This window comes from Streptomyces sp. ASQP_92, from assembly GCF_025399895.1.
In the GTDB taxonomy this organism is placed as follows: Bacteria; Actinomycetota; Actinomycetes; order Streptomycetales; family Streptomycetaceae; genus Streptomyces.
The window spans coordinates 111,695-169,365 of the sequence record NZ_JAODUA010000008.1 but is presented as its reverse complement, the minus strand read 5'-3'; the positions used below and the strand labels follow the sequence as shown (position 1 = coordinate 169,365).

Genomic DNA, 57,671 nt, shown 5'->3' with positions numbered 1-57,671 from the left:
GGGCGAGGCCGCGCTGGAGCACCTCGCGGCGCCGTCCCCCTACCCCGACGGCTGCGGAAGCTGGCAGCAGGCCGATGTGCGCACCGCGCGGGACCGGCTCGGCTGGCGGCCCAGGATCAATCTGGAGGAGTCGCTCGCCGACATCTGGATGGAGGCGGCATGCCGCATCTGATCCGCCGCCCCACGGGACAGCGCACGGCCCCCGCCGCCGACCGGCTGGGCCTGGGGGTGCCCGGCTACGCGCACCCCCTGGTCGCCCCGGTCGAGTGGGCCGAACTCACCCGTCCCGGAACGCCGTTGCACTGGGCCGTCCTCAATGTGAGCGGCGGCACCCCGGGCGGCCCCGGCAGCCGCCCCGACCCGCACTGCCTCGAAGCGGTCGGCAGGCTCCGCAACGCGGGGATCCGGGTGCTCGGCCATCTCGACACGGCGTACGGCACACGTGCCTTCGGGGAGCGGATCTCCGAGGCGCACCGCTACCTCGACTGGTACCGGGTCGACGGCTTCCTCCTGGACCGCTGTCCCGCAGAGCGAGACGCGCTTTCCGACATGCGGCGTACCGCCGACACCCTGCGGGCGCTGCGGGACGACGCGCACCTCGTGTTCGGACACGGCACGCATCCGTACCCCGGCTACGCCGAGGCGGCCGACCAGCTCATCACGTATGCCGGGCCCTGGCGCGACTACCGCTGGTCGCAGGTGGCCGAGTGGACCGCCGACTACCCGGCCGAGCGCTTCTGCCATCTGGTGCACGGGGTGCCGAGGACACATCTGGAGGAGGCGCTGCGGATCGCCCGCTGGCAGGGCGCGGGCACGATCTTCTTCACGGACCGCGCCGACCGGGCCAAGGAACGAAAGGGACCTGTCGATCCATTCGAGACACTGCCCGGCTACTGGGACGAAATCGTCTCGCGGATCGGACCGGGTATCTCGGAATGAGAAGGGCCGTGGCAGTGTTACGGGGGAGAACAACCGTACTGACTTACCGACCGACTGCGTAATTGAGGTTCTCGTGTCGCTGCCACCCCTGGTCGAGCCAGCAGCTGAGCTCACCGTAGACGAGGTCCGCAGGTATTCGCGCCACCTGATCATCCCCGACGTCGGGATGGACGGGCAGAAGCGGCTGAAGAACGCCAAGGTGCTCGCCGTGGGCGCCGGCGGCCTCGGCTCCCCGGCCCTGATGTACCTGGCGGCCGCCGGTGTCGGCACGCTCGGCATCGTCGAGTTCGACGAGGTCGACGAGTCGAACCTCCAGCGCCAGATCATCCACAGCCAGGCCGACATCGGCCGCTCCAAGGCGCAGTCCGCGCGTGACTCCGTCCTCGGCATCAACCCGTACGTGAACGTGGTCCTGCACGAAGAGCGGCTCGAAGCCGACAACGTGATGGACATCTTCAGCCAGTACGACCTGATCGTCGACGGCACGGACAACTTCGCGACCCGCTACCTGGTGAACGACGCCTGCGTGCTGCTGAACAAGCCGTACGTCTGGGGTTCGATCTACCGCTTCGACGGCCAGGCCTCGGTCTTCTGGTCCGAGCACGGGCCCTGCTACCGCTGCCTCTACCCGGAGCCCCCGCCGCCGGGCATGGTCCCGAGCTGCGCCGAGGGCGGCGTGCTCGGCGTGCTGTGCGCGTCGATCGGCTCCATCCAGGTCAACGAGGCCATCAAGCTCCTCGCGGGCATCGGCGAGCCGCTGGTCGGCCGCCTGATGATCTACGACGCCCTGGAGATGCAGTACCGCCAGGTCAAGGTCCGCAAGGACCCCGACTGCGCGGTCTGCGGTGAGAACCCGACCGTCACCGAGCTCATCGACTACGAGGCCTTCTGCGGCGTCGTGTCCGAGGAGGCCCAGGAAGCGGCCATGGGTTCGACGATCACTCCCCGGCAGCTCAAGGAGTGGATCGACGGGGACGAGAAGATCGAGATCATCGACGTCCGCGAGCCGAACGAGTACGAGATCGTCTCGATCCCCGGCGCCCGGCTGATCCCGAAGAACGAGTTCCTGATGGGCACGGCCCTGGAGTCGCTGCCCCAGGACAAGCGGATCGTCCTGCACTGCAAGACCGGCGTCCGCTCGGCCGAGGTCCTCGCGGTCCTCAAGTCCGCGGGCTTCTCCGACGCGGTGCACGTGGGCGGCGGCGTGATCGGCTGGGTCAACCAGATCGAGCCGGAGAAGCCGATTTACTGAGGCGCGGTTGTCGACTGCGGGCCGCCGGTGGCTGGTCGCGCAGTTCCCCGCGCCCCTGGCAGGGTTGTCGTCACTGGCGCCGAGGGGGCCGGCCCGCACTACGTGCGCGGGCCGGCCCCCTCGGCCGTTCTTGCCCCGGAACGGCACCAGGTCACTGGCAAACGGTCCCGGCGGAGGGAACCTTTCCTTCCAGGAGATAGGCGTTCACCGCGCCCTGTACACACTTGTCGCCGCTGTTGTACGCCCCGTGCCCCTGCCCTTTGTAGGTGAGCTCCACGCCGACGCCGGGGCCGAGCTTGTCCACCATGTTCTTGGCGCCCTGGTACGGGGTCGCCGGGTCGCCCGTGTTGCCGACGACCACGATCGGGGCCGAGCCCGGCGCGCTCACATCGGGCGTGGTCCACTGACCGGCGACCGGCCACGCGGAGCAGCCCAGCAGACCCCAGGCCATGAAGTCGCCGAAGACGGGCGAGGCCCGGCGGAACTCGGGCAGCTTCGCCTTGGTCTGCTCCAGAGAGTAACGCTGTTTGAAATCGGCGCAGTTGATGGCCGCGTTGGCGGCCTGGATGTTGCTGTACGTGCCGTCCTTGCCGCGCCCGTTCATGGCGTCCGAGAGCGCCAGCAGCAGCGCGCCGTTGCCGCCCTCGGCCTCGTCGACGCCCTGCTCCAGGAGCGGCCAGTACTCCTTGGAGTACAGGGCCTGGGCGATGCCGTTGGTTGCCTGGGTCGCGGTGAGCCGCCGGCCGCTGTTGCCCGCCGGGATGGGCTTGTCGCCGAGCTGGGCGATCAGCTTGACGACGACGTCCTCGACCTCCTTGACGTTCGCGCCGCGCAGCAGGCACTTGTCGCCCCGGTCCACACAGTCCTTGGCGAAGTTGTCCAGGGCGAGCTGGAAGCCCTTGGCCTGGCCGATCGCGCCCTGTTCGACGTCGCTGGTGGGGTCGACGACCGCGTCGAAGACGGCCCGCCCGACGTTCTGCGGGAACAAGTGGGCGTAGACGCCGCCGAGTTCGGTCCCGTACGAGATCCCCATGTAGTTCAGTTTCTGGTCCCCGAGCACCTGGCGCAGCAGATCCATGTCGCGGGCCGCGCTGATGGTGCCGACGTGCGGGAGCACCGTGCCGGAGTTGTCCTGGCAGGCGGTGGCGAACGACTTGAGGCCCTCCAGGTACGCCTTCTCCTCGGCGGCGTCGTCGGGGGTGGCGTCCTGGGAGAAGTAGGTGTCGAGCTGGGAGTCGTTCTCGCAGCGCACGGGCGCGCTGGCGCCGACGCCGCGCGGGTCGAAGCTGACCAGGTCGTAGCGGGCGCGCAGGGCCGCGTAGTCGCTCGCCGCGGCGGGCAGGGTGGTGACGCCGGAGCCGCCGGGGCCACCGAAGTTGAAGACGAGCGAGCCGATGCGGCGGCCCTTGTCGGTGGCCTCGGCGCGGATGAGGGCGAGGTCGATGGTGCCGGCCTTCGGGTCGGCGTAGTCGAGCGGCGCCTTGAGGGTGGCGCACTTCCACTCGCCGCCGCCGGGCGGCGCGGAGGGCGCCGAGCCCGTGCCCTGGGCCGCGGTGGGCGCCGGGCACGCCGTCCAGTTCAGCTTCTGGGTGGCGAGCTTGGCCGCGTCCGCGGTGCCGGAGGTGAGGCCGCCCTCGTCCTTCGCCCCGCCGGAACAGCCGACGGCGGCGAGCAGTACGGCGGCGGCGCTGAACGCGGCGGCCCGGTTCCGCTTGCGCGGGGCACGGTGGTCTTCCATCCCCCCATCCTGCGGCGGGGGGCCGGGGGGCGCGCGAGCGGGGCGGCCCAAAGGGTGGCGGCCGACTCAGCCGGGTACCACCGCCCGCGACCCCTCCAGCACCCGCCGGGCCGCGGCCGACCCCGTCGCCACACAGGCCGCGATGCCGACGCCCTCGTAGGCCGCGCCGCACACCTCCAGACCCGCCAGCGCGGCGACGCCCGCACGGATCCGGGCCAGGCGCGCGGCGTGGCCGACCGTGTACTGGGGCAGGCCCCGGTCCCAGCGGGTGACCCGGGCCGCGAGCGGTTCGCCGATCGGGCCGACCGCGTGGTGCAGATCGTGCAGGGCGGTCCGCAGGAGGTGGCGGTCGGGCCGGTCCAGGAGGTGCTCCTCGCCGGCCCGGCCCACCGAGGCGCGCAGCAGGAAGAGATGAGGGGCCGCGGCGGCCTGCCAGCGCCACTTGGTGGAGAGGAAGGTGGCCGCCTTCGCCGTGCGGCCGTCGACGGGTGGCACCAGGAAGCCGTTGCCGCCGGGCAGCGCGCCGAGCCCGGTCCGGTCACGGGGGAACGCCATGGTCAGGACGGCCGTGCTCGCGTACGGGATCGCGGCGAGGTCGCCGTGGACGGCGGGCGCGTGCGGGCGCAGCAGGGCCGCCGCCGCGAACGCGGGCACCGCGAGGATCACCGCGTCGGCGGTCAGAAGGAGCGGCCCGTCCGCGGTCACCGCCTGGACCCGCCAGCCACCGGAGGCGGTGCGTTCCAGGGCCCGTACGGTCGTGCCCGTCAGGACGCGGGCCCCGCTCGCCCGCGCGACGGCGAGCGCCAGCCGCCCGGTGCCGCCCTCGATGCCGCGCACGAAGGAGCCCCGGGGGCGCGGGCGGCCGAGCAGCGAGGTGAGCAGCGGCTCGCCGCGCTCGGCGATCCCGGCCACGCCCGGCATCGCCGAGCGCAGGGACAGCTCGTCGGTGCTGCCCGCGTACACGCCGCCGAGCAGCGGCTCCACCAGGCGGTCCACCGCCTCGCGGCCGATCCGCTCGGTGAGGTAGGCGGAGATGGCGACGTCCTCGGTGACGGGGGCCGGGGGGCGGTCCGGCTCGGTGCGCAGGCGGGCCAGGCCCTCGTCGGAGAGCAGGCCCGTCCCGGCGAGCGCCGCCGGGTCGGACGGGATGCCGAGCACATGGCCGGCGGGCATCGGGCGCAGCGCGTCCCGCGTCCACACGGTCACCGGGGCGGGGGCGGGCTCGACCAGGGTCCGGCCGAGGCCGACCGCCTCCGCGAGCTCGACCGCCTCGGGCCGCAGCGCCATCACGGACTCGGCGCCCTCGTCGACGGCGACCCCGGCGAGCGTGCCGGTGCGGAGCTTGCCGCCGACCTGCGCGTCGCTCTCCAGGACCGTCACCTCGGCGCGGCCGCGCAACTCCCAGGCGGCGGCGAGGCCGCTGATGCCTCCGCCGATGACGATGACCGATCGTGTCGATGTCATGGAACCAGCTCTCGGAGGTCGTCCTGATGGGGGAAGCTGCCGGGCTCGTACGCACACCACGGGTCGGCGGCGAGCACATCCCCGGTCAGCCCGTAGGCCCGTGAACGGGAGCCCCCGCACACGGAGTTGAACTCGCAGCGCCCGCACGCACCGCGCAGCAGGGCCGGCTCGCGCAGCATGGTGAAGAGGGCCGAGCCGCGGTAGATCTCGGTCAGCGGATGGTGCTTCACATTGCCCGCCGTGACGGGCAGGAAGCCGCTGGGGTGGACCTCACCGGTGTGCGAGACGAAGACGAAGCCCCGGCCCGATGACACATCCATCGGAGGCCTGCGCACCGCGCGCCCCTCGCCCGCGAAGAGCCCCAACTCGGCGGCCCTGGCGGATAGTTGACGGTGAAGCGGCCCCAGCGCGGGGCTTTCGCCGTGCCGGGCCAGGATCGCCCGCTGGAGCGCGACCCTGCGGAAGTGGTGGCCCTCCGTCGTCTTGGTGGCGATGACCGAGCCGCAGTCGTACAGGAAGTGCAGCACGTCCTCGATCTCGTGCGGGGTCAGTGCGTCGAGGTCGGCGCCGCGCCCGGTGGGCACCAGCACGAAACCGGACCAGAGCATGGCGCCCTCGCGCTTGACCAGGGCCGCGACGTCGGCGAGGTCGGGCAGTGACGCGCGGGTGACGGTGGTGTTGATCTGCACCTTCAGGCCGAGTTCGCGCGCCGTGCGCCACCCCTCCAGGGTCCAGTCGAAGACCCCGGCCACCCCCCGGAAGGCGTCGTGCCGCTCGGCCGTCGACCCGTCGAGCGAGAGGGAGAGCGCCACCGCGCCCGCGTCCCGCACCGCCGTCAGGTTCGCGCGGGTCAGGGTGGGCGTGCCCGACGGCGACACCGCGACCCGCAGGCCCAGCGAACTCCCGTATGCCACAAGCTCATTGAGGTCGGGGCGCTGGAACGGGTCGCCGCCGGTGATCACGAACAGGGGGCTCGGCCTCCCGAACGCGGCGACCTGGTCCATCAGACGCCGGGCGTCCACCGAGTCGAGCTCGCCCGGATCGCGGTCCGGGCGCGCCTCGGCCCGGCAGTGCAGGCAGGCGAGCGGGCAGGCGCGGGTGGCCTCCCAGATGACGATGAAGGGCCGCTCCGCCAGGGCGTGCCGGGGCCTGCGGACGAGAGTGCGCCCGCTCATCGCACCTTCTCCCAGCCGCGCCGGTCCTGGCGGTTGCCGGTCAGCTTCGGATCGCGGCGCCGGTAGACGACGTACGGGCGGAACAGGTACCGCACCGGAGCGCTGAACATGTGCACCAGACGCGAGTACGGGATCAGGGCGAACAGCGTGAAGCCGAACAGGATGTGTGCCTGGAAGGCGAGCGGGGCCGCGCCCATCAGGTGGTAGTCCGGCTGGAAGGTGAAGAGCGAGCGGAACCAGATCGAGATGCCCTCGCGGTAGTTGTAGTCCCCGGTCGCGCCGGTCGAGTTGAGGATCGTCGCGGTGAGGCCGAGCGCCATCGCGCCGAGCAGGAACGTGTACATCAGGCGGTCGCTGCGCAGGGTCGCCCGGCGCACCGCGGGGACCGTGAACCGGCGGAAGACCAGGATGCCGATGCCGGCCGCCGCCGCGAGGCCGGCGAGGGCGCCCGTCGACACGGCGACCAGATGGTAGGTGTGGTCGTCGACCCCCACCGCGTCCGTCCAGCTCCGGGGGATCAGCAGACCCACCACATGGCCGAGCACGACGAACGCCATCCCGAAGTGGAAGAGCGGCGAACCGATGCGCAGCAGCTTCGACTCGTGGACCTGGCTGGAGTGGCTGGTCCAGCCGAACCGGTCGAAGCGGGCCCGCCAGCAGACGCCCGCGATCAGCAGGGCGATCGACACATAGGGCAGCACGCCCCACAGCAACAGCTCCATCAGGAGTCCTTCCTCTCGGGGAAGCCGGGCCAGGGGAGTTCGGCGCCGGGCCCGAACGGCTCGGCACCCGGGCCGAACGGCTCGGCACCCGGGCCGAGCGGTTCGAGCCCCACGGACTCCCGCGGCGGCCCCGCCTTCGCCAGCGCCTTCGCCTCGGCCTTCGTGGTGGGTGAGGCCCCCGGCAGGGTGGCGCACACCGCTTCGAGGACATCGGCGTAGGGGGTGCCGGCCTCGATCAGGGCGAGCCGCAACAGTTCGAGGCCGGCGCGGTGCTCCTGGAGCAGCCGGGTGCCGGGCTCCTCGTGGCGTCCGGCGAACTCCAGGACGGCCGGAAGGAAGTCGGGGAGCTCCTCGTGGCTGAACTCCAGGCCGTGGTCGCGGTAGATCCGCTTCAGCCGCACGAGCGAGAGGCCCCGGCGCCGGGTGTCGCCGTCGGCCCACCACGTCAGATACAGACAGCGCCGGTTGCGGGTGTCGAACGTGGACGTGTAGTGCGCGGCCAGGTCCAGCGGCTCGGTGGCGGCCACCACGTCCACGAAGTCCCTGAGCCGCGCGGCGCCCGGGACCGCGTGCTCGCTCAACGCCGTGCGCAGCAGAGGGAGTTGGGCGTACAGAAGCTCGTCGGGGTAGCGCAGACAGCGGGCCGCGACCAGCCGCGGGACGGCTGAGTTCTGGGGGCTCTCGGCGTTCGCGGGGTTCTCGGGGTTCTCGGGGTTCTCGGCGTTCACGCGGATCTCCGGGTGGGGGAGAGGTTCAACAGGACACGGCCCGGGGTCACGTCGCCGACCGGGCAGGCGTCGTCGAGCGGATGGGACTCGGCGAGCGCGTCGGCATCGGCGCGGGCCGCGCTCGGCACGACGTAGCGGTCCTCGTACTTGGCGATCGCGAGCAGCCGGAACAGGTCCTCCATCTCGGTGCCGGTCAGCCCCACGGCGGCGGCGATCGACTCGTCCCGGTCCTCGCCGAGGTTGACGCGGCGCATGTACGCGCGCATCGCGGCCATCCGGCGCAGGACCGCCTCCACCGGGACGGGGTCGCCCGCGGTCAGGAGCTCGGCCAGATACTCCACCGGGATGCGCAGGGCGTCGATCGCGCCGAACAGGTTCCCGGCGTCCTCACCGTCGTGGCCACTCGCGGCGACCGCCTCGACGACCGGCGAGAGCGGCGGCACGTACCAGACCATCGGCATGGTGCGGTACTCCGGATGCAGCGGAAGGGCGACCTGGTAGGTGGCGATCAGGTCGTACACGGGGGAGCGCCGGGCCGCCTCGATCCACTCGTGGGTGATGCCCGAGGCCTTGGCCGCGGCGACCACCGCCGGGTCGGTGGGATCGAGGAAGCACTCCAACTGGCTGGGATACAGGTCGTGTTCGTCCTCCACCGAGGCCGCCTCGGTCACCTTGTCGGCGTCGTACAGCATGACGCCGAGATAGCGCATCCGGCCCACGCACGTCTCCGAGCAGATGGTGGGCAGCCCCACCTCGATGCGCGGGAAGCAGAAGGTGCACTTCTCTGCCTTGCCGGTGGAGTGGTTGAAGTAGACCTTCTTGTACGGGCAGCCCGTCACACACATCCGCCAGCCCCGGCAGGCGTCCTGGTCGACCAGGACGATGCCGTCCTCCTCGCGCTTGTACATCGCCCCCGACGGGCACGACGAGACGCACGCCGGGTTCAGGCAGTGCTCGCACACCCGCGGCAGATAGAACATGAAGCTCTGCTCGAACTCGAAGCGGATCCTCTCGCCGACCTCGTCGCGGATCTTCTCCACGATGGGGTCGCGCGGGGCGTGCTGCGGCGCGCCGCCCAGGTTGTCGTCCCAGTTCGGGCCCCACTGGATCGTGTCGAGGGGTTCACCGGTCAGCCCCGAGACGGGCCGCGCCACGGGCAGGTCGTCGCCCGCCGGGGCGTCGATGAGGTTCTTGTACTCGTACGTCCAGGGCTGGTAGTAGTCGTCGATCCCGGGGAGTTCGGGGTTGGCGAAGACCTGCCCGAGGCGCTTGAGCCGACTTCCGGCGCGCAGGCGCAGCTTGCCGGAGCGGGCGCGCTCCCAGCCGCCCTTCCACTTCTCCTGGTCCTCCCAGCGACGCGGATAGCCCTGGCCGGGGAGGGTCTCGACGTTGTTGAACCAGACGTACTCGGTGCCCTGCCGGTTGGTCCACGCCTGCTTGCAGGTGACCGAGCAGGTGTGGCAGCCGATGCACTTGTCGAGGTTCATGACCATGGCGATCTGGGCCATGACGCGCATCAGAACTCCACCTTCTGGTCGCGGCGGCGGATGACGGTGACCTCGTCGCGCTGGTTTCCGGTCGGGCCGAGGTAGTTGAACGCCCAGGTCAACTGGGCGTAGCCGCCCACCAGATGGGTGGGCTTGAGCATGATGCGGGTGAGTGAGTTGTGGATCCCGCCACGCCTGCCGGTCTTCTGCGTCTTCGGCACGCCGACCGTGCGCTCCTGCGCATGGTTCATGTAGACGGTCCCGGCGGGCATCTTGTGCGAGACGATGGCGCGGGCGGTGACCACGCCGTTGCGGTTGACCGCCTCGATCCAGTCGTTGTCCGCCACGCCGATCGCGTCGGCGTCCTGCGGCGACATCCAGATCGTCTGGCCGCCCCGGCCGAGCGTCATCATGTACAGGTTGTCCTGGTACTGGCTGTGGATCGCCCACTTGTTGTGCGGGGTGAGGTAGCGGACCGCGACCTGCTTGCCGTCGGTGGAGCCGAGCTCCGGCTCCCCGTACAGGCGGTGCATGTCCAGCGGTGGCTTGTAGACGGGCAGCGCCTCGCCGACCTCGTGGATCCAGTCGTGGTCGAGGAAGAAGTGCTGGCGTCCGGTCAGGGTGTGCCAGGGCTTGAGGTGCTCGGTGTTGACGGTGAACGCGGTGTAGCGCCGCCCGCCCGACTCGCTGCCCGACCACTCCGGCGAGGTGATCACCGGAACCGGCCGCGCCTGGGTGTCCGCGAAGGTGATCCGCTTGCCCTCGGCCTCGGCGGCCAGGTGGGCCATGGGCTGCCCGGTCCGCTTCTCCAGGGTCTCGAAACCCTGCGTCGCCAGGCGCCCGTTGGAGGTGCCGGACAGCGAGAGGATCGCCTCGCAGGCGCGCTGGGCGGTGTCGAGGCGCGGTCGGCCCTCGGCGACTCCCGTGCGCACGCGACCGTTCTTCTCACCCAGGTACGCGACCTCCTCGGCGACGTCGAAGGTGATCGCCTTCGTGGTCACCCCCAGCTCGTCCACCAGCGGCCCGAGCGCGGTGAACTTCTCGCCGACCGCGCCGTAGTCCCGCTCGACGACCGTCAGGTTGTACATCGTCCGGCCCGGCACCGGCTCGCACTCGCCCTTGGACCAGTCGAGCGCGTTGCCGCCGGGCTGGGCCATCTCACCACCCGGGGTGTCGTGCTGGAGCGCGGTGGCGACCACGTCCCTGCGCACCCCGAGGTGCTCGCCGGCCAGCTCGCCGAAGCGCTCGGCCAGCGCCCGGAAGGCGTCATAGTCGGAGCAGGCCTGCCACGGCGGGTCCACGGCCGGGGTGAAGGCGTGCAGGAAGGGGTGCATGTCGGTGGAGGACAGGTCGTGCTTCTCGTACCAGGTGGCGGCGGGCAGCACGACATCGCTGAGCAGCGTCGTCGACGTCATCCGGAAGTCCATCGAGAGCAGCAGATCGAGCTTGCCCTCGACATCCTCGGGACGCCAGGCCACATCGCGCGGGGCGCACCGGGGGCCGTCGTCGGGCAGGTTGGAGTGGGTGCCGAGCAGATGCTTCAGGAAGTACTCGTTGCCCTTGGAGGACGAGCCGAGCAGATTGGCGCGCCACACGTTCAGGACGCGCGGCCAGTTGCGGGGCGCGTCCGGGTCCTCGCCCGCGAAGCCGAGCCGCCCCGCCTTCAGCTCCTCCACCACATGCCGGACGGGGTCCTCGGCGTCGCCGAGCTCCAGCGGATTGCGGTCGAACGTCGGGTACGACGGCATCCAGCCCATCCGGGCCGAGGCCGCCAGGCAGTCGGCGCCCGTCATGCCCTCGAAGCGGCCGTCACCGAGCGGCGAGGCCAGCGCCTCGGTGGGCAGTGTGTCGTAGCGCCACTGGTCGGTGTGGAGATAGAACCAGCCCGCGCCGATCATGTGCCGGGGCGGCCGGGTCCAGTCGGAGGCGCTCGCCAGGGTGGCCCAGCCGGTGACCGGGCGGCACTTCTCCTGTCCGACGTAATGCCCCCAGCCGCCGCCGTTGCGGCCCTGGCAGCCGGTCAGGGTGAGCAGCGCGAGGAACGCCCGGTAGATGGTCTCGGAGTGGAACCAGTGGTTGGTGCCGGCGCCCATGAGGATCATGCAGCGCCCCTCGGACTTCTCCGCCGTCTCGGCGAACTCCCTTGCAACGCGCGCCACTTGGGCCGCAGGTACGGAGGTGAGGCCCTCCTGCCAGCCGGGCGTCCCCGGGCTCCCCGCGTCCTCGTACGAGGTGGGCCAGACGCCCGGCAGCCCTTCGCGGCCGACCCCGTACTGGGCCAGCATCAGGTCGTACACGGTGGTGACGGGCCGCCCGCCGATCCGGCGGACGGGGACGCCGCGGCGTATGACACCCGGGGCGTCCTCGGTGGTCTCCTCGAAGCGCGGCAGCACGACCTCGGCGCTCTCCCCCGAGCCGAGCAGGGTGAGCCGCGGCACGACCTCCCCGAGGTCCAGGTTCCACTCGGGCGTGCTGCCCCAGCGATGGCCCAACGTGCCGCCCGGAACGGTCGGTTCGCCGGTCACGTCGTCGACGAGGACGGTCTTCCAGCGCGCGTTCTCGGTGTCCTCGCCGAGGTCGGCGGCCGTGACGAACTTGTGCGGGACGAGCCCCTCGTCGGTTTCCTTGAGGGAGACCAGGAACGGCAGATCGGTATAGGTGCGGACGTAATCCGTGAAGAAAGGCGTCTGCCGGTCCACGAAGAATTCCTTGAGGATCACATGGCCCATGGCAAGGGCGAGCGCGCCGTCCGTTCCCGGGTGCGGATGCATCCACTCGTCCGCGAACTTGGTGTTGTCCGCGAAATCGGGGGAGACGGTGACTACTTTCTGGCCGCGATAGCGGGCCTCGGTCATCCAGTGCGCGTCGGGCGTACGCGTCACCGGGACATTGGAGCCCCACATCATCAAATAGGCCGCGTCCCACCAGTCGCCCGACTCCGGAACGTCGGTCTGGTCGCCGAAGACCTGCGGGGAGGCCACGGGCAGGTCCGCGTACCAGTCGTAGAAGGACAGCATCGGAGCGCCGATGAGGGAGTGGAAGCGGGCGCCGGCCGCGTGCGAGGCCATCGACATCGCGGGAATGGGGGAGAAGCCCGCGACCCGGTCCGGGCCGTGCTCCTTGATGGTGTGCACATGGGCGGCCGCGACGATCTCGACGGCCTCCTCCCAACTCGCCCGCACCAGACCGCCCTTGCCGCGCGCCCTCTGGTACGCCCGCCGCCGCTCCGGGTCGCTCTGGATGTCGGCCCAGGCCAGCACCGGATCGCCCAGGCGCGCCTTGGCCTCGCGGTACATCGTGAGGAGCTCGCCGCGTACGTGCGGGTGGCGGACCCGGGTCGGCGAGTAGCTGTACCAGGAGAAGGAGGCGCCACGCGGGCAGCCGCGCGGCTCGTACTCGGGGCGGTCGGGTCCGACGGAGGGGTAGTCGGTCGCCTGGGTCTCCCAGGTGATGATCCCGTCCTTGACGTACACCTTCCAGCGGCACGAACCGGTGCAGTTCACGCCGTGCGTCGAGTACACGACCTTGTCGTGGCTCCAGCGGTCCCGGTAGAACGCCTCGGCGCCCCGCCCGCCCGTGCGGTGCACGGTGCGCAGGTCGTCGGAGACCTCGGCGCGCGTGAAGAAGCTGCCCGCCCGCACCAGTGCGTCGGCGGTGCCGCTTTCGCGCGGCGCCTTCGGTTGCGGCCTCGTCCTCTTGTGCACGGGAAACTCCTCGGGCCCGGAAAAAAGAATGTGAGCGGGCCTTTCCGGACGGACTGTCGGGAAATGCGGACGCCTCCGGACGGCCTTCAACGACCCTACGCCCGCCGCCTCTTGGAACCCGGGGACTTTGGTCCCGTCGGCCGGTGACCTAATCCCGCAAATGTCCCTGAGCGGGGCTGAGAAAATGAGAAAGGCGCCGCGCGGGTACGGGGTCTCGTACTTTCGGTCATTTCTTTGCGGAATGGGAAAAGGGGGGTGTGCTGTGAGCGGGAGAGCACGTGGGGCCGATGTCCGCCGGGGTCGGGGTCGGGGCCGGGGTCGCTGGTTGCCGAACCAGCACGGGGCGTGGGCGATGCTGGCCGTTCCCTTCCTCGCCGGGGCCCTCCTGGGCGGACCGCGCTGGGCGCATGTGCCGCTTCTGGTGGCCTGGCTGCTCGGCTACCTCGCGGTGTACCACGCCCAGCAGTGGGTGCGCCTGAGCCGGATCCGCCGCACCCCCAAGGCGCCTCGCCGCCACGTCCGCCCGGCGGTCTGCTGCGCCGCGGGCGCCGCCGCCCTCGGTCTCCCGCTCGCCGTGGCGTACCCCTGGCTGCTGCCGGCGGCGGCGTGCGCGGTCCCGTTCGTCGGGGTCAACTTCCTTTACGCGTACGCCAATCGGGAGCGCGCGCTGTGCAACGGCCTGGCGGCGGTGGTCCCCGCGTGCGCGATGCCGCTCGTGACGGTGCGGCTGGGGTCGGGCGGCCCGTGGAGCGCGGGCCTCGGGCCCGCGCTGGCCTGTCTGTTGTATTTCGCGGGGACGGTTCTGTATGTGAAGACGATGATCCGGGAGCGGGGTTCGCGTACGTACTACCGGGCTTCGGTCGCCTACCACTGCGCGGCGCTGCTCTTCGTGACCGCCCTGTCCCCCTGGCTGGCGGCCCCCTTCGCGATCTTCCTCCTGCGGGCGGCGCTGCTGCCGGGGCGGGGGTTGAGGGTGGGGGTGGTCGGGGCGGTCGAGGTGGCTTGCTCGGTGGGGTTGTTGGGGGTGGTGGTGGGGGTGCTGTGAGGGGGCCCTCCGGGGGGCGTGGGGGTGCGGGTCGTGTGTGGTTCCTCGCGCAGTTCCCCGCGCCCCTTGGGCCGGTTTTTGGGTGCGGGCTGTGTGTGGCTGGTCGCGCAGTTCCTCGCGCCCCTTCAGGGCGCTGGGTTGCGCGGGGCTTTCGTGAACTGCTCGGTGCGGGTGCGGTACGTGCCGCTAGGGGCGCGGGGAACTGCGCGAGACGCGGGCACGGTCCGCGGGTCGAAGGGGGGTTGGGGGCGCGGGGAACTGCGCGGACGGGTGCTGGCGGGCCGCGGTGAGGGGTCGCGTTTCGGGGTGGCTGGGGTACGTGCCGCCAGGGGCACGGGGAGCTGCGCGCGCGGCTCCGGCCGGGCTGGGGTTACAGCTGGCCCTTTCGGGTCAGGTAGTTGAAGCACAGCCACCCCGGCAGCACAGGCAACCAGAACGTCAGCAACCGGTACAGCAGCACCGCGGACGTCGCCGTCTCCGCCGTCATGCCCGCGATCGTCAGCGCCGTGGACAGCGCCAGCTCGACCGCGCCGACACCACCCGGCGTCGGCGCCGCCGAACCGAGCGCGTTGGCGGTCAGGAAGACCACCGCCACGCTCGCGTAGCTCAGCGTGTGGTCACTGCCCGTACCGAACGCCCGGATCGACGCGTCGAGGCACATCACGAACACGCCCGTCAGGAGCAGCATGCCGCCGATGCCCGTGATCAGTTTCTGCGGACGCTGGAGCACGTCCAGCATGCGCGGCACCACACCGGCGAACAGCGAACGCACCCGGCTGACCACGAACTTCCGCAGGAACGGGACCGCGGTGACGACCAGGATCAGCACGGCCGCCGTGAGCAGGCCCGCGATCACGGTGCGGGACGGCGACAGCTCCGAGGTCTGCTCGGTGCCGGTCACATAGCCGAAGATCAGCAGCAGCGAGATGTGCGAGGCGAGCCCGAAGAGCTGCGAGGCGCCCACGCTCGCCACCGCGAGCCCCGGCCGTACCCCCGCGCGCTGGAGGAACCGGGTGTTGAGGGCGACACCGCCGACCGCCGCGGGCGCCACCAGCTTCACGAAGGAGCCCGCGACCTGCGCGACCACCGCCCGCCAGAACGGCACCCGCTCGGGCACGAAGCCGAGCAGGCTGGCCGCGGCCGCCGGATAGGACAGCGCGGAGAACAGCACGGCCGCCGCGACCCAGCCCCACTGGGCGTTGGCGACCAGATCGCCGAACTTGATGTTGGTGAGCTGCACCAGCAGGAAGTACGCGGCGAAGGCCCCCGCGACAAAGCTGATCAGCGTCTTCATCTTGATGCGTTCCAGGCGTACCGGCTCCACCGGGGCCTGCGGCCGGATCAGCAGCACCTGGTGGCGGATCTGGGTGAGCAGATCGTCCTCGTGCGCCTCGTCCAGGGCCTCGTCGATGGCCAGCTTCTCGGCCTTCTTCTCGGCCTTGACCGCCTTGCGGCCGTCCGGCGCGGCCACGGCCTCGGGGTGCGCCGCGGCCTCCTTGGCGGCGGCGGCCTCCGCGGCCTTGGCCTCCCTCGTTGCGTCGGAGGCCTCCAGGACCGCCTCGCGTTCGCGCTGCGCCTGCTCGCGCCCGAGCTTGCGCAGCGTCGCGCGGGTGGAGCGGCTCAGCGCGATGGGCTGGAGCAGCGGAAGGCTGTCGGCGACCGCGTCCGGGCCGAGTACGTCGAGCGCGGAGGCCACCGAGCGCTCGGCGCCGACGCGCAGGCCGAGGGTGGTGAGCAGTTGGGCGACGTCCATGCGGAGCACGATGTCGCCGGCCGCGATCTCGCCGCCGCGCAGATCGGTCACGATCACCCTGCCGGAACGATCCACCAGGATCGCGTCCCCGGCCAGCCTGCGGTGCGCGATCCGGCGCGACTGGAGGGCCTCCACCTGGCGCCAGGTCTCGCGCAGCAGTTCGTCGGTGATCTCCTTGTCCTCCAGGGAGTCCAGGGAGCGGCCGCCGGTGTGCTCGTACACCAGCATCACGGCGTCGGGGCCGAGTTCGGAGGTGGCGATCAGCTTGGGCGCGTTCGCCCCGGCCGCGATGGCCGCGTACGCGAGGAGCGCCTCCTGCTCCAGGGCCTGTCTGAGCGACTGGATCGAGCGGCGGGTGGTGATGGAGCGCAGCGTCAGACGGCGCCACACCCGGTAGAAGAAGCCCTGCGCCTGCTGCTCCCGGTCGACCACCGTCACGTCGAGGGGCGGCCCGTCCTCCAGGGTCACCAGATAGCGCCGGCCCCGCTCGCCCTGTTCCATCGAGTCCGGTACGTCCTCGGCGCGCAGCGCGGTCACCGGGTTGAAGCCGACGTGGCGCAGGCCCGCGAGCAGGGTCTGGCCGGTGGGCCGCACATTGGGCGAGCCGACGGCGTAGAGCGTGCCGTACGCGACGGTCCAGCCGATCAGGATCGTCACGATGATCGAGAACGGGGTGGTCTGCCGGCCGACCAGCACCGCGAAGGAGTTGAGTAGCAGGACCGCCCACAGCGCGACCCGCCACCGGGGCCTGCGGGCCATGCCGACGGCCGTCATATAGGCGATGACGGGGGCGAGATAGCCGTGCACGGGGTCGGTGAGGCCGCCCGAGGAGGACGCCCGGGTCAGCGCCTCGGTGATCGAGCCGGGCGCGGACTTGGCGACCCACAGATCGGTGGCGAGGGCGACGCCGTGCGCGAGCACCGCGGCGAGCACACCGTCGGCGATCCGCAGCCCGTCCCGTTTGATCAGCCGCTCGATGGCGAAGGCGACGGGCAGCACGAGGACGGCGATGCTGGAGGTGAGCCCGGCGAGCCGGATCAGGACGTCCGGGGTGCCGGTGGTGCCCTTGGTGATGTCGTCTTCCAGGCCGGACGTGGTGCCGTGGGCGAACGCGGCGACGGCCAGGACGACGGCGATGGCGAGCACACCGGTGAGCAGCCGGAGCAGATCCGAGGGACGGTGCACGCGTGCGGGCAGCAGCGGCTCGTCCACCGAGACGCGCTCGATGGACCCCGGGGTGTCGTCGCACAGGGCGTCACCGCGCGGGCCGCACTCCGAGGGGCCGGCGTCGGGGGCTTCGGAGCCCTCGGCGTCCGCGGGGCGGGCGTGGTGCGCGGAGGGTTCGGATCCGGTTGCGTGGCCGGGTTCCGCGCCGGGTGTCCCGCCCTCGCCCGCCGGCCCGAAGGCCTCGGACGGGTCGGCCTGACGCCCCGTTCCAGGGGTGCTGTCCGCCGCCGCCTCGGGTGGCTGCACGCCCCGCTCCTTCGCTGACTGGTCCGACTTGTCTCTGTCTCGTATCACCGCTCACCGCCCGCATGATGGTGGCATGTCCAGAGATCCCAGGGGGGCATCAGGGTGCATTGCCCAGGCGTGCGCTGTGTGAGTTGCGCCCCTTTGTCGCTCCGCGACCGCCCTGCGCCCGGAAGTGACCCGTCTCGGGGCGACTGTCGGTGACGTACGGCAGGATGGAGCGGATGAGCCAGCAGCAGAGGGACCGGGCGGACCGGGCGGGCGAGGCGCCGCTCGCCCTTCCCGAGTACGCGGAACGGGTCCTCGACGTCGCCGAGCGGATCCCGCCCGGACGGGTGATGACCTACGGGGACGTGGCGGAATGGCTCGGCGAGGGCGGGCCCCGCCAGGTCGGCCGGGTCATGGCGCTCTACGGCGGCGCGGCGCCCTGGTGGCGCGTGGTGCGCTCCGACGGCGTGCTGCTCGCCGGCCACGAACTGCGCGCCCTGGACCACTACCGGGACGAGGCCACACCGCTGCGCGAGGCCGGCCGGTCCGCCGAGGGCCATCTGCCGCGGCTCGACATGCGGCGGGCACGCTGGGACGGCGCCGAGGGCCGCGAGGGCTCCGACAGCGCGCACGGCTCCGGCGGCTCGCACGGCTCCGATAGCGCGCACGGTGCCAACAGCGCGCACGGCTCCGGCGGCTCGCACGGCTCCGTCGGCGCGGAGGGCGGGCACGGCGGCGGGGCGGCTCATACCTGACAGCTTCCGCCATCCGGCGCCGCCGGGGGCAGCCGAAGGACCGTACGGATGACTCGCTGCGGTTCGGGCACGGTTCGGCGTACCGTCGAGGGTCCGCGCCGAGCGCGCGAGCCCCATCACCCCCATCACGACCAGCACACCCACCAGGACCGGCGATCCACGTGAGCTCCTCCTCCTCCACCGGGCGTACGGCGTACCAGCAGGTACGCCGGGCGACCCCCGGCGCGTACCGGCTGGTGCGAACCCCGCCGGTCCCGGTGGACCCCCCTCTCCTTGACGCACCCCAGCGCAGGGTGGTTGACCACCGCTCGGGTCCGCTTCTCGTGCTCGCGGGGCCCGGCACCGGCAAGACCACCACCCTGGTCGAGGCGGTCGCGGCGCGAGTGGCGGCCGGCACGGACCCCGAGCGCGTCCTGGTGCTCACCTTCAGCCGCAAGGCCGCCGTGGAACTGCGCGACCGCATGGCGCTGCGGCTCGGCGCGGGCGCCAAGAGCCCGCAGGCCACCACCTTCCACTCCTACTGCTACGCCCTGGTCCGCGCGCACCAGGATGCGGAGCTGTTCCGCGAGCCCCTGCGCCTGCTGTCCGGACCCGAACAGGACGTGGCCGTACGCGACCTCCTGGCCGGGCAGATCGACCTCCAGCGGACCGGCCTCGCGCATGTGAGCTGGCCCGACGAGCTGCGCGCCTGCCTCACCACCCGGGGCTTCGCCGACGAGGTCCGCGCGGTGCTCGCCCGCAGCCGCGAACTGGGCCTGGGCCCCGCCTCCCTGGCCCGCTTCGCCGAGCGCGCGGGCCGCCCGGACTGGAAGGCGGCCTCCGCCTTCCTCGCCGAATACCTCGACGTGCTCGACCTCCAGGGCGTCCTGGACTACGCGGAACTCGTCCACCGCGCGGTCCTGCTCGCCGAGCGCGTCGAGCTGCCCTCCTACGACGCCGTCTTCGTCGACGAGTACCAGGACACCGACCCGGCGCAGGTACGGCTGCTGCGGGCGCTCGCGGGCGGCGGCCGCACCCTGGTCGCGTTCGGCGACCCGGACCAGTCGATCTACACCTTCCGCGGCGCCGACATCAACGGCATCCTCGACTTCCCCGACACCTTCCCGCGTACGGACAAGCGCCCCGCGCCCGTCGAGGTGCTCACCACCTCGCGCCGCTCGGGCACCGTGCTCCTGGACGCGACCCGGCTGCTCACCCGCCGCATGCCGCTGCCGCGGCTGCCCGTCGAGCAGGTCCGCGCCCACCGCGAGCTGCGGCCCACCCGCACCGGCGGCCGGGTGGAGGCCTACACGTATCCCACCGCTTCCACCGAACAGGACAACATCGCGGACCTGCTGCGCCGCGCCCATCTCGAAGAGGGCGTCCCCTGGCGGGAGATGGCGGTCCTGGTCCGCGCGGGCACCCGCACCATCCCCGCGCTGCGCCGCGCCCTGACCGCCGCCGGCATCCCCGTCGACACCTCCGGAGCCGACACCCCACTGCGCGACGAACCCGCGGTGGCGCCGCTCCTGACGGCGCTGCGGGTGGTGGCCCGGGCGGCCCTCAAGGGCGCGGACGGGGCGCCCGCGCCGACCGTGCCGCCCACGCCGGTCAGCCTCGTCCACCCCGACAGGGGCCCGGCGGCGGACCCGGCGCCGGGCAACGCCGAGAACGTCTCCGAGGACGACACGGGGACGCCTCCCGCGTGGCCCGACCCCGAGGACGACACCGAGACGCCCCCCGCCTGGCTCGACCCCGAGGACGACACCGGGACGCCCTCCGCCTGGCTCGACCCCGAGACCGCGCACACCCTCCTCGCCTCGCCGCTGGGCGGCATGGACACCGCCGACCTGCGGCGTCTGGGCCGGGCCCTGCGCGACGAGGAGCGGGCCGCGGGCAAGCGGGTCCCGGCCCCCTCCGACGTGCTGCTCGCCCGGGCGCTGGCCGAGCCCGAACGGCTCGTCGCCCACGACCCCTCCTACGCCCGTGGCGCCCAGCGCCTCGCGACCCTGCTGCGCAAGGCCCGCGAACTCCTGGCCGGCGGCGGCACCGCGGCCGAGGCGCTGTGGGAGCTGTGGAACGGCACGCCCTGGCCGCAGCGCCTGGAGCGGGCCGCGCTGCGCGGCAGCGCGGGCGGCCGGGCCGCCGACCGCGACCTCGACGCGGTCTGCGCCCTGTTCGACACCGCCGCCCGCGCCGAGGAGCGCACGGGCGGCCGGGGCGCCCTGAACTTCCTCGAAGAGGTCGACGCGCAGGACATAGCCGCCGACACCCTGACCCGCCGGGCCGCCCGCCCGGACGCGGTACGCCTCATGACCGCCCACCGCTCCAAGGGCCTGGAGTGGAGCCTGGTCGTGGTGGCCGGGGTGCAGGAAGGGCTCTGGCCCGATCTGCGCCGTCGCGGCTCGCTCCTGGAGGCCGACCGGATCGGGCGCGACGGCCTGGCCGAACCGCTGCCCCCGGGCGCCCTCCTGGCCGAGGAACGACGCCTCTTCTACGTGGCGGCCACGCGCGCCCGGGACCGGCTGATCGTGACCGCCGTCAAGGCCGCGGCCGACGACGGTGATCAGCCGTCCCGCTTCCTCACCGAGCTGGGCGTCGAGCCCCGCGACACCACGGGCCGCCCCCGCCGCCCGCTCGCCGTCGCGGCGCTCGTCGCCGAACTGCGCGCCACCACCGTCGACCCCCAGGCCTCCGACGCGTTGCGCGAGGCCGCCGCCGAACGTCTGGGACGCCTGGCCGCGCTCACCGACGACGAGGGCCGCCCGCTGGTCCCCGCTGCGCACCCGCACCGCTGGTGGGGCCTGTACGAGCCGACCCGCTCGGAGGTCCCGCTGCGCGACCGCGACCTGCCCCTCGCCCTGTCCGGCAGCGCCCTGGACCAGCTCGCCAACACCTGCTCCCTGCAATGGTTCCTGGGCCGCGAGGTCAAGGCGGACGCGCCCGCGACGGCCGCCCAGGGCTTCGGCAACGTCGTCCACGTACTGGCCGACGAGGTGGCCTCGGGCCGTACGCCCGCGGATCTGGCCGTCCTGATGGAACGCCTGGACTCGGTGTGGGACGCGCTCGCCTTCGACGCGCCCTGGAAGTCCGTCCAGGAGAAGCAGAACGCGCGGGCCGCCCTGGAACGCTTCCTCCAGTGGCACACCCTGGACCGCGCGGGCCGCACCCCCGTCGCCACGGAACATGGCTTCGACGTGACCCTGGAGGCGGGCGAGTACGAGGTCCGTATCCGGGGCTCCATGGACCGTGTCGAGCGGGACGTGGAGGGCCGCGCGTACGTGGTCGACTTCAAGACCGGCAAGCAGGCGCCCACCGCCGCGGAGGTGGCCGCCCATCCGCAGCTCGCCGTCTACCAGCTCGCCGTGCGCGAGGGCGCCCTGGACGAGGCCTTCGACGGCCGCCGCCCCGAGCCCGGCGGCGCCGAACTGGTCCACCTGCGCCAAAGCGCCCCCAAGCGCGAGGGCGGCGACGCCTTCCCCAAGGTCCAGTCCCAGCCCCCCCTGGAGGGAGCGTGGGTGGGCGACCTCCTTGCCACGGCGGCGGGCAAGGTCCTGGACGAACGGTTCACCCCGACCCCGGGAACGCACTGCACCCACTGCACGTTCCGCGCCTCGTGCACGGCCCAGCCGGAGGGACGGCAGGTGGTGGAGTAGGGACGGGGCGGGCAGGCATCTGGGGGACCGGATCGGAGCCCTGGCAAACCCCCGCGAACCCCCCATTGTCAGCACCCCCCACTACCCTTTCTGACGTGCCCACCCACCTCAGCGACCCCGAGCAGCTCAAAGAGCTCCTCGGCATCCCCTTCACCCGGGAGCAGACGGCGTGCATCACCGCCCCGCCCGCCCCGCAGGTCATCGTGGCCGGAGCCGGCTCCGGGAAGACCACCGTCATGGCCGCCCGGGTCGTGTGGCTGGTGGGGACCGGACAGGTCGCCGCCGAGCAGGTCCTGGGGCTCACCTTCACCAACAAGGCCGCGGGCGAGCTCGCCGAGCGGGTGCGTACGGCGCTGATCCGGGCGGGCATCACCGACCCCGACGCCCCCGAGCCCGAGCAGGGCGAGCCCGGCATCTCGACGTACCACGCCTTCGCCGGCCGGCTTCTCACCGACCACGGCCTGCGCATAGGTCTTGAGCCGACCTCCCGGCTGCTCGCCGACGCCACCCGCTACCAGCTCGCCGCCCGGGTGCTGCGCGAGGCCCCCGGCCCCTATCCGGCACTGACGAAGTCGTTCGCCTCCCTGGTCAGCGATCTGCTCGCGCTCGACGCCGAGCTCGCCGAACACCTCGTGGAGCCCGAGCGACTGGCCGCGTACGACCAGGAACTGCTGCGCACCCTGGACGGCGTGAAGCTCAGCAACGCCGAGCTGCGCGCGGTGCCCGAGGCCGCGGCCGCCCGGCTCGAACTGCTCGACCTCACCACCCGCTACCGGGCCGCCAAGAAGAGCCGGGACCTGCTCGATTTCGGCGACCAGATCGCGCTGTCCGCCGAGCTCGCCCTCACCCACCCCGAGGTCGGCCGGATCCTGCGCGAGCAGTTCAAGGTGGTGCTCCTCGACGAGTACCAGGACACCTCGGTCGCCCAGCGCCGTCTGCTCGCCGCGCTCTTCGGCGGCGGCACCGGCCACGCCGTGACCGCGGTCGGCGACCCCTGCCAGGCCATCTACGGCTGGCGCGGCGCCTCCGTCGCCAACCTCGACGACTTCCCCCGCCACTTCCCGTACGCCGACGGCACGCCCGCCACCCGATACGCACTCTCGGAGAACCGCCGCAGCGGCGGCCGCCTGCTCGACCTCGCCAACTCCCTTGCCGCGCCGCTGCGTTCGATGCACCAAGGCGTCGAGGCGCTGCGCCCGGCGCCCGGCGCCGAGCGGGACGGCGGCGTCCGCATCGCCCTGCTCGACACCCACGAGCAGGAGATCGAGTGGCTCGCCGACTCGATCGCCCACCTGGTACGCACCGGGAAGGCGCCCGGCGAGATCGCCGTCCTGTGCCGCACCGCCGGTGACTTCCCGGGGATCCAGGGCGCGCTGGTGGCCCGCGACGTCCCCGTCGAGGTCGTCGGCCTGTCCGGGCTGCTCCACCTGCCCGAGGTCGCCGACCTCGTGGCGGTCTGCGAAGTCCTCCAGGACCCGGGCGCCAACGCGCCGCTGGTACGGATCCTGACCGGCCCGCGCTGGCGCATCGGCCCCCGCGACCTGGCGCTGCTCGGCCGGCGCGCCCGCGATCTGGTGCGCCGCGTCCCCGCCGGCTCCGACGACCCCGACCAGCGCCTGGCCGACGCCGTCGAAGGGGTCGACCCGGCCGAGGTGATCTCGCTCGCCGACGCCCTGGACACCTTCCTCGAAGGCGCCGAGGACGACGGCCTGCCCTTCTCCGCCGAGGCCCGGATCCGCTTCGCCCGCCTCGCCGCCGAACTGCGCGACCTGCGCCGCTCACTGGCCGACCCGCTCATGGACGTACTGCACCGCGTCCTGAACGTCACCGGCCTCGAAGTCGAACTCTCGGCGTCCCCGCACGCCCTGGCCGCCCGCCGCCGCGAGACGCTCTCCGGCTTCCTCGACACGGCGGCCGGTTTCGCGGCGCTCGACGGTGAGGCCTCCCTGCTCGCCTTCCTCGGCTTCCTGCGCACCGCCGCCCAGTACGAGAAGGGCCTGGACAACGCGCTGCCCGGCGGCGAGAACACGGTGAAGGTCCTCACCGCGCACAAGTCCAAGGGCCTGGAGTGGGACGTCGTCGCGGTCCCCGGCCTGGTCACCGGAACATTCCCCTCCACCAAGGCGAGGGAGGCCTGGACGTCCCAGGCGAAGGTCCTGCCGCACGCGCTGCGGGGTGACGCGCCGACGCTCCCGGTCGTTCCGGAGTGGGACGCGAAGGGCCTCAAGGCGTTCAAGGAGGCGATGAAGGACCACCAGCACACGGAGGAACTGCGCCTGGGATACGTCACGTTCACCCGCCCCCGCTCGCTGCTGCTGGGCTCCGGCCACTGGTGGGGCCCCAGCCAGAAGAAGCCGCGCGGCCCCTCCGACTTCCTGCACGCCCTGTACGAGCACTGCGCGGCCGGCCACGGCGAGATCGAGGTGTGGGCGGACGCGCCGGCCGAGGGCACCGAGAACCCCGCCCTCCACGAGTCCGCGACCCACCACGCCTGGCCACTGCCGCTCGACCCCGAGTCCCTGGCCCGCCGCCGCGCGGCCGCCGAGCGGGTCCTGGCCCACCTGGCGGCCACGCCGACCCCCGCCTTCTCCGACGGGGCGCACCCCTCTTATGAGGGCGCGGAGTACGGGGACGTCCCCCATGGAGGCGCGCCGTACGAGGGCACGCCCCCAGAGGAGGAGCCGTTCCCTCCGGACGAGGCGTTCCCTCCGTATGAAGAAGGGGAGTGGGGTGACCCTGCCAACTCCCCTTACGCAGAAGGCGAGTTGATCGACCCGGCCGCCTTCCCCGACGACTGGGACTCGCTCCCGACGGAACGCCCCGCCCCCGTGCTGTCGCCCTCCGCCGATCCGCCGGTCGCGCACGCCTCCGCCGAGCCCGACGGAAGCCGGCCCGAGCCCGACGGAAGCCGGCCCGAGCACACCCGCAGCGAGCCCCCCGCCGATCCCGGCGGCCGCGACCACGCCCCGGCCCGGGCCCGCGCCCATGTCCCGGCGCCCCGGCCGACCCCCGAGGACCGCCGCACCCTGCACTCCTGGGACCGCGACCTGGAGGCGCTCACCACCGAGCTCCGCCGGGCCCGCGCCACCACCCGCGAGGTCGAGGTGCCGGCCTCGCTCACCGCTTCCGAGCTGCTGAGGCTGGCCGCCGACCCCGACGGCTTCGCCAGGGACCTCGCCCGTCCCATGCCGCGCCGCCCCCAGCCGGCCGCCCGCCGGGGCACCCGTTTCCACGCCTGGGTGGAGTCCCGCTTCGAGGAGCTCCCGCTGCCCATGCTCGGCCCCGAGGAGCTGCCCGGCGCCGACGACAGCGAGGCCGACATCGTGGACGAGCGCGACCTGGCGGCCCTCAAGGAGGCCTTCGAACGCACCCCGTACGCCTCCCGCACCCCGTACCGCACCGAGGCCCCGATCCAGCTCACGCTGGCCGGCCGGGTGATCAGGGGCCGGGTCGACGCCATCTACAAGAAGGGCGAGGGCGCCCTCGCCACCTACGAGATCGTCGACTGGAAGACCGGCCGCCAGGCCACCGCCGACCCTCTCCAGCTGGCTGTGTACCGGGTCGCCTGGGCCGAGCAGCTGGGTGTTCCGCTGGAGTCGGTCGAGGCCGCGTTCGTGTACGTACGCACAGGTGAGACGGTACGTCCGAGCCGTCTGCCGGACCGGGCCGAGCTGGAGGCGATCCTGCTGGGCCGCGGTCCGGGGAGCGGACCGGGGGACCGGCCACCACCCCCGGCCGGATAGGCTCAAGGGCATGAGCGAGACCCCGGACAGCGCCGTCCAGACCGCCACCGCGGCGGTGCGCACGTACATCGAGCAGCACCGTGCCGCCTTCCTCGACGACCTCGCACAGTGGCTGCGCATCCCGTCCGTGTCGGCCCAGCCCGAGCACGACGCCGACGTGCGCCGCAGCGCCGACTGGCTCGCCGCCGCGCTGCGAGGGACCGGGTTCCCGACCGTCGAGATCCTGGAGACCCCCGGGGCCCCCGCCGTCTTCGCCGAGTGGCCCTCGGGCGAGCCGGGCGCGCCCACCGTCCTGGTCTACGGCCACCACGACGTCCAGCCCGCGGCCCGTGAGGACGGCTGGCGCAGCGATCCGTTCGAGCCGGTGATCACCGACGGCCGGATGTACGCGCGGGGCGCCGCCGACGACAAGGGCCAGGTGTTCTTCCACACCCTCGGCGTGCGCGCCCACCTCGCCGCCACCGGCCGCACCGCTCCCGCCGTCAACCTGAAGCTCCTGATCGAGGGCGAGGAGGAATCCGGTTCGCCGCACTTCCGCGCCCTGGTCGAGGAGCACGCCGAGCGCCTCGCGGCCGACGCGGTGATCGTGTCCGACACCGGCATGTGGTCCGAGGACACCCCCACCGTGTGCACCGGCATGCGCGGCCTCGCCGAGTGCGAGATCCAGCTGTACGGTCCTGGCCAGGACATCCACTCCGGTTCCTTCGGCGGCGCCGTCCCCAACCCGGCGACGGCCGTGTCCCGCCTGGTCGCGGCGCTGCACGACGCGGACCAGCACGTCACCGTCCCCGGCTTCTACGACGGCATCGCCGAGCTGACCGACGCCGAGCGCGAGCTCTTCGCCGAGCTGCCCTTCGACGAGGCCGAGTGGCTGCGCACCGCCCGGTCGGAGGCGACCCACGGCGAGGCCGGGTTTTCCACCCTGGAACGGATCTGGGCCCGCCCGACCGCCGAGGTCAACGGCATCGGCGGCGGCTACCAGGGCCCCGGCGGCAAGACGATCATCCCCGCGTCGGCGATGGTGAAGCTGTCCTTCCGGCTGGTCGCGGGCCAGGACCCCCAGCACATCGAGAAGCGCGTCACCGACTGGGTCGCGGCGCAGCTCCCGGCCGGGATCCGGCACGAGATCACCTGGAGCGCGGCCACCCGGCCGTGTCTCACCCCGCTCGGCCACCCCGCGCTCCGGTCCGTCGTGCGGGCCATGAGCCAGGCCTTCGGCACGAAGGTCCGCTTCACCCGCGAGGGCGGCTCGGGCCCCGCGGCGGACCTCCAGGACGTGCTGGCCGCACCCGTCCTGTTCCTGGGGATCTCGGTGCCCTCCGACGGCTGGCACGCGCCCAACGAGAAGGTCGAGCTCGACCTCCTGTTCAAGGGCGTCGAGACCACGGCCCTCCTGTGGAGCGACCTCGCCGCCACCGCAGTCTGAGCCGCCCGCCCGCCCGCCCGCCCGCCCGAGCCGCCGGCCGGCGGACAACGCCGAACACACCATCCACCCGGGGGAGTTGGAAGCACCTGTGAGCACCACCAGCAGTGAACCCTTCACGGACCGGCCGATCGGCCTCTCCTCGCCCATCGGCCTGACCGAGCCCAGCGGCATCGACCGGGCGGCCCACCACCGCCTCGACGAGGCCTGGCTGGCCGCCGCCTGGAGCCACCCGACGACCCGGGTCTTCGTGGTCTCCGGCGGCCAGGTCCTGATCGACGAGCCCACCGGCGGCACGGACGGCGAGGACGGGCGCACCGAACTCGTCATGACCCCGGCGTTCGAGGCGCCGGTCACCGAGACCCACCGCTACTTCCTGGGCACCGACGAGGACGGCGTCAGCTACTTCGCCCTCCAGAAGGACGCGCTGCCCGGCCGCATGGACCAGTCGGCGCGCCCCGCCGGGCTGCGCGAGGCCGGTCTGCTCCTGTCGCCCCGCGAGGCGAGCCTGGTGACGCACGCCGTCGCCCTGGAGAACTGGCAGCGCCTGCACCGCTTCTGCTCCCGCTGCGGCGAGCGCACCGTGATCGCCGCGGCCGGCCACATCCGCCGCTGCCCGGCCTGCGGCGCCGAGCACTACCCGCGCACCGACCCCGCCGTGATCATGCTGGTCACCGACGAGCACGACCGGGCCCTGCTCGGCCGCCAGGTGCACTGGCCCGAGGGCCGCTTCTCCACCCTGGCGGGCTTCGTGGAGCCCGGCGAGTCCATCGAGCAGTCGGTACGCCGCGAGGTCTTCGAGGAGGCCGGTGTCACGGTCGGCCCGGTCGAGTACGTCGCGAGCCAGCCCTGGCCCTTCCCGTCCAGCCTGATGCTCGGCTTCATGGCCAAGGCCATCTCGTCCGAGATCAACGTGGACGGCGAGGAGATCCACGAGGCCCGCTGGTTCTCCCGCGAGGACCTGGCCGCCGCCTTCGAGTCCGGCGAGGTCCTGCCCCCGTACGGCATCTCGATCGCGGCCCGCCTCATCGAGCTCTGGTACGGCAGGCCCCTGCCGAAGCCGACCCACTGAGGACCGGGCCGACCGGCCCGCCCGCCCCCGGCCATGCGAGAGGCCCCCGTCCCGGTCGGACGGGGGCCTCTCGGCCCGCTCGGGTCGGGGCGCCGCGCACGGCGCCCGCGCCTCGGGGGTCTGCCTCAGACGCCGATCTTCTGCTTGACCTGCGCGAGCGAGGGGTTGGTGAGGGTCGAACCGTCGTCGAAGAGCACGGTCGGGACCGTCTGGTTGCCGCCGTTGGCCTTCTCCACGAACGCCGCCGACGCCGGGTCGTGCTCGATGTTGACCTCGTTGTACGCGATGCCCTCGCGGTCCATCTGCTTCTTCAGCCGCTGGCAGTAGCCGCACCAGGTGGTGCTGTACATCGTCACAGTGCCCGGCATGTGTCTCGCGCTCCTCTGTATCGCTGACTGGCGTGCGCGCCCCGCCGAATGCGGTTCCGCAGGGACAGGAACGTACGGGAGCCGACCGCCATTCCCCAACCGTCCCCGCATGTGACCGAATCGCCACGGCGGGGCGCGCCGCCGGGCTGTCCCGCCCCGGTGGCCGGGCGCCCGGCGCCTTTTCGGCCGTTCGTGGGCACGACCGACCCCGTATTAGTACGACCGCGGCCGCCCCCTGTGGACAACGCGGCACGGCCGCCCCGGGCGACCTGGCAGCATGGCGGGGTGACATCAGCAACGCACTCCACTCTCTTCCCACCGGTCCCCGACACGGCCGACGCGGTGCTCGACGGGCTCGACCCCGAGCAGCGCGAGGTCGCGACGGCGATGCGGGGCCCGGTGTGCGTGCTGGCCGGCGCGGGCACCGGCAAGACCCGCGCGATCACCCACCGGATCGCGTACGGGGTGCGCTCGGGCATCTTCCCGCCGGCCGGGGTGCTGGCCCTCACGTTCACCAACCGGGCGGCCGCCGAGATGCGCGGACGGCTGCGTGACCTGGGCGTCGGCGGCGTCCAGGCCCGCACCTTCCACTCGGCGGCCCTGCGCCAGCTCCAGTTCTTCTGGCCGGCGGCGGTCGGCGGCCGGCCGCCCCAGCTCGTCGAGCGCAAGGTCCAGCTCGTCGCCGAGGCCGCAGCCCGCGGCGGGCTGCGCCTGGACCGCAATGAGCTGCGCGATGTGACCGGTGAGATCGAATGGGCCAAGGTCACCCAGACGGTCCCCGACGACTACCCGGGAATCGTCGCCAAGTCGCACCGCGAACCGCCCCGCGGCCCCGCCGAGATCGCGCAGATCTACCGGACGTACGAGCAGCTCAAGCAGGACCGCGGGGTGATCGACTTCGAGGACGTGCTGCTGCTCATGGTCGGCATCCTTCAGTACCGGGACGACCTCGCGCAGAAGGTCCGCAGCCAGTACCAGCACTTCGTGGTGGACGAGTACCAGGACGTCAGCCCGCTCCAGCAGCGGCTGCTCGACCTGTGGCTCGGCGGCCGCGACACGCTGTGCGTGGTGGGCGACGCCAGCCAGACCATCTACTCCTTCACCGGCGCCACCCCCGATTATTTGCTCGACTTCCGCACCCGCCACGCCAACGCGACCGTGGTCAAACTGGTCCGGGACTACCGCTCCACCCCCCAGGTCGTCCACCTCGCCAACGGACTGCTCAACCAGGCCAAGGGCCGCGCCGCCGAGCACCGCCTGGAGCTGGTCTCCCAGCGTCCGGCGGGCCCCGAGCCCCTCTATACGGAGTACGCCGACGAGCCCGCCGAGGCCGAGGGGGTCGCCCGGCGCATCCGCGACCTCATCCGCTCCGGGGTCCCGGCCGGCGAGATCGCGGTGCTGTACCGGATCAACGCCCAGTCCGAGATCTACGAGCAGGCCCTCGCGGACCTGGACGTGCCCTACCAGCTGCGCGGCGCCGAGCGGTTCTTCGAGCGGCCCGAGGTCCGCGAGGCGATGACCGCGCTCGCCGGCGCTTCCGTGGCCGGCCGCAACGACTCGCTGCTCGACGAGGCGGTGGACGTGCCGACGCAGGTGCGCGCCGTGCTCGGCACCAAGGGCTGGACGGCGGTGCCCCCCAAGGGCTCCGGCGCGGTGCGCGACAAGTGGGAGTCGCTGGCCGCGTTCGTCCGCCTCGCCGAGGACTACGTGAAGGCCAGGCCGGACGCGACGCTGTCCGATCTGGTGGCCGAGCTCCGCGCCCGGCAGGAGGTCCAGCACGCGCCGACCGTGCAGGGCGTCACCCTAGCCTCGCTGCACGCGGCCAAGGGCCTGGAGTGGGACGCCGTGTTCCTGGTGGGCCTCACCGAGGGCATGCTGCCGATCACCTACGCCAAGACGGACGAGCAGATCGAGGAGGAGCGCCGGCTCCTGTACGTCGGCGTCACCCGGGCCCGGGCCCACCTCGCCCTCTCGTGGTCGCTTTCGCGCTCCCCGGGCGGCCGGGCCGGCCGCCGCCCCAGTCACTTCCTGGACGGCCTGCGCCCCGGCTCCGGCTCGCGCGCCCGGGCGGCGGCGGGCGGGGCGGGCGGCATCGAGCGGGGCCCGGCCCCCCGCAAGCGCACCCGCAGGGGCCCGGTGCTGTGCCGGGTCTGCGGAAAGACGCTCACCGAGGCCGGCGAGATGAAGCTGATGCGCTGCGAGGACTGCCCCTCCGACATGGACGAGGCGCTGTACGAGCGGCTCCGGGACTGGCGCGCGCACCAGGCGCGGGAGCTGGGCATGCCCCCGTACGTCGTCTTCACCGACAAGACGCTGATGGCGATCGCGGAGGCCGTGCCGTCCAGCGGCCCGGAGCTTGCCGTGATCTCCGGCGTCGGCGCCCGCAAGCTGGACCGGTTCGGCGCCGATGTGCTGGCCATCTGCGCAGGTGAGGACCCCGGGGGAGCCGACGAGGACGGTTCCTGAAAACTCGTCGAAAAAATAGTTTGCGCCCGCCAGGGGAATCCCCATAGGTTCTTAACCACGGAAACAAGAGCTTCTCCGAAGCCAGGTCTCCGTGCTGTACTTAGCTGTACTTATCCGCATACGCATGGGATCACGCCGCGAGGCCGAAGTCCCCGAGACGCCGAGAGGAGGCGAGACCAGTGGCCAGCTTCATCAAGATCGACACCAGCTTCATCAGCACCAAAGTGACGGACCGCTCGGTCGCCGCCACCTGCACGCTCGGCTCTTCCTTCCAGGGCACCGGTCTGTCCACCGGCGTCTCCGGTCTGCTCGGCCTCTCCGCCGTCATGCCGGCCTCCCTGGCGAGCTTCCCCGTGCGTGATGAGCGTAATGAGCGACCGATTCAGGCGCCGGGAGCAGCAGTAGCGAAGGGACGGGCCCAGGCCCACGCCCTCGCCGCGACCGGTGCGGGAGCCGAGAAGCAGACGAAGAAGTACCAGCACCACACGATGTGGGCCTTCCGTGGGCTCGAACCCTGGAGCGATCCAGCCTGATGCGATCAGGCAGGCGCCTTCAGGGCCGCGGAACCCCACCAGGGATCCGCGGCCCTTCTGTTTGTCCCGAACGGGACGGGCGGAGCGAAGGGGCCTCGGTACCAGCCGACACCCGGCCGACCGGCCGGACCGACACAGCCGACAAGACGAGGAAGAAAACACCGTGCAACTCGAAGCGCACGCCCCGTCCGTACCGCCCGCCCCGACTCTCCCCCCGTCCGGTCTCACGGAGGACCCCGCCTTGACTCCCCTTACCGCGCTCACCGCGCTCGACGACGCCATCGAGAACCTCGGCGTACCCGTCCCCTGCCGTTCCTTCGACCCGGAGGTCTTCTTCGCCGAGTCCCCGGCCGACGTCGAGTACGCCAAGTCGCTCTGCCGGACCTGCCCCCTGATGGCCGCCTGCCTCGCGGGTGCCAAGGAGCGGCGCGAGCCGTGGGGCGTCTGGGGCGGGGAGCTCTTCGTCCAGGGTGTGGTCGTGGCCCGCAAGCGGCCGCGTGGCCGCCCGCGCAAGAACCCGGTCGCCGCATGAACCGCCCGGGAACCATCGACCACCCCCTAACGAACGACCCCCAGAAGCAGGCCCCGATGACACCGTCCGCGAGCGAGCCCACCGGCTCCGCGACCCCAGACTTCACCACCACCGGCGCGAACGAGTCGCGTCAGAACAGGACCCTCGAAATGCAACTCATGCCAGAAGCCATGGCTCGTGCGCATATGCATCAGCGACTGCGAGAAGCCGAGGTGGAGCGCCAGGCGGTCCGCATGGTCGCAGCCCGGCGTATGCAGCGGCGCGCCGAGCGCGCGTCGATGCGCGCCCGCCGTGCCCTCGCCATGGCCGTCATGCACTGACCTCGTGCAGCGACCTCACGCACTGACACTCAGCACTGGCGCTCAGCACTGACGTCGGGCACCCGGTCGGCACGACCAGGAAGCAATAGGAAGCAACAGGAAGTACGCGACAAGAAGCGGGGGCCGGTCCGAACGGACCGGCCCCCGCGGTGCGTTATGGCCCCGAAGGGCCGAGCGCGGCGGTATCGTCGCGAGGTGGACGACCAGAATCGGCCGGTGGCCGAAACCATCGTGTGCTCCCACTGCGGAACCCCGGCCCCGGCCGGGGGCCCACCGCCGACCTGGACCTACTCGGTCGAGAACGGCACCGGCCGCTACTACTGCGAGGACTGCGCCCGCGCCAACATCAGAGCCATCGAAGGCAGGCTCGACGCCACCTGGTGGTAGCGCCGTTCCACCCCCGGCTCCGAGGCCGGCCTCAGGCCTTCTCGACCGCCGCCGGCTCCGGCTCGGGCGCCGACTCGCCCTCTGACTCGTACGGCGCCTCCGCCAGGAAGCCGGGCATCCAGGCCTCCAACTCGTCCCGCATGCGCACCGTCGCCTCCAGTTGGCACAGCACCCCGATGGTGGACAGCGTCACCCGGTGTATCAGCAGATACGACGGCGGCAGATTGAGCTGCTTGCCCAACTGGTGGGCGGGGGAGCGGGGATCGGCGATCCGGGCCGCCTGCCCGCGCATCCAGCCCCGGCTGAACGTGAACTCCTCGGCCTGGGCCGGCTCGATGATCGGCAGCAGATAGTCGAGGACCGCGTCCGGGTCGAGCTCGATCGAGTCCTTGACGAAGCCCTCGCCGCGCAGCAGTTCGTAGACCGCCTCGGCCTCGCCCTCCAGTGTCATCCGCAGGGACTCGCCGATGGTCGCGGGCAGCCCGCCCGGCAACCGGTCCACCGTGCCGAAGTCCAGGACGCCGAGCCGCCACGGGCCGCCGTCCTTCTCGGGCGGCAGCAGCCGGAAGTTGCCCGGATGGGGATCGGCGTGCAGCAGCCCGGTCCTGGCCGGCCCCGAGAACAGGAACCGGGTCAGCAGCTGCCCGGCCCGGTCGCGCTGCTCGGGCGTGCCGTCCCTGATCACGTCCGAGAGGGGTATCCCCTCGATCCACTCGGTCACCAGGACCTGGTCGCACTGGTGCACCACATCGGGGACCAGCACATCGGCGTCGCCCGCGAACTCCTCGGCGTGCTCCCGCTGGGCCCGCGCCTCCAGGGCGTAGTCCAGCTCCTCCGAGACGCGGTCGCGCAGCTCGGAGATGAGCGGCTTGATGTCCATCCCCGGAATCAGCGGGCCGAGCAGCCGCGCGAACCGGCTCAGCTGGGTCAGATCCGACAGCAGCGCCTGGCCGGCCCCCGGATACTGCACCTTGACCGCCACCTCGCGCCCGTCGTGCCACACCGCCCGGTGGACCTGCCCGATCGAGGCGGCCGCGGCCGGCTTCTCATCGAACTCCAGGAACAGCTCCCGCCAGTCCGCGCCGATGCGCTCCTCCAGCACGGCGTGGACCGTACGGGTGGGCATGGGGGGCGCCGCCTCCTGGAGCTTGGTCAGGGCGGCCCGATAGGGTCCCGCGACCTCCTCCGGCAGGGCCGACTCGAAGACGGACAGTGCCTGCCCGAACTTCATCGCGCCGCCCTTGAGCTCGCCCAGGACCTTGAAAAGCTGTTCGGCGGTGCGCTGCTGGAGCTCACGGGCGACCAGTTCCGCGGACTTGCCGCCGATCCGCTTGCCCAGGCCCCACGTCGCCCGCCCGGCGAAGCCAAGTGGCAGCGCGGCCAGCTTGGCGGTCCGGGTGACCGCCTTCCGGGGAAGATCAGACATGCGCCCCTCCAAATCCCAGACAGCAGCGCCCTCGCAGGCGTTACCCGGCCATTGTGTCGTGTGGCCCCACGGCCGCGGAGGCCCGCTCCCCCCGAGTGTTCCCGACCGCCCCGCAGGAGCAGTCCCGGTGGGGCTCGATCGGGGTGGATCGCCAGTCGAGCCGGGGCAGCGAGACCTCCCAGCGGCTGCCGGTGCTCTCCGGAAGATCACCGTCGAGGAACGCCAGCGCGTGTGCCGCCGCGAGCCCCGCCACCGCCGTGGCCAGCGCCAGATCGCACGCGGGCGCCGCGGCCCGCCTCTGGCGCCCGGAGCGCCACTGGGCCAGCAGTCGCGGCCAGCCCGGATCGCGCTCGGTGCGGCCGAGCGAGAGACACCCCGCACACCCGGTGCCGCCGGGCAGCACCAGCGGCCCCACCACTCCGCTCGTCTCCACAACTCCCGCGTACAGATGGGGAATTGCGGCGCCGACCCACTCCTCGGCGTCCGCCTCGTTCGGCGCGTACACATCGAGGGGCTCGCGCGGGGCGACCACGATCAGGCGGAGCGCGCCCGGCTCCGCGCCCCGGCCCTGGCGCGGCGGCCCGCCCGGCGCCGCGTCCCGCACCAGCCGGCCCGCGGCCGTCGCCCTCCGCTCGCCGACGGCCCGCTCGGGCAGCCCGCCCGGAGCCACATCGCCCGGCTGGGCCAGACCCCCGTCCAGGACATCGACCCGCCCGACCCCGGCACCCGAGAGCACCGCGGCGACGGTCGCGCCCACCCGGCCGGCGCCCCGCACCTGGACCCGTATGGCGCGGCGGGCCGCGAGCGCGCGCACCGCGTCGCCCGGCCGCGGGTGGACGAGGGAGAGCGACGCCAGATCCGGCCGGAGCCGCTCCGCCGCGCCCGCCCGGCCGCGTAGGACATCGACGGCCGGGCCCCCCGCCGTCGGATCGTCCACCACGCCGGCCGCGGTCAGCCGGGCCACCAGTTCGTCCACCCGCTCAGGTGTCATGTCCAGGGCGCGCGCCCGCTCGTACAGGATCGGCAGGCCCTGCGTGCCGTCGAGCAACTCCAGGAAGTGGCCCGTCGCCGGGTCCACCGGCGACAAGACCACCGCCTGCGCGGGCGTGATCCCGAACTGCACGGTCCCCCGGTCCCGCCACGCCCTGCGCAGTGCCGGCTTCAGCATCGGATGCATCGTCGAACCCCCGTCGTCGTGCCACCCGCACGTCCAGGGAAGCTGCCCGGTCGCAGGCCCTCGTGCGGCATGAGGTCAGAGTGCCCGCCCGCGCCGAGAGGCGTGAAAAGTTGTCCACAGGCGGGGGGTATTAGTCATTCGAATGCCGCATCCCAGCGGATGGATCATGGCTCAACCGTCCCGGAGGCGGGACTTCCCCCACTGACAGCGGGTAACGTCGGGGCGTGCCCGCCGACCCACTGCAGAGTGCCGGAAGCCCGCCGCGCAGCCCGTCCAGGCTGCCGCCCCGCGGCGCGGCGACGAGCGCGGTCGAGGTCCGCCGCAGCGCCCGGCGCAGCAGGACGGTCTCCGCCTACCGCGAGGGCGACCGCACCATCGTGCTGATCCCGGCCCGGATGTCCGAGGCCGAGGAGCAGCGCTGGGTCACCGTCATGCTCGACAAACTGGCCGCGCAGGAGAGCAAGCGCATGCTGGGCGACGCCGAGCTGACCGAGCGCGCCGAGCGGCTGTCCGAGCAGTACTTCGACAGCCGCGCCCGTCCCGCGTCCGTGCGCTGGGTCACCAACCAGAACACGCGCTGGGGCTCGTGCACCCCGGCCGAGGGCAGCATCCGCCTCTCGCACCGGTTGCAGGGCATGCCGGAATACGTCGTCGACTATGTGCTCCTGCACGAGCTGGCCCATCTCCTGGTGCCCGGCCACGGCCCCCGTTTCTGGCAGCTCCTGGACGCCTATCCGCGCACCGAGCGGGCCCGCGGCTACCTGGAAGGCGTGGTCGCCGCCGACCGCCTTCCGCACCTGCCCGCGGCCCGCGAGGAGTGAGTGTCGGCGGTTGTGTACCGAATGTGTAGCGGCTTCGTCGAATGTCCGAAGCAGCCGTTAGCCTGGCGCGACGCAATCACCTCGGGATGGGGGACGGTCGGTACGCATGGCCAGGGAATTCCAGCGCGGCCACAAGGCCAAGGTCAGTGATCTCACGGCGGGGACGGATCTGTACGTAGGCGTCCAGATCGGCGGTCCCGGGCTGACCTTCGACATCAGCTGCTTCGGGCTCGACGCCAACGAGCAGCTGTCCGACGACCGTTACTTCGTCTTCTTCAACCAGCCCAAGTCCCCCGAGGGGTCCATCCAGCTCCTGGGCGCCCAGTCCGGCGACACCGAGTCGTTCCGCGTCACCCTCGACCGCGTCCCAGCCACCGTCCACCGCCTCTCCTTCACCGCGACCCTCGACGGCCCCGGCCAGATGTCACAGGTGGGCCCCGGCTACATCCGGGTCGTCGCCGGCGGCGAGGAAGTGGTGCGGTACTCGTTCACGGGCGCGGAGTTCAGCACCGAACGGGCCGTCATGCTGGGCGACTTCTACCTGAAGGACGTCTGGCGCTTCGCCGCGGTGGGCCAGGGCTTCGACGGCGGCCTCGAAGCCCTGCTGAAGAACTTCGGCGGTGAGGTCCTGGAGGAGGAGCCCGAGGTCGCGCAGCAGCCCGGCCCGCAGGGTGCCTCGCCCGGCTTCGCCCCGCCGCCCCAAGCCGGCCCGCCCGCACCGCAGTTCGGGGCCCCCGCGCAGGCGCCCCAGCCCGCACCCTCCTTCGGCGCGCCCGCCCCGGCCGCCCCGCAGCACTACGCGCCGCCGCCTCAGGGATCCACCCCGCCCCCGGCGCCCGCGCCCAGTCCGCAGATCCACGCGGCGCCGACCATCGCCGCGCCGATGCACCTGGTGCCGGGCACCGTTCCGCCGCCCGCCCCCGCGCCCTACGGTCAGCCGCAGCCTTCCTACGGACAGCCTCCGCAGCAGCCGCAGTTCGGGCAGGGCCCCGGCCACATCCCGGGCCAGACACCGCCGCCCGGCGCGCCCGCCCCGTACGGTCAACCGGCACCCTACGGCCAGCCCGCCCCCTATGGGCAGCCGCAAGGAGCCCCCCAAGGGGGCGGCCTGCACGCCGCGATGCAGACGTACAAGGAACTGCCGACCGGGCAGCGATGGACCGCGCAGAACAAGCAGATGGTCCGGGTCGACCTCGGCGCCGGGGGCCAGCCGGTCCTGGCCCGCCAGGGCAGCATGGTCATGTACCAGGGCAAGGTCGACTTCGGCTACAAGGGAGCCGGGTTCGCCGGCCGGATCGTCGGCAACGCCACCGGGCAGGAAATGCAGTTGATGCGCTGCACCGGCCGGGGCCAGGTCTTCCTCGCCGAGAAGAGCGCCTATCTGCACCCCATCGAGCTCCAGGGCGACGGCATCTGCGTCTCCGCCGAGCACGTCCTGGCCTTCGACGAGTCGCTCCAGTACGAGGTCCGCCGCATCGAGGGGCACGGCATCCCCGGCGGCGCCCTGTTCACGATGCTCTTCCAGGGCAGCGGCACCGTCGTCGTGATGACGCACGGCGCCCCGGTGGTCCTGCCGGTCACCCCGACCACGTTCGCCGACAGCGACGCGATCGTCGCCTGGTCCGCCGCGTCCCAGGTGATCGTCTCCAGCCAGGTCCGGCTGCGCCGCAACGCCTATCCCGGAGACAGCGGCGAGTCCGTCAACCTCCAGTTCCGGGGCGCCCCCGGCAACTTCATCGTCGTCCAGCCGTACGAGGTCTGAGGGAGCCCGAAGAATGAACCAGCAGCTCGCGGGCTATGTCCCCACCCCCGTCGCGGCCCGTATGGAGAACCACGGCAGCGCCATGCTGAAGGTGGCCATGGCCACCGGTCAGGACCTGTTCGCCCGGGTCGGCTCGATGGTCGCCTACGAAGGCTTCATCCAGTACGAGCCCAACCCGCCCGCCGTGCGCCAGATGGCCCGGGACTGGATCACCGGCGAGGGCGCGCCCCTCATGAAGTGCACCGGCGACGGCCTGCTCTACCTCGCCGACTACGGCGCCAATGTCGTGATCGTCAACCTCGACAACGACGCGCTCTCGGTCAACGGCACCAATGTGCTGGCCTTCGACGCGAGCCTCCAGTGGGGCGTGGAGCGGGTCAAGGGCCTCGCCAAGTTCGCCGGCCAGGGCCTGTTCAACGTGAAGATCTCCGGCACCGGATGGGTCGCCCTGACCTCGCGCGGTACGCCCGTCGTCGTCGACTGCGGCAGCGGCGAGGACGAGACCTACGTCGACCCGGACGCGCTGGTCGCCTGGTCCCCGAACCTGAAGGTGAAGGGCAAGCGCAGCTTCAAGGCGTCCTCGCTGATCGGCCGGGGCAGCGGAGAGGCGTACCAGATGGCCTTCTCGGGCCAGGGCATCGTCGTCGTACAGCCGAGTGAGGACAGCACGGACCGCCTGCGGGCCCGGGGCTGAGGGGGAGAGACAGCATGCAGAGTCCGCTTTTCAGCTACACTGAGCAGCAGTCCCAGGAGCGGTACACGGCGCAGAACCCGCAGCTGCTGCGGGCCGTGCTCACCGGCCACGACGACCTGCTGGCCCGCAAGGGCTCGATGGTCGCCTACCAGGGGCTGATGGAGTTCGACGGCGAGTACCAGTCGCGCGGACAGCAGAGCGCACGCGCCCGCACCGGCGAGGGCCTCGACCTGATGCGCGTCTCGGGTCAGGGCACGGTCTACCTGGCCAACCTGGCCCAGCACGTCCATGTGGTGGACGTCGACCGGGACGGGCTGACCGTCGACAGCGGCTATGTCCTCGCAATGGACTCCTCGCTGCACTACGAGGTCATCGCCGTGGACAGCCAGTACGGGGTCGCCGGCACCGGCAAGTACCAGCTCAACATCACCGGCACCGGCAAGGTCGTCCTCATGACCTCGGGCCAGCCGCTGATGCTCCAGGTCACGCCCGACAAGTACGTCAACGCCGACGCGGACGCGATCGTCGCCTGGTCGACCTCGCTGCGCGTCCAAATGCAGGCGCAGACGCACTCCACCGGCGTGTGGCGGCGCCGCGGCAACACCGGTGAGGGCTGGGAGCTGAGCTTCCTGGGCCAGGGCTTCGCCCTCGTCCAGCCCAGCGAGGTGCTGCCGCCGCAGAACGCGGTGATCGGCCAGGGCCTGCGGGCCCAGTACGGCATGGGCCAGCAGGGCGCCCACGCCCAGAACCAGGGCAACGCCTGGAGCTGAGCGCGAGGGCGCTCGGTTCCAGGCGCGGGGCAGGAGGTTCGGCCGGCCGTGGCCGGTCGCGCGGTTTCCCGCGCCTTCCGTGCACGCGTAAGGGGCGCTCGCCATGGCGAACGCCCCTTACCCATACGCCAGTTGAGGCCCGGCTCCGCCCTCGGCTACAGCCGGGCCCGGGTCTCCGCGAGCAGCCGGACCACCGATGCGTCGGCCGCCCCGGCCACCTCGTTGTAGGCGAACCAGCGCAGATCCAGGGACTCGTCGCTGATCGTCTCGACCGCGCCGGGTGGGGCGAGCGCCGCGTACTGGACGTCCAGGTGCCAGTGGCAGGGCGCCGGGATCGGATGCCGGTCCAGACGGACGGGCCCGCCGGGCAGCAGGGTGAGACCGGCCACACCGGACTCCTCCTCGGCCTCGCGCAGCGCCGCGGCCGCCACCGTGGCATCCCCCGGCTCGCAGTGACCGCCCATCTGGAGCCACATGCCGAGCTTGCGGTGCAGCGTGAGCAGCACCCGCCCGCGCTCCGGGTCGACGACCAGCGCGCTCGCCGTGAGATGGCCCGCCGTGCAGGCCTTCCACATGCCGTCGGGGTGCGTGTCGAGATGGTCCAGATAGGTCCCGCGCAGCTCGGGCTGGCCCTCGTACGCCTTCAGTACGCGGACGGCGTCGTCGTGCAGGCTCACTTGTCGGAGTCGTCCTTGCCGTCGTTCTCGTCGGCGGAGCCGTTCTCGCCGTCCGCCTTCCGGTCGCCCTTGTCCTTCTTCAGGGAGGGGCCGTTCTGCTCGGCGGCCTCGCCCAGCATCTTGTCGAGCTCCGAGAAGTCCAGGTGCTCGCGGTGCACGAAGCCGTCCGGGTCGTCCAGGTCGGAGGCGGTCGGCAGCATGTCCGGGTGCTCCCACAGGTCGTCCCGGCCGTCCACACCCCGCGCGTCGGTGAGCGAGGCCCACAGGCGCGAGGCGTCCCGCAGCCGGCGCGGCCGCAGTTCGAGACCGATCAGCGTCGCGAAGGTCTGCTCGGCCGGGCCACCGGTCGCCCGGCGCCGGCGCAGCGTCTCGCGCAGCGCGTCCGCCGAGGTGAGGCGCGGCTTGGCGGCCGCGTGGACCACCGCGTCCACCCAGCCCTCGACCAGCGCGAGCGCCGTCTCCAGGCGGGCCAGGGCCGCCTTCTGCTCCGGGGTGTCCTCCGGCTGGAACATGCCCTGCTGGAGCGCCTCCTGAAGCTGCTCCGGGTTGGACACGTCGAGCTGGCCGACGGCGTCCTCCAGCTTCGCGGAGTCGACCTTGATCCCGCGGGCGTAGCCCTCCACCGCACCGAACAGGTGCGAGCGCAGCCACGGTACATGGGCGAAGAGACGCTGGTGAGCGGCCTCGCGCAGCGCCAGATACAGGCGGACCTCGTCCTTGGGGACGCCCAGGTCCTTGCCGAAGGCCTCGATGTTCAGCGGCAGCAGCGCGGCCTTTCCGGCCGGGCCCAGCGGCAGCCCGATGTCGGTCGAGCCGACCACCTCGCCCGCGAGCACGCCCACGGCCTGCCCGATCTGCTGGCCGAACATGGCGCCGCCCATGGAGCGCATCATGCCGATCAGCGGGCCCGCCATGGCCTGCATCTCCTCGGGCAGCACACCGCCCATGGCCGCCCCGACGCGCTCGGCGACCGGGTCGACCAGCTCCTTCCAGGCGGGCTGGGTGGCCTCGACCCACTCCGCGCGGCTCCACGCCACGGCGGTCGTCGAACCCGAGGGCAGCGACGTCGCGTCGTCCAGCCACAGGTCGGCCAGGCGCACGGCCTCCTGGACGGCGGCGCGCTCGGCGGGGCCGACGCTCTCGTCCTTGGTGCCGTCCGCGGTGCCCTGGGCGACGGTCTGGCGGGCGATCTGCTTGGCCATGTCCCAGTTCACGGGACCGCCCTCATAGCTGAGCATCTGGCCGAGCTGCTGGAAGGCGGCGCCCAGGTCGTTCGGGTTCATCGAACCGAACATCGCGGCGAACGGATTGTCCCCGCCGCCCGCTCCCGGGAAGCCGAAGGGGTTTCCGCCCTGCCCGCCTGCACCCTGACCACCTCCGGCAGGGTCCTTCTTCTTGCCGTCGCCGTTGTCCGGCTCCTCCGGCGGAAGGCCAAATCCGAATGGGGTGTCACTCACGGGTTTCCTCGGCTCGTTAGGCCGTCGGCTCCTGCCGACGGCGGCTTCCCCACAACACCACCAGCGTAGACATCCGAGCCGGATAAGGGCTCGGTGCTCCGCCGCCTCGCGGCCTGCGGCAGGATGGACGCCACCTGGTACGTACGCGTCATTAACGTACGTACTGAAGACAACCGCTGGAGACGCCCGGTGAGTTCCCCAGATCCGCAGGTTCGCGCAGCGCGAAACCTCTCAACCTCAACATCGCGCGGTCCCGTCGTCGCCGTTACCGGTGCCGCGTCGGGAATCGGCGCCCTGCTGACCGCGCGGCTCGCCGCGTCCGACGAGGTCAAGCAGGTCGTCGCCCTCGACGAACGACGGGGCGAGGTCTCCGAGGCGACCTGGCACATTTTGGACGTACGCGACCCGGCGATCGCCGAGAAGCTGCGCGGCGTCGACGTCGTCGTGCACCTGGCGCTCGACCTCGACCTGGAGACGGACACGGCCGCCCGCACCGCCTACAACGTGCGCGGCACCCAGACCGTCCTGACCGCCGCGGCCGCCGCCGGCGTGCACCGGGTGGTGCTCTGCACCTCGGCCATGGTCTACGGGGCGCTGCCCGACAACGACATCCCGCTCTCCGAGGACGCCGAGCTGCGGGCCACCGCCGAGGCGACCGGCGTCGGCGACCTCCTGGAGATCGAGCGCCTGGGACGGCGGGCCCCGCGCGCCCACCCCGGCCTGAACGTGACCGTGGTGCGGCCCGCCGTCCTGGTCGGCGGCACCGACACCGCCCTCACCCGGTACTTCGAGTCGCCGCGTCTCCTGGTCGTCGCCGGATCCCGGCCGACCTGGCAGTTCTGCCACGTCGACGACCTGTGCAGCGCCCTGGAGTACGCCGCTCTGGAGAAGGTCGAGGGTGAGTTCGCGGTCGGCTGCGACGGCTGGCTCGAACAGGAGGAGGTCGAGGAGCTCAGCGGCATCCGCCGCATGGAGCTGCCCTCGGCGGTCGCCCTGGGCGCGGCGGCCCGGCTGCACCGGATCGGGCTCACGCCCTCGCCCGCCGGCGACCTGGCGTACACGATGCACCCGTGGGTCGTCAGCGTCGGGCGGCTGCACGACGCCGGCTGGCGGCCGCAGTGGACCAACGAGGAGGTGCTGGCCGAACTCCTCGAAGAGGTCGCGGGCCGGCACACCGTCGCGGGCCGCCGGCTCGGCCGCAAGGACGCCACCGCCGCCGGTGCCGCCGGCGCCACCGTCGCGCTGCTCGGCGCCGCCGCCGTGGTGCGCAGGGCCCGCAAGCGCCGGGGGCTGTAGGACCCTCCTACGGAGAGCCGTGGCGCCCGGTCGAAAGAGCTATACCGCGATGTCACTCCCGTACGGCACGATGGGAACCATGGCACGCACCTACCCCGACCACCCCGGCGAGCAGGCGGCGCACGACCCGATCCGCCTCCTCGCGATCCGTGACACCCCGCTCTCGGTCGACGAGGTCTTCGCGGCTTCGGGCGACTTCGCGGCGGGGGGCACCACGCTCTTCGTCGGCACCGTGCGCAACCACGACGGCGGCACCGACGTCGACACGCTGGGGTACTCCTGCCACCCGAGCGCCGAGGCGGAGATGCGCCGGGTGGCCGAGAAGGTCGTCGCCGACTATCCGGTCCGCGCGCTGGCCGCCGTCCACCGTGTGGGCGATCTGGCCGTGGGGGATATCGCAGTCGTCGTCGCGGTCTCCTGCCCGCACCGCGCGGAGGCCTTCGAGGCCTGCCGCAAGCTGATCGACGACCTGAAGCACGAGGTCCCGATCTGGAAGCACCAGAAGTTCTCCGACGGCACCGAGGAGTGGGTGGGGGCCTGCTGAGGCGGGCCGTCCGTCCGAAACCCCGGCGGGCGCCATGCGCCCCGATTTGCGTAACCGCACCCCTGGCGTAAGCGTTGAACCGGCGGATGGCTAATCTGCTGATCTGTCAGTTGCGGTCGCTCATAGGGGACGGGAGGTCGGAATGGCTGTACTCACCTGGCTGCTGATTCCGCTTTTCGCTTGCGTCGGCGCGGCGATATGGGCGAGCTGGACCGCCCGTGATCGCACCACCGGCGACGTGGCTGAACTCGCCGGATACAGCCGGTTCCGTGAAGCGATGGAGAAGACCCACTCCGGAACCGACGCCCTCTAGGACCTTCCCCGTCGGCGCGCCGCGCCCTTTGCCCGTACGCGGTCGCCAACGGCCCCCGTACGGACCGGCCCCAGGGGTGGGCGCCGGGACCGGTCCCGTACTGTCGTGCCATGCCACGCCGCACCGCGACGATGCTCGCCTCCACCCTCGTCCTGATCGCGCTGCTCTGCGCCGGCGTGCTCATCAAAGTCCCGTACGCCGAGATGTCTCCCGGGCCCACCGTGAACACGCTCGGCGACTCCGGCGGCGAGCCGGTGCTCCAGATCGCAGGCCACAAGACGTACCCGACGACCGGGCACCTCAACATGACGACGGTGCGCGTCACCGGGGCCGACTACCGGATGAACCTCGTCGAGGCCGTCTACGGCTGGCTGGCGCACGACAGCGTGGTCGTCCCGCACGACACGCTCTACCCGGACGGCAAGACCGACGAGCAGTCCAACCAGGAGAACGCCGAGGAGTTCAGCCAGTCGCAGGAGAGCGCCAAGGTGGCGGCCCTGAACGAGCTGCACATCCCGGTCAAGAGCTGGGTCATCGTCTCCTCGGTCGTCAAGGGCAGCCCCGCCGAGGGCAAGCTGCACGCCGGGGACGCGATCAAGGCGGTCGACGGCACCGCGGTCACCAAGCCCGCCGATGTCGCCACGCTCGTCACCAAGCACAAGCCGGGACAGAACGTGGTCTTCACGATCGTCCCCGCCAAGGAGGCCGGGGTCGCCAAGAAGGCCGGCCGGGCGCCCGAGGGCGGCGAGAAGGTGACGATCACCACGGAGAAGGCGCCGGACAGCGACCGGGCCATCGTCGGCATCCAGGCCGGGAACGACCACGCCTTCCCGTTCACCGTCGACATCAAGCTCGCCGACGTCGGCGGCCCCAGCGCGGGCCTGATGTTCTCGCTCGGCATCGTCGACAAGCTGACGCCCGAGGACCTGACCGGCGGGAAGTTCATCGCCGGCACCGGCACGATCGACGACGCCGGCAAGGTCGGCCCGATCGGCGGCATCGAGATGAAGCTGATCGGCGCACGCCAGGCGGGCGCCCGCTACTTCCTGACGCCCAAGGACAACTGCGCGGCGGCCGCGGCCGACATCCCGGCAGGGCTCACCCTGGTGAAGGTCGACACCATCCACGACGCCCGCCAGGCGCTGGAGAAGCTCCGCACGGGGGACACGGCGGGCCTGCCGAGCTGCTCGGCCAGGTGACGGCCGCCGCGCCCCCGTACGCGGCCTAGGCGAAGGTCGCCGCCAGCGCCTCGGCGAGGCCCGGCACCAGGTCGGGGCCGGTCAGGACCTCGGTGGCGGAGTCCTTCTCGCGCAGCCGGATGGCGGACTCGCGGGCGCCGCCGCGCAGCACCGCCACCGTCAGCCGCACCTCCTGGCGGTCGGGGTGGGCGGCCACCCACTTGGCGAGCTCCTTGTCACCGAGCCCCTCGGGCACGGAGGCCTCGGCGGACGGCGGCAGCATCAGGCGCTCCACCGTGAGCGCGCAGCCGGCCACCGAGTCGGGCCACTCGATGGTGCCGAGGAACTTGTCCAGCGGCTTGTTCCGCGGGATCTCCTCCTGGTCGATCGGGGTCAGCCCGGAGACCGCCGCGTCATCGGCGGCGGAGACCACGCCCGGCGCCTTGGCGCGGAGCTTCGCGGTGTCGACGAGGGCGAAGAGGCGGGCCGGCTTGTCCCAGCCGAAGCCGGACGCGTACTCGTCGATTTCGAGCACCGCGCGGGTGAGCGGGCTCGCTGCCATCGGGGGGCCTGAGGGGGAAACGTTGGACATGGACAACATCCTGCCCTCTTTCACCCCCCGATCGGGAACTGAGTAAAGCCTCAGTAAGTTGCATGAGTGGGCTCTACGATCGCGGGGCCCGCCCATACGACAGCGAACTTCGAGGTGCGCACGTTGGCTTTCCAGATGCCGGACCGCGGCTCAGGCCCGTCCGGGCCACGGATCAGAGTCGGCCGGCCGTCCCGCCGGGTCCGGACCCTGCTCATGACACTGGGCATCCTGGCCGTGCTTGCCATGGCCTTCGTCATGTTCGCGGGGTTCTGGACGGACTGGCTGTGGTACCGCTCGGTCCACTACTCGTCGGTCTTCACCACCCAGTTGTGGACCAAGATCGGACTGTTCTGCGTCTTCGGACTCCTGATGGCCCTGGCCGTCGGCCTGAACATCTGGCTGGCACACCGGCTGCGGCCGCCGCTCAGCGCGATGTCCCTGGAGCAGCAGAGCCTCGACCGCTACCGGATGGGCATCGCCCCGTACAAGAAGTGGATGCTGCTCGGGGTCGCCGCGCTGATCGGCCTGATCGCCGGCGCGTCCGCCTCCGGGCAGTGGCGCACCTGGCTGATGTGGGTCAACGGGGTGCCGTTCGGCCAGAAGGACCCCCAGTTCCATCTGGACGTGTCGTTCTACGCCTTCGACCTGCCCTGGTACCGCTTCATGCTCGGCTTCGGCTTCGCCGCGGCCGTCCTGTCGCTGATCGCCGCCGCCCTCACGCACTACCTGTACGGCGGGCTGCGCATCACCAGCCCCGGCGCGCGCGCCACGGGGGCCGCCACCGGTCACCTCTCGGTGCTGCTCGGTGTCTTCGTGCTCCTCAAGGCGGTGGCGTACTGGCTGGACCGGTACGGCCTCGCGGTCAAGTCCAGTGACTTCAAGGCGACCAACAACTGGACGGGTCTGCGGTACGTCGACGCCAACGCCTATCTCCCCGCGAAGACCATCCTGTTCTGCATCGCGGTCATCTGCGCGGTGCTGTTCTTCGCCACCCTGTGGCGCCGCACCTGGCAGCTCCCCGTCATCGGCTTCGGCCTGATGGTGCTCTCGGCGATCCTGATCGGGGGGCTCTACCCGGCGATCGTGCAGAAGTTCCAGGTCCAGCCCAACGAGCAGGCCAAGGAAGCCCCGTACATCCAGAAGAACATCGATGCCACCCGCAAGGCGTACGGCATCGACGCGGCGGACGTGCAGGACTACAAGGGCACCACCGACGCCAAGGACAACGCGAAGCTGCGCTCGGACGCCGACTCGGCGGCCAGCTACCGGCTCATCGACCCCAACGTCGTCTCGCCCGCCTTCCAGCAGCTCCAGCAGGAGCGCAAGTACTACCAGTTCCCCTCGACCCTGGACGTGGACCGCTACACGGACAAGGACGGCAAGGAGCAGGACACCGTCATCGGTCTGCGCGAGCTCGACCTCAAGGGCATCGACAAGCGCAACTGGATCAACGACCACTTCACCTACACCCATGGCTTCGGCGCGATCGCGGCCAAGGGCACCAGCGTGGACGTCAACGGCGCGCCGGACTTCACCGAGTCCGGGCTGCCCACCAGCGGCCAGCTCCCCTCGGACTACCAGCAGCGCGTCTACTACGGCGAGAAGACCGACCAGTACTCGATCGTCGGCGGGCCCCAGAAGGAGCTCGACTACGAGAGCGAGGGCAAGGGCCAGGTCACGACGAGCTTCGAGGGCAAGGGCGGCGTGAGCCTGTCCAACCCCTTCAGCCGGGCCGCGTACGCGGTCACCTTCAACGAGCCGCAGATCCTGTACTCGGGAGCCATCGGCAAGGGATCGAAGATCCTCTACAACCGCACCCCGAAGGAGCGCGTCGAGGCGGTCGCCCCCTGGCTGACCATTGACGGCGACGCCTACCCGGCGGTCGTCGGCAAGCGCATCCAGTGGGTCGTCGACGCGTACACGACGACCAACGGCTACCCCTACGCCTCGCGCACCACGCTCGGCGAGACCACCACGGACTCGCTGACCGACAACCAGCGCGCGGTGGTGGCCCAGCAGAACCAGGTCAACTACATCCGCAACTCGGTGAAGGCGACCGTCGACGCGTACGACGGCACGGTCACCCTGTACCAGTGGGACGACAAGGACCCGGTCCTCAAGACCTGGATGAAGGCCTTCCCCGGCACGGTGAAGGCCAAGTCGTCGATCCCCGCGGAGCTGCTTGCACACCTGCGCTACCCGCAGGACATGTTCAAGGTCCAGCGCGAGCTGCTGACCCGCTACCACGTCACCAACCCCGCGCAGTTCTACAGCGGCAGTGACGCCTGGCAGGTCCCGGACGACCCGACCAACAAGGACAACAGCGCGGTCCCGCCGTACTACCTGTCCATGAAGATGCCCGGGGCCGAGTCCGAGGGGAAGAAGTTCTCGCTCACGACGACGTTCACGCCCAACGGCCGCCCCAACCTGGGCGGGTTCATGGCGATCGACGCCGATGCCGCGAGCAAGGACTACGGCAAGATCAGACTGCTCAGGGTCACCGACAACGTGCAGGGCCCCCAACAGGTGCAGAGCAAGCTGAACGGCCTGCCCGAAGTGGCCGAGTTCGTCAGGAACTTGAGGGGCACCGACTCCGAGATCGACTACGGGAACCTGCTGACCGTGCCGCTGGGCGGCGGCTTCCTGTACATCGAGCCGGTGTACGCCCGCGGTGGCAGCGCCAACTATCCGCTCCTGAAGAAGGTCGGCGTCTCCTACGGGGACAAGACCGTCTTCCGGGACAACCTGGCCGACGCGCTCAGCGCCGCCTTCGAATCGGGCGGGACGACCCCACCGCCCACGACGAATCCGCCGACCATGCCTCCCACCACCACGCCGCCGGACTCCGGCAACGCCACGGTGGACCAGGCCATCAAGGACGCCCAGAAGGCGTACGACGACGGCCAGAAGGCGCTCGCCAAGGGCGACTGGAAGACCTACGGCGACGCCCAGAAGGCGCTGCAACAGGCCCTCCAGCGTGCGGCCGACGCACAGGCCAAGGCGGCCAAGCCGAAGAGCTGACCCTGGTGGACCGGAGCTGACCTGGGAGGACCGGGCCGGCTCCGGTCAGGGGCCCACCCCGTGCCGTGGTAGCGTTGGGTTCACCGACGCGGGGTGGAGCAGCTCGGTAGCTCGCTGGGCTCATAACCCAGAGGTCGCAGGTTCAAATCCTGTCCCCGCTACTCACGGACGAGGGCCCGGATCCTTTCAAGGATCCGGGCCCTCGTCGCGTTCGCACCCGGGTGGCCACGGCCGACCACCGTTGGCTGGAACCCTTCCATCCGAAAACCGCTCTTACCAACGGGAGTTGAGCCGAAAGGGTTTGGCGTGTCTCCCTGTGGGCATGTCGACAAAACGCTGAAGTGACCTCACTGGCTGCGGTATACCAGGTGTACGCGGGTTGCGGGTGGTGCGACGATGGTATTTATGGGGGACAGGGCAACTCTGTTGGAGACAGGGCGGTTTGTGCAGACACGCTCCGATGAGGACGCCGACACCGCCGACGCCGAGACCGAGGCGCGGCACCGGCGTGCCGCCGACGGTGGAGACGCCGAGTCGATGAGCGTGCTCGGCGCCCTGCTGCTGCGCCGTGGCGACCTCGACGGCGCCGAGCCCTATCTGCGCGGCGCCACCGCCGAGGGCGACCGGGCCGCGGCCAACAACCTCGGTGTCCTGCTCCACCAGCGCGGTTACGCGGACGAGGCGGCCGGCTGGTGGCGCATCGCCGCCGTCGCCGGATCCGCCGCCGCGGCCCACGCCCTGGGCCGCCACTACCGCGAGCGTGGCGACGAGCCCGCCGCCGAGTACTGGCTGCGCCAGTCCGCCGAGCAGGGCCACGCGCTCGGCGCGTACGCGCTCGCCGACCTCCTGGAGCACCGCAGTGATGTCGGCGCCGAGCGCTGGCTGCGCGCCGCCGCCGAGCAGGGCCACCGCGAGGCCGCCTACCGGCTCGCCCGCCTCCTCGACGGACGCACCGACGACGAGACCGCCGGTGACGGCCCGGGTGACATCGCTGTCGCGGAGTCGCCGGAGGCCGAGGGGGCCACCGACGAGGCCGAGCCCTGGTACCGGCAGGCCGCCGCCCGGGGCCACCGCAGGGCCGCCCTGCACCTGGGGGCGATCCTGGAGAAAAGGGGCGAGCTCAAGGAAGCGGGCCGCTGGTACCTGACCTCCGCCAAGGACGGCGAGGCCAAGGCCGCCTGCGCGCTCGGCTTCCTGCTGCGCGACGCCGGCGACGAGGAGAGCGCCGCCGTGTGGTGGCTGCGGGCCGCCCAGGACGGCGACGGCAACGCCGCCAACGCGCTGGGCGCCCTGCACGCGGCGCGCGGCGAGCAGCAGACCGCCGAGCGCTGGTACCGGGCCGCGATGAGCGCCGGGGACGTGAACGGGGCGTACAACCTGGGGCTGCTCTGCGCCGCCCAGAACCGCACCGCGCAGGCCGAGCAGTGGTACCGCAGGGCCGCCTACTCCGGGCACCGCGAGGCCGCCAACGCGCTCGCCATCCTGCTGCTCCAGGCCGGGGACGCGACGGGCGCGGAGCCCTGGTTCTCCAAGGCCGCCGAGGCCGGCAGCGTGGACGCCGCCTTCAACCTCGGCATCCTGTACGCCGGCCGGGACGACGACCGCACCGCGCTGAAGTGGTACGAGCGGGCCGCGGCCGCCGGGCACACCGACGCCGCCCTCCAGGTCGGCATCGCACTGCTGCGGGACGGCGAGGAGCAGGCCGCCGAGCGCCATCTGCGGTGCGCGGCGGGCGGCGGCAGCGCGGAGGCCGCCTTCCGCCTCGCCACCGTCCTGGACGCGCGCCAGCCCCCGCCGGGCCCGCCCGCGCTGGGCGAGCCGATGGGTGAGAAGACCGAGTGCGAGGAGTGGTACGAGCGGGCCGCGCAGCAGGGCCACCGCCGGGCCCAGGTGCGGGTCGGCATGCTGGCCGCGGCCCGGGGTGACCTGGAGGCGGCCGCGCGCTGGTACGGGGAGGCCGCCGAGGCGGGCAGCCGCAACGGCGCCTTCAACCTGGGCCTGCTGCTGGCCCGGGAGGGCCGGGAGCGCGAGGCCGCGCTGTGGTGGAGCCGGGCCGCGCACGCCGGGCACGGCCGGGCCGCGCTGCGCCTGGCGCTGCTCGCCGCCCGGCACGGCGAGCTCAGCGAGGGGCAGCGCTGGTGCGCCAGGGCGGTCGAGCTGGGTCCGGCGGAGGTCGCCGAGCGGGCGGCCCGGCTGCGCGAGGCGCTCCACCAGGAGCTCACGGCCTAGCGAGCGGGTGGCCCCGCCCCGGTGGGGAACAGATTTGCGCTGGTCCACACCGTCCCGTAGGGTTGTGTTCACCGACGCGGGGTGGAGCAGCTCGGTAGCTCGCTGGGCTCATAACCCAGAGGTCGCAGGTTCAAATCCTGTCCCCGCTACTTGCAGGATGAGGCCCGAATCCTTTGGGGGATTCGGGCCTCAGCCGTTTCCGTGTATGCGTGGAGTGCCGGGCGCCCGGAAGATGGGCGGCGCACAGAAGAAGCGCGCACAAGAGAAGCCCTCCGGCCGGTGCCGGAGGGCTTCGTCGTGCGGGGGTGCGGGCGGTCAGGCCGCTGCGCAGTTGGGGCAGGTGCCCCGGTAGGTGACCTCGACGGCGGCGATCGTGAAGCCGAAGCGCTCGGTGTCCGGGAGGTCGGCCAGCGGGTTGCCCTGCGGGTGGACGTCGCGGATCGCGCCGCACTGGGCGCAGACCAGGTGCTGGTGGGGCCGGTGCGCGTTCGGGTCGTAGCGCTTGGCGCGGCGGTCCGTGGAGACTTCCAGGATCTCGCCGAGGGTCACCAGCTCGCCCAGGGTGTTGTACACCGTGGCCCGGGAGATCTCGGGCAGCCGTTCCGCCGCGCGGGCATGGACCTCGTCCGCCGTGAGGTGGACGTGGTCGCCGTCGAGCACCTCGGCCACGACGCGCCGCTGTGCGGTCATGCGCCAGCCGCGGCCGCGCAGTCGCTCCAACAGGTCGCTCATGCGCCCCAGCCTAACAGGGGAGCGGCCCAGTCCCGAATCGGTGTGGGATTGGACCGTCGTTTGACTTAGACAATGTCCATTGTAGGATCGAAACCAGTTAAGCCGCGGGACAGGACTCGCAGGACATGACGCTGGAGGCGCACGTGACACAGGGACCGCTCACGACGGAGGCCGGCGCGCCGGTCGCCGACAACCAGAACAGCGCGACCGCGGGCGCCGGCGGGCCGGTTCTGATCCAGGACCAGTCGCTCCTGGAGAAGCTCGCCCACTTCAACCGCGAGCGCATCCCGGAGCGCATCGTGCACGCCCGCGGCGCGGGTGCGTACGGCACCTTCACGCTCACCCGTGACGTCTCGCAGTGGACGCGCGCCGCGTTCCTCTCCGAGGTCGGCAAGCAGACCGAGACGTTCCTGCGCTTCTCCACGGTGGCCGGCAACCTCGGTTCCGCCGACGCCGTGCGCGACCCCCGCGGCTTCGCGCTGAAGTTCTACACGGAGGAGGGGAACTACGACCTGGTCGGCAACAACACGCCCGTCTTCTTCATCAAGGACGCCATCAAGTTCCCCGACTTCATCCACACCCAGAAGCGCGACCCGTACACGGGCAGCCAGGAAGCCGACAACGTCTGGGACTTCTGGGGCCTGAGCCCCGAGAGCACCCACCAGGTGACCTGGCTCTTCGGTGACCGCGGCATCCCGGCCACCCTGCGCCACATGAACGGCTACGGCTCGCACACCTACCAGTGGAACAACGAGGCCGGCGAGGTCTTCTGGGTCAAGTACCACTTCAAGACCGACCAGGGGATCAAGAACCTCACCCAGGACGAGGCCAACAAGCTCGCCGGTGAGGACCCGGACAGCCACCAGCGCGACCTGCGCGAGGCCATCGAGCGCGGTGACTTCCCGTCCTGGACCGTGCAGGTGCAGATCATGCCGGAGGCGGACGCGGCGACGTACCGCTTCAACCCGTTCGACCTCACCAAGGTGTGGCCGCACGCGGACTACCCGCCGATCGAGATCGGCAAGCTGGAGCTCAACCGCAACCCGGAGAACATCTTCGCGGAGGTCGAGCAGTCCATCTTCAGCCCCGCCCACTTCGTCCCCGGTATCGGTCCCTCCCCGGACAAGATGCTCCAGGGCCGCCTCTTCGCGTACGGCGACGCGCACCGCTACCGCGTCGGCATCAACGCCGACCACCTGCCGGTCAACCGCCCGCACGCCACCGAGGCGCGCACCAACTCCCGTGACGGCTACCTGTACGACGGCCGCCACAAGGGTGCGAAGAACTACGAGCCCAACAGCTTCGGCGGGCCGTCCCAGACCGACCGCCCGCTGTGGCAGGGCAGTTCCGTCACCGGGGTCACGGGCACCGGGGCAGCGCCCGTGCACGCCGAGGACAACGACTTCGTGCAGGCCGGAAACCTCTACCGGCTGTACTCGGAGGACGAGAAGACCCGTCTGATCGACAACCTGGCGGGCTTCATCGCCAAGGTGTCCCGCGAGGACATCGCGGACCGGGCGATCAACAACTTCCGCCAGGCGGACGACGACTTCGGCAAGCGGCTCGAAGCCGCGGTCCAGGCCCTTCGCGGCTGATACGGGCCCGCCTGCCGAGGGACGGAAGGCCGGACTTCCCTTCGGGGGTCCGGCCTTCCGGCGTGCACCGGACACCGTCAACCGGCGTGCGGGGTACGCCTGTTCAGCCGGTCAGGGCGGCTTCGGGGCGCGCCGGGGCCCAGCAGCGGATGATGTCGCGGACCGAGACGATGCCGACCGGGCCGTGGTCGTCGAGCACGATCAGATGCCGGAACCCGCCGTGCGTCATGGCCTCGGCGGCCTCGACCAGGGTCCAGGACGGCGCCGCGAACACGACGTCGGTGGTGGTGTGTTTGCTCGCCGTCTCGTGGTCGGGGTCGAGACCCCGGCCGACGGCGTTGAGGATGTCGCGCTCGGTAAGGATGCCGAGGCCGCTGGTGTCGGGGTCGAGGACGACGGCCGCGCCGATGCGGCGCGCGGACATCAGCCCTGCCGCCTGGCGGAGGGTGTGGTCGGGTCCGATGGTGAGGACCATCGTGCTCATGGCGTCACGGACGAGCATGAAGAGGGCCACCTCCTGGTGGATTCCGCTTCCGGGCACGGCGCGAGAAGCCCGCCCCGAAAGGGATTCACAAGTTCACAAGTGGGGGGACTCCTAGAGTCGCATCCCGGCCGCCCGTCAACAAGGGGTGGGTAGAGGCCCGTTGAGGGGCGCGCAAAACCACGGCACACGCCTCTCGCGCGCCTCAGCCATGACACGCGCGGGAGCCCGGCCGTGCCGGACCCGAGCGGCCCCGCCGGTGAAGTGCCCCACGCGCCCGGCCCCCGTCAGGGCTGCGGAGTGTCTCCGAGGTAGCCGAGCAGCTCCTCGTGGAGCAGGCCGTTGGAGGCCGCCGCGTTGCCGCTGTGCGGACCCGTCCTGCCGTCGAGACCGGTGAAGACGCCCCCGGCCTCCTGCACCACGATCACGTTCGCCGCCATGTCCCACAGGGACAGCTCCGGCTCCGCGCAGAAGTCCACCGAGCCCTCGGCGACCATCATGTACGGCCAGAAGTCACCGTAGGCGCGGGTGCGCCAGCACTCCCGCGTCAGATCGAGGAAGTCGTCGAGCTTGCCCCGCTCCTCCCAACCGCTCAGCGAGGAGTACGAGAACGAGGCGTCGGCCAGCTCCGAGACGCTGGAGACGTGCAGCCGGGTCGCCGAGGTGAGACTGCGTCCGGTGTACGCGCCATGGCCCTTCGCCGCCCACCAGCGCCGGTTCAGGGCGGGTGCCGAGACGACGCCCACCACCGGCTGGAACCCGTTCTCGCCCGCCTCCATCAACGAGATCAGCGTCGCCCACACCGGCACGCCCCGGACGTAGTTCTTGGTGCCGTCGATCGGGTCGACCACCCAGCGCCGCGGGCCCGTGCCCTCCAGGCCGTACTCCTCGCCGAGGATCGCATCGCGCGGCCGCGCCCGATGCAGATGCCCCCGGATGACCTCCTCGGCCGCCTTGTCGGCCTCGCTCACCGGCGTCATGTCCGGCTTGGTCTCGACCTTCAGGTCGAGGGCCTTGAACCGGTCCATGGTGGCCGCGTCCGCGGCGTCCGCGAGGACGTGGGCGAGACGCAGATCATCGTGATAGTCGGGCATGGTCACCACCGTAGCGACCGTCCGCTGTACGAGCCACGGCGCCCGCACTCCGGGACGCCCCCGCGCCCGCCCCCGGCGCCCCTTGACACCCCCGGCGGCCGCGTCAACCCTGAACCAGGAGCCGCTCGCCAGGCCTCGGGGGCTCCGGAGGCGACCATGCCCACGGCGCGGGAAGCGTTGCTCGACGTCGCCCTCTCGGCGCTCGCGGAACTGCCCTGGCCCGCGGTGCGGATGGTGGACGTGGCAGCCGCGGCGGGGGTCTCGCGGCAGACCCTCTACAACGAGTTCGGCGGCAAGGACGGCCTCGCCCGGGCTCTTGTGCGCCGGGAGGCCGATGTCTATCTGCGGGGCGTCGACCGGGCGCTGGCCGAACCCACCGGCCCCGCCGACCGCATGGTGCTCGTGGCGGAGTGGATGCTCGGCTCGGCCCGCTCCAGCGTCCTGGTGCGCGCCCTGCTCACGGGCTGCTGGAGCGAACGCCTTCCGGCGCCGTCCCCTCCGCGCACCCCCAGGGCCTCGACCGTGCCCGCCCAGCGCCGCGCCGACGCCGGGGTGCCGGGCCCCGCCGAACTCGTGGCCACCGTCAGGGACCGGGCGCTCGCGGCCCTGGCGGCGCAGGTGCCGGGCGCGGATCCGGTGGAGCTCGGCCGGTACTGCGAGACGGCGGTGCGGCTCGGCCTGTCCTGCCTCGTGGCACCCCCGGGACGGGGCGAGGGCCAGTCCGTCTATCTGCGCGCGGTACTCACCCCGCTCCCGATGCGGGCCCCGGAACAGCCGCCCCGCAACTGACGCCCCGTCAACAGGCCCCGGGGCGTGGGTCAGTGGGCCGATCCCGAGATCTGGAGGCCGATCACGCCGACGATGACCAGGGAGATCGACACCAGCTTGAGGGTGGAGACCACGTCCCCGAGGAAGACCATGCCGTAGATCGCGGTACCGGCTGCCCCGATGCCCGTCCACACCGCGTACGCCGGGCCCACGTCCAGCTTCCGCAGGGACAGCGTCAGCAGGCCGAACGAGCCGAGGGCGAACGCGGCGAAGGCGATCGTCGGCCACAGCCGGGTGAAACCGTGCGAGAGCTTCAGACAGACGGCGAAGCCCGTTTCCAGGATTCCCGCCACCACGACCAGCAGCCACGCCATCTCCAGGGCCTCCCACAACGCCTCGTCGTCGCTGACTGCATGGTCAACACTTGGGGCGATTATGCAACGCGGGGTCCGCGCACGCCCCTGGAAACGGGTCAGTCGCCCTCGCGTCGCTCCCTGGTCGCGAGCAGCCGGCGCAGCGAATAGAGCCGGGCCGGATCGGCGTGGCCGTCCGCCACCCACTGGTCGAGCGCGCACTCGGCCTCGTCGTGGCTGCACGCGCGCGGACAGTTCGCGGTGCCCGGTACGAGGTCGGGGAAGGCCAGGATCACCCGCGACGGGTCGACGTGGTGGAGCCCGAAGGACCGTACGCCCGGGGTGTCGACGACCCAGCCGCCGTCCGCGCTGTCCAGGGGCAGCGCGAGCGCGGAGGTGGTGGTGTGGCGGCCGCGTCCGGTGACCGCGTTGACATGTCCGGTGATGCGCCGCCTGGCCTCCGGGACCAGCGCGTTGACCAGGGTCGTCTTGCCGACGCCGGAGTGGCCCACGAACGCGGTGACCTTGCCGTGCAGTTGCTCGCGCACCCGGTCGGCCGCGTCGCCCTCGTACAGCTCCTCGCGCGAGGTGACGACGTACGGGACGCCCAACGCGCCGTACATCTCCAGGAGTTCATCGGCCGGCGCCAGGTCCGACTTGGTCAGGACGAGCAGCGGCTCCAGGCCGCCGTCGTACGCCGCCACCAGACAGCGGTCGATGAGGCGCGGGCGCGGCTCGGGGTCGGCGAGCGCCGTGACGATGGCGAGCTGGTCGGCGTTGGCGACCACCACGCGCTCGTAGGGGTCGTCGTCGTCGGCCGTGCGTCGCAGGACCGAGGTGCGCTTGCCGATCCGTACGATCCGCGCGAGCGTGTCCTTCTTGCCGGACAGATCGCCGACGATGTCGACGCGGTCGCCCACCACCGCGGCCTTGCGGCCCAGTTCGCGGGCCTTCATGGCGTGGATCGTGCGGTCGCCGACCAGACAGGTCAGCCGGCCCCGGTCGACCGTGAGGACCATGCCCTCGGCGGCGTCCTCGTGCTTGGGTCGGATGGTGGTGCGGGGGCGGTTGCCCTTGGGGTTGGGGCGGACGCGGATGTCGTCCTCGTCCGGGTTCTTGCCGTAGCGGCGCATGTCCTAAGCCCCGCTCAGCTTCCGGTCCCCGTCAGCATGGCGTCCCACATCTCGGGGAAGTCGGGCAGCGTCTTGGCCGTCGTCGCCACGTTCTCGACCTGGACGCCCTCGACGGCGAGGCCGATGATCGCGCCGGCCGTCGCCATCCGGTGGTCGTCGTAGGTGTGGAAGACACCTCCGTGCAGCGGGCGCGGCCGGATGTGCAGACCGTCCTCGGTCTCCGTCACATCGCCGCCCAGCTCATTGATCTCCTTGGTGAGGGCGGCAAGGCGGTCCGTCTCGTGCAGGCGCAGATGCGCGACGCCGCGCAGCGTGGAGGGGGAGTCGGCGAGGGCCGCGACGGCCGCGATGCCCGGGGTCAGCTCGCCGACCTCGCTCAGGTCCACGTCGATGCCGTGGATGCGGCCCGAGCCCTTGAACACGAGCCCGCGGTCGGTCAGTTGGCAGGTGCCGCCCATCTCGGTGAAGATCCGGCGCAGTTGGTCACCGGGCTGGGTGGTGCGGGCCGGCCAGTCGGGGATGACGACCGTGCCGCCCGTGATGAGGGCCGCGGCCAGGAAGGGCTGAGCGTTGGACAGGTCCGGCTCGACCGTCAGGTCGCGACCGAGCAGCGCCGAGTGCGAGACCCGCCACACGTTCGGCTCGCCGCCCGTCTCCGGCTCGTCGACCTGGGCGCCCACACAGCGCAGCATGTCCACCGTCATCCGGATGTGCGGCAGCGACGGCAGCTTGGCGCCCACGTGCCGCACCTCGACGCCCTGGTTGAAGCGGGGCGCGGACAGCAGCAGGGCCGAGACGAACTGGGAGCTGGAGGAGGCGTCGATCTCCACCCGGCCGCCTTCGAGGGCGCCCGCGCCGT

The 57,671-nt window shown here is 72.0% G+C and carries 46 protein-coding genes and 2 tRNA genes (2 of these 48 running past the window's edge); 28 read left to right on the top strand and 20 right to left on the bottom strand.

Features of this window, described 5'->3' with window-relative positions:
* From N4G70_RS19405 to moeZ, 3 genes are all read left to right on the top strand, one after another.
* Window positions 1-172: the 3' end of an NAD(P)-dependent oxidoreductase gene (locus tag N4G70_RS19405; protein WP_261713928.1), read on the top strand. 794 nt of this gene lie to the left of the window's left edge; the window shows 172 of its 966 coding nt (coding positions 795-966); the start codon falls outside the window, past its left edge; it ends in the stop codon at window positions 170-172.
* Window positions 160-939 carry a spherulation-specific family 4 protein gene (locus N4G70_RS19400; protein WP_261713927.1) on the top strand — a complete coding sequence of 260 codons (780 nt, stop codon included), beginning with the start codon at window positions 160-162 and terminating at the stop codon, window positions 937-939. The genes N4G70_RS19405 and N4G70_RS19400 overlap by 13 nt, the downstream gene beginning before the upstream one ends.
* Window positions 940-1,012: 73 nt before the next feature.
* The gene (moeZ, locus tag N4G70_RS19395) at window positions 1,013-2,191 is read left to right on the top strand and encodes an adenylyltransferase/sulfurtransferase MoeZ (protein ID WP_261713926.1); all 1,179 of its coding nucleotides are present in this window, start codon (window positions 1,013-1,015) and stop codon (window positions 2,189-2,191) included.
* Between the two features lie 151 nt (window positions 2,192-2,342).
* Here the strand turns inward: moeZ and N4G70_RS19390 are convergent, their stop codons facing one another.
* The 7 genes from N4G70_RS19390 to N4G70_RS19360 all read right to left on the bottom strand — a co-directional run bounded on the left by N4G70_RS19390 (window position 2,343) and on the right by N4G70_RS19360 (window position 13,209).
* Window positions 2,343-3,929 (bottom strand): alpha/beta hydrolase, encoded by a 1,587-nt coding sequence (locus tag N4G70_RS19390; RefSeq protein WP_261713925.1) that lies wholly within the window; start codon window positions 3,927-3,929, stop codon window positions 2,343-2,345.
* A 66-nt stretch (window positions 3,930-3,995) separates the two neighbouring features.
* Window positions 3,996-5,393, bottom strand: coding sequence for a protoporphyrinogen oxidase (gene hemG, locus N4G70_RS19385; protein WP_261713924.1), 1,398 nt, complete (start codon window positions 5,391-5,393; stop codon window positions 3,996-3,998).
* Window positions 5,390-6,568, bottom strand: coding sequence for a TIGR04053 family radical SAM/SPASM domain-containing protein (locus N4G70_RS19380; protein WP_261713923.1), 1,179 nt, complete (start codon window positions 6,566-6,568; stop codon window positions 5,390-5,392). Before N4G70_RS19380 ends, hemG begins: the two co-directional genes overlap by 4 nt.
* A complete protein-coding gene (gene narI, locus N4G70_RS19375) occupies window positions 6,565-7,290 on the bottom strand; it encodes a respiratory nitrate reductase subunit gamma (RefSeq protein WP_261713922.1) in 726 nt (241 codons plus the stop codon). Before narI ends, N4G70_RS19380 begins: the two co-directional genes overlap by 4 nt.
* Window positions 7,290-8,018 carry a nitrate reductase molybdenum cofactor assembly chaperone gene (gene narJ, locus N4G70_RS19370; RefSeq protein WP_261713921.1) on the bottom strand — a complete coding sequence of 243 codons (729 nt, stop codon included), beginning with the start codon at window positions 8,016-8,018 and terminating at the stop codon, window positions 7,290-7,292. Before narJ ends, narI begins: the two co-directional genes overlap by 1 nt.
* Complete coding sequence (gene narH / locus N4G70_RS19365; RefSeq protein WP_261713920.1) at window positions 8,015-9,535, bottom strand: nitrate reductase subunit beta; 1,521 nt, start codon at window positions 9,533-9,535, stop codon at window positions 8,015-8,017. Before narH ends, narJ begins: the two co-directional genes overlap by 4 nt.
* Window positions 9,535-13,209 carry a nitrate reductase subunit alpha gene (locus N4G70_RS19360; protein WP_261713919.1) on the bottom strand — a complete coding sequence of 1,225 codons (3,675 nt, stop codon included), beginning with the start codon at window positions 13,207-13,209 and terminating at the stop codon, window positions 9,535-9,537. The genes narH and N4G70_RS19360 overlap by 1 nt, the downstream gene beginning before the upstream one ends.
* A 241-nt stretch (window positions 13,210-13,450) precedes the next feature.
* Between N4G70_RS19360 and N4G70_RS19355 the strand changes: the two genes are divergently transcribed.
* The gene (locus tag N4G70_RS19355) at window positions 13,451-14,254 is read left to right on the top strand and encodes a YwiC-like family protein (protein WP_261713918.1); all 804 of its coding nucleotides are present in this window, start codon (window positions 13,451-13,453) and stop codon (window positions 14,252-14,254) included.
* 370 nt (window positions 14,255-14,624) lie between these two features.
* On the opposite strand, the gene N4G70_RS19350 is transcribed toward N4G70_RS19355, so the two are convergent.
* A complete protein-coding gene (locus tag N4G70_RS19350; RefSeq protein WP_261713917.1) occupies window positions 14,625-17,480 on the bottom strand; it encodes a lysylphosphatidylglycerol synthase transmembrane domain-containing protein in 2,856 nt (951 codons plus the stop codon).
* Between the two features lie 221 nt (window positions 17,481-17,701).
* Here N4G70_RS19350 and N4G70_RS19345 point away from each other — a divergent pair, with 221 nt between their 5' ends.
* The 5 genes from N4G70_RS19345 to nudC all read left to right on the top strand — a co-directional run bounded on the left by N4G70_RS19345 (window position 17,702) and on the right by nudC (window position 28,093).
* Window positions 17,702-18,220: an MGMT family protein gene (locus N4G70_RS19345; RefSeq protein ID WP_261713916.1), complete on the top strand. Its 519-nt coding sequence runs from the start codon at window positions 17,702-17,704 to the stop codon at window positions 18,218-18,220.
* Between the two features lie 161 nt (window positions 18,221-18,381).
* Window positions 18,382-21,855, top strand: coding sequence for an ATP-dependent DNA helicase (locus tag N4G70_RS19340; RefSeq protein WP_261713915.1), 3,474 nt, complete (start codon window positions 18,382-18,384; stop codon window positions 21,853-21,855).
* 95 nt (window positions 21,856-21,950) lie between these two features.
* Window positions 21,951-25,598: a UvrD-helicase domain-containing protein gene (locus tag N4G70_RS19335; RefSeq protein WP_261713914.1), complete on the top strand. Its 3,648-nt coding sequence runs from the start codon at window positions 21,951-21,953 to the stop codon at window positions 25,596-25,598.
* A 10-nt stretch (window positions 25,599-25,608) separates the two neighbouring features.
* A complete protein-coding gene (locus N4G70_RS19330; RefSeq protein WP_261713913.1) occupies window positions 25,609-27,024 on the top strand; it encodes a dipeptidase in 1,416 nt (471 codons plus the stop codon).
* A gap of 88 nt (window positions 27,025-27,112) precedes the next feature.
* Window positions 27,113-28,093, top strand: a complete 981-nt coding sequence (gene nudC, locus N4G70_RS19325) for an NAD(+) diphosphatase (RefSeq protein WP_261713912.1) — start codon at window positions 27,113-27,115, stop codon at window positions 28,091-28,093.
* Between the two features lie 125 nt (window positions 28,094-28,218).
* On the opposite strand, the gene N4G70_RS19320 is transcribed toward nudC, so the two are convergent.
* Window positions 28,219-28,461 carry a mycoredoxin gene (locus tag N4G70_RS19320; protein ID WP_261713911.1) on the bottom strand — a complete coding sequence of 81 codons (243 nt, stop codon included), beginning with the start codon at window positions 28,459-28,461 and terminating at the stop codon, window positions 28,219-28,221.
* Window positions 28,462-28,746: 285 nt separating this feature from the next.
* On the opposite strand from N4G70_RS19320, the gene N4G70_RS19315 reads away from it, so the two are divergent.
* The 5 genes from N4G70_RS19315 (at window position 28,747) to N4G70_RS19295 (ending at window position 32,699) form a co-directional block, all read left to right on the top strand.
* Window positions 28,747-30,927 carry an ATP-dependent DNA helicase UvrD2 gene (locus N4G70_RS19315; RefSeq protein ID WP_261713910.1) on the top strand — a complete coding sequence of 727 codons (2,181 nt, stop codon included), beginning with the start codon at window positions 28,747-28,749 and terminating at the stop codon, window positions 30,925-30,927.
* Window positions 30,928-31,106: 179 nt separating this feature from the next.
* Entirely contained in the window at window positions 31,107-31,460 is a 354-nt protein-coding gene (locus N4G70_RS19310) for a hypothetical protein (RefSeq protein WP_261713909.1), read from the top strand.
* A 163-nt stretch (window positions 31,461-31,623) separates the two neighbouring features.
* On the top strand, window positions 31,624-31,992 hold the full coding sequence (locus tag N4G70_RS19305; protein WP_261713908.1) for a WhiB family transcriptional regulator: 369 nt from the start codon (window positions 31,624-31,626) through the stop codon (window positions 31,990-31,992).
* Window positions 31,989-32,312 carry a hypothetical protein gene (locus N4G70_RS19300; protein WP_261713907.1) on the top strand — a complete coding sequence of 108 codons (324 nt, stop codon included), beginning with the start codon at window positions 31,989-31,991 and terminating at the stop codon, window positions 32,310-32,312. The genes N4G70_RS19305 and N4G70_RS19300 overlap by 4 nt, the downstream gene beginning before the upstream one ends.
* A 195-nt stretch (window positions 32,313-32,507) precedes the next feature.
* Window positions 32,508-32,699 carry a hypothetical protein gene (locus tag N4G70_RS19295; RefSeq protein WP_261713906.1) on the top strand — a complete coding sequence of 64 codons (192 nt, stop codon included), beginning with the start codon at window positions 32,508-32,510 and terminating at the stop codon, window positions 32,697-32,699.
* Window positions 32,700-32,730: 31 nt separating this feature from the next.
* On the opposite strand, the gene N4G70_RS19290 is transcribed toward N4G70_RS19295, so the two are convergent.
* Together N4G70_RS19290 and N4G70_RS19285 are read right to left on the bottom strand one after the other, a co-directional pair.
* The gene (locus N4G70_RS19290) at window positions 32,731-34,125 is read right to left on the bottom strand and encodes an AarF/ABC1/UbiB kinase family protein (protein WP_261713905.1); all 1,395 of its coding nucleotides are present in this window, start codon (window positions 34,123-34,125) and stop codon (window positions 32,731-32,733) included.
* 40 nt (window positions 34,126-34,165) lie between these two features.
* Window positions 34,166-35,302 carry a TOMM precursor leader peptide-binding protein gene (locus N4G70_RS19285; RefSeq protein WP_261713904.1) on the bottom strand — a complete coding sequence of 379 codons (1,137 nt, stop codon included), beginning with the start codon at window positions 35,300-35,302 and terminating at the stop codon, window positions 34,166-34,168.
* A gap of 224 nt (window positions 35,303-35,526) precedes the next feature.
* Here N4G70_RS19285 and N4G70_RS19280 point away from each other — a divergent pair, with 224 nt between their 5' ends.
* The 4 genes from N4G70_RS19280 (at window position 35,527) to N4G70_RS19265 (ending at window position 39,349) form a co-directional block, all read left to right on the top strand.
* Window positions 35,527-36,123 (top strand): M48 family metallopeptidase, encoded by a 597-nt coding sequence (locus tag N4G70_RS19280; protein ID WP_261713903.1) that lies wholly within the window; start codon window positions 35,527-35,529, stop codon window positions 36,121-36,123.
* Between the two features lie 106 nt (window positions 36,124-36,229).
* Window positions 36,230-37,885 carry a TerD family protein gene (locus N4G70_RS19275; RefSeq protein WP_261713902.1) on the top strand — a complete coding sequence of 552 codons (1,656 nt, stop codon included), beginning with the start codon at window positions 36,230-36,232 and terminating at the stop codon, window positions 37,883-37,885.
* A gap of 13 nt (window positions 37,886-37,898) precedes the next feature.
* A complete protein-coding gene (locus tag N4G70_RS19270) occupies window positions 37,899-38,579 on the top strand; it encodes an AIM24 family protein (protein WP_261713901.1) in 681 nt (226 codons plus the stop codon).
* 14 nt (window positions 38,580-38,593) lie between these two features.
* Entirely contained in the window at window positions 38,594-39,349 is a 756-nt protein-coding gene (locus tag N4G70_RS19265) for an AIM24 family protein (RefSeq protein WP_120721495.1), read from the top strand.
* 155 nt (window positions 39,350-39,504) lie between these two features.
* Here N4G70_RS19265 and N4G70_RS19260 read toward each other — a convergent pair whose 3' ends face one another.
* Window positions 39,505-40,026, bottom strand: coding sequence for an NUDIX hydrolase (locus N4G70_RS19260; RefSeq protein WP_261713900.1), 522 nt, complete (start codon window positions 40,024-40,026; stop codon window positions 39,505-39,507).
* The gene (locus N4G70_RS19255) at window positions 40,023-41,483 is read right to left on the bottom strand and encodes a zinc-dependent metalloprotease (protein WP_261713899.1); all 1,461 of its coding nucleotides are present in this window, start codon (window positions 41,481-41,483) and stop codon (window positions 40,023-40,025) included. The genes N4G70_RS19260 and N4G70_RS19255 overlap by 4 nt, the downstream gene beginning before the upstream one ends.
* Window positions 41,484-41,672: 189 nt before the next feature.
* On the opposite strand from N4G70_RS19255, the gene N4G70_RS19250 reads away from it, so the two are divergent.
* From N4G70_RS19250 to N4G70_RS19235, 4 genes are all read left to right on the top strand, one after another.
* The gene (locus N4G70_RS19250; protein WP_261713898.1) at window positions 41,673-42,779 is read left to right on the top strand and encodes an SDR family oxidoreductase; all 1,107 of its coding nucleotides are present in this window, start codon (window positions 41,673-41,675) and stop codon (window positions 42,777-42,779) included.
* 79 nt (window positions 42,780-42,858) lie between these two features.
* Entirely contained in the window at window positions 42,859-43,323 is a 465-nt protein-coding gene (locus N4G70_RS19245) for a molybdenum cofactor biosynthesis protein MoaE (protein ID WP_261713897.1), read from the top strand.
* A gap of 142 nt (window positions 43,324-43,465) precedes the next feature.
* Complete coding sequence (locus N4G70_RS19240) at window positions 43,466-43,636, top strand: hypothetical protein (RefSeq protein WP_261713896.1); 171 nt, start codon at window positions 43,466-43,468, stop codon at window positions 43,634-43,636.
* A 110-nt stretch (window positions 43,637-43,746) separates the two neighbouring features.
* The gene (locus N4G70_RS19235; protein WP_261713895.1) at window positions 43,747-44,835 is read left to right on the top strand and encodes a PDZ domain-containing protein; all 1,089 of its coding nucleotides are present in this window, start codon (window positions 43,747-43,749) and stop codon (window positions 44,833-44,835) included.
* A 25-nt stretch (window positions 44,836-44,860) separates the two neighbouring features.
* On the opposite strand, the gene N4G70_RS19230 is transcribed toward N4G70_RS19235, so the two are convergent.
* Window positions 44,861-45,406 carry a PPA1309 family protein gene (locus N4G70_RS19230; RefSeq protein WP_261713894.1) on the bottom strand — a complete coding sequence of 182 codons (546 nt, stop codon included), beginning with the start codon at window positions 45,404-45,406 and terminating at the stop codon, window positions 44,861-44,863.
* 135 nt (window positions 45,407-45,541) lie between these two features.
* Here N4G70_RS19230 and N4G70_RS19225 point away from each other — a divergent pair, with 135 nt between their 5' ends.
* The 4 genes from N4G70_RS19225 to N4G70_RS19210 all read left to right on the top strand — a co-directional run bounded on the left by N4G70_RS19225 (window position 45,542) and on the right by N4G70_RS19210 (window position 50,805).
* Window positions 45,542-48,427 carry a UPF0182 family protein gene (locus N4G70_RS19225; RefSeq protein ID WP_261714029.1) on the top strand — a complete coding sequence of 962 codons (2,886 nt, stop codon included), beginning with the start codon at window positions 45,542-45,544 and terminating at the stop codon, window positions 48,425-48,427.
* A gap of 87 nt (window positions 48,428-48,514) precedes the next feature.
* A tRNA-Met gene (locus N4G70_RS19220) sits at window positions 48,515-48,588 on the top strand.
* A gap of 235 nt (window positions 48,589-48,823) precedes the next feature.
* Window positions 48,824-50,656, top strand: coding sequence for a tetratricopeptide repeat protein (locus N4G70_RS19215; protein ID WP_261713893.1), 1,833 nt, complete (start codon window positions 48,824-48,826; stop codon window positions 50,654-50,656).
* 75 nt (window positions 50,657-50,731) lie between these two features.
* A tRNA-Met gene (locus tag N4G70_RS19210) sits at window positions 50,732-50,805 on the top strand.
* A gap of 166 nt (window positions 50,806-50,971) precedes the next feature.
* On the opposite strand, the gene N4G70_RS19205 is transcribed toward N4G70_RS19210, so the two are convergent.
* Complete coding sequence (locus N4G70_RS19205) at window positions 50,972-51,388, bottom strand: Fur family transcriptional regulator (protein ID WP_261713892.1); 417 nt, start codon at window positions 51,386-51,388, stop codon at window positions 50,972-50,974.
* 143 nt (window positions 51,389-51,531) lie between these two features.
* Between N4G70_RS19205 and N4G70_RS19200 the strand changes: the two genes are divergently transcribed.
* Window positions 51,532-52,983, top strand: coding sequence for a catalase (locus N4G70_RS19200; protein ID WP_261713891.1), 1,452 nt, complete (start codon window positions 51,532-51,534; stop codon window positions 52,981-52,983).
* Window positions 52,984-53,086: 103 nt separating this feature from the next.
* Here the strand turns inward: N4G70_RS19200 and N4G70_RS19195 are convergent, their stop codons facing one another.
* Both N4G70_RS19195 and hisN read right to left on the bottom strand, forming a co-directional pair.
* Window positions 53,087-53,485, bottom strand: a complete 399-nt coding sequence (locus N4G70_RS19195) for a cyclic nucleotide-binding/CBS domain-containing protein (protein ID WP_261713890.1) — start codon at window positions 53,483-53,485, stop codon at window positions 53,087-53,089.
* A gap of 266 nt (window positions 53,486-53,751) precedes the next feature.
* On the bottom strand, window positions 53,752-54,558 hold the full coding sequence (gene hisN / locus N4G70_RS19190; RefSeq protein WP_261713889.1) for a histidinol-phosphatase: 807 nt from the start codon (window positions 54,556-54,558) through the stop codon (window positions 53,752-53,754).
* A 156-nt stretch (window positions 54,559-54,714) separates the two neighbouring features.
* Between hisN and N4G70_RS19185 the strand changes: the two genes are divergently transcribed.
* Window positions 54,715-55,347 carry a TetR/AcrR family transcriptional regulator gene (locus N4G70_RS19185; protein ID WP_261713888.1) on the top strand — a complete coding sequence of 211 codons (633 nt, stop codon included), beginning with the start codon at window positions 54,715-54,717 and terminating at the stop codon, window positions 55,345-55,347.
* 29 nt (window positions 55,348-55,376) lie between these two features.
* Here the strand turns inward: N4G70_RS19185 and N4G70_RS19180 are convergent, their stop codons facing one another.
* From N4G70_RS19180 to aroA, 3 genes are all read right to left on the bottom strand, one after another.
* A complete protein-coding gene (locus N4G70_RS19180) occupies window positions 55,377-55,700 on the bottom strand; it encodes a multidrug efflux SMR transporter (protein WP_261713887.1) in 324 nt (107 codons plus the stop codon).
* Between the two features lie 98 nt (window positions 55,701-55,798).
* The gene (gene rsgA, locus N4G70_RS19175; RefSeq protein ID WP_261713886.1) at window positions 55,799-56,812 is read right to left on the bottom strand and encodes a ribosome small subunit-dependent GTPase A; all 1,014 of its coding nucleotides are present in this window, start codon (window positions 56,810-56,812) and stop codon (window positions 55,799-55,801) included.
* 14 nt (window positions 56,813-56,826) lie between these two features.
* Window positions 56,827-57,671, bottom strand: the 3' portion of a protein-coding gene (gene aroA, locus N4G70_RS19170; RefSeq protein ID WP_261713885.1) for a 3-phosphoshikimate 1-carboxyvinyltransferase. 481 nt of this gene lie beyond the right edge of the window; the window shows 845 of its 1,326 coding nt (coding positions 482-1,326); its start codon lies beyond the right edge, outside the window; the stop codon is at window positions 56,827-56,829.

Excerpts from the sequence above, each read along its gene's own strand:
- N4G70_RS19225 (WP_261714029.1), top strand. The coding sequence starts at position 45,542 with ATGCCGGACCGCGGCTCAGGCCCGTCCGGGCCACGGATCAGAGTCGGC.
- N4G70_RS19240 (WP_261713896.1), top strand. The coding sequence starts at position 43,466 with ATGGCTGTACTCACCTGGCTGCTGATTCCGCTTTTCGCTTGCGTCGGC.
- N4G70_RS19330 (WP_261713913.1), top strand. The coding sequence starts at position 25,609 with ATGAGCGAGACCCCGGACAGCGCCGTCCAGACCGCCACCGCGGCGGTG.
- N4G70_RS19195 (WP_261713890.1), bottom strand. The coding sequence starts at position 53,485 with ATGCTCGTCCGTGACGCCATGAGCACGATGGTCCTCACCATCGGACCC.
- hisN (WP_261713889.1), bottom strand. The coding sequence starts at position 54,558 with ATGCCCGACTATCACGATGATCTGCGTCTCGCCCACGTCCTCGCGGAC.
- N4G70_RS19400 (WP_261713927.1), top strand. The coding sequence starts at position 160 with ATGCCGCATCTGATCCGCCGCCCCACGGGACAGCGCACGGCCCCCGCC.
- N4G70_RS19205 (WP_261713892.1), bottom strand. The coding sequence starts at position 51,388 with ATGAGCGACCTGTTGGAGCGACTGCGCGGCCGCGGCTGGCGCATGACC.
- N4G70_RS19215 (WP_261713893.1), top strand. The coding sequence starts at position 48,824 with ATGGTATTTATGGGGGACAGGGCAACTCTGTTGGAGACAGGGCGGTTT.
- N4G70_RS19235 (WP_261713895.1), top strand. The coding sequence starts at position 43,747 with ATGCCACGCCGCACCGCGACGATGCTCGCCTCCACCCTCGTCCTGATC.
- N4G70_RS19275 (WP_261713902.1), top strand. The coding sequence starts at position 36,230 with ATGGCCAGGGAATTCCAGCGCGGCCACAAGGCCAAGGTCAGTGATCTC.
- N4G70_RS19290 (WP_261713905.1), bottom strand. The coding sequence starts at position 34,125 with ATGTCTGATCTTCCCCGGAAGGCGGTCACCCGGACCGCCAAGCTGGCC.
- N4G70_RS19380 (WP_261713923.1), bottom strand. The coding sequence starts at position 6,568 with ATGAGCGGGCGCACTCTCGTCCGCAGGCCCCGGCACGCCCTGGCGGAG.
- N4G70_RS19230 (WP_261713894.1), bottom strand. The coding sequence starts at position 45,406 with ATGTCCAACGTTTCCCCCTCAGGCCCCCCGATGGCAGCGAGCCCGCTC.
- N4G70_RS19320 (WP_261713911.1), bottom strand. The coding sequence starts at position 28,461 with ATGCCGGGCACTGTGACGATGTACAGCACCACCTGGTGCGGCTACTGC.
- N4G70_RS19355 (WP_261713918.1), top strand. The coding sequence starts at position 13,451 with ATGGGAAAAGGGGGGTGTGCTGTGAGCGGGAGAGCACGTGGGGCCGAT.
- N4G70_RS19390 (WP_261713925.1), bottom strand. The coding sequence starts at position 3,929 with ATGGAAGACCACCGTGCCCCGCGCAAGCGGAACCGGGCCGCCGCGTTC.
- N4G70_RS19265 (WP_120721495.1), top strand. The coding sequence starts at position 38,594 with ATGCAGAGTCCGCTTTTCAGCTACACTGAGCAGCAGTCCCAGGAGCGG.
- N4G70_RS19300 (WP_261713907.1), top strand. The coding sequence starts at position 31,989 with ATGAACCGCCCGGGAACCATCGACCACCCCCTAACGAACGACCCCCAG.
- N4G70_RS19345 (WP_261713916.1), top strand. The coding sequence starts at position 17,702 with ATGAGCCAGCAGCAGAGGGACCGGGCGGACCGGGCGGGCGAGGCGCCG.
- narI (WP_261713922.1), bottom strand. The coding sequence starts at position 7,290 with ATGGAGCTGTTGCTGTGGGGCGTGCTGCCCTATGTGTCGATCGCCCTG.
- N4G70_RS19185 (WP_261713888.1), top strand. The coding sequence starts at position 54,715 with ATGCCCACGGCGCGGGAAGCGTTGCTCGACGTCGCCCTCTCGGCGCTC.
- N4G70_RS19285 (WP_261713904.1), bottom strand. The coding sequence starts at position 35,302 with ATGCATCCGATGCTGAAGCCGGCACTGCGCAGGGCGTGGCGGGACCGG.
- narH (WP_261713920.1), bottom strand. The coding sequence starts at position 9,535 with ATGCGCGTCATGGCCCAGATCGCCATGGTCATGAACCTCGACAAGTGC.
- N4G70_RS19245 (WP_261713897.1), top strand. The coding sequence starts at position 42,859 with ATGGCACGCACCTACCCCGACCACCCCGGCGAGCAGGCGGCGCACGAC.
- N4G70_RS19270 (WP_261713901.1), top strand. The coding sequence starts at position 37,899 with ATGAACCAGCAGCTCGCGGGCTATGTCCCCACCCCCGTCGCGGCCCGT.
- rsgA (WP_261713886.1), bottom strand. The coding sequence starts at position 56,812 with ATGCGCCGCTACGGCAAGAACCCGGACGAGGACGACATCCGCGTCCGC.
- hemG (WP_261713924.1), bottom strand. The coding sequence starts at position 5,393 with ATGACATCGACACGATCGGTCATCGTCATCGGCGGAGGCATCAGCGGC.
- N4G70_RS19180 (WP_261713887.1), bottom strand. The coding sequence starts at position 55,700 with ATGGCGTGGCTGCTGGTCGTGGTGGCGGGAATCCTGGAAACGGGCTTC.